Annotated in this window: 69 protein-coding genes, 4 tRNA genes and 1 pseudogene (2 of these 74 cut by a window edge); 9 read left to right on the top strand and 65 right to left on the bottom strand. The window is 51.6% G+C overall.

From position 1 onward, the window contains the following. Positions 1–35, top strand: partial view of a hypothetical protein gene (locus IPH59_00750; GenBank protein ID MBK7090243.1) — the 3' portion only. Its footprint begins 397 nt before the window's first position; the window shows 35 of its 432 coding nt (coding positions 398–432); its start codon lies off the left edge, out of view; the stop codon is at positions 33–35. Positions 36–146: 111 nt separating this feature from the next. Continuing rightward, positions 147–377, top strand: a complete 231-nt coding sequence (locus tag IPH59_00745) for a hypothetical protein (GenBank protein MBK7090242.1) — start codon at positions 147–149, stop codon at positions 375–377. 8 nt (positions 378–385) lie between these two features. Here IPH59_00745 and IPH59_00740 read toward each other — a convergent pair whose 3' ends face one another. Continuing rightward, entirely contained in the window at positions 386–1225 is an 840-nt protein-coding gene (locus tag IPH59_00740) for an NAD(P)-dependent oxidoreductase (protein ID MBK7090241.1), read from the bottom strand. A gap of 114 nt (positions 1226–1339) precedes the next feature. Between IPH59_00740 and IPH59_00735 the strand changes: the two genes are divergently transcribed. Further along, positions 1340–2200, top strand: a complete 861-nt coding sequence (locus tag IPH59_00735; GenBank protein MBK7090240.1) for a kinase/pyrophosphorylase — start codon at positions 1340–1342, stop codon at positions 2198–2200. Between the two features lie 32 nt (positions 2201–2232). Here IPH59_00735 and IPH59_00730 read toward each other — a convergent pair. The 5 genes from IPH59_00730 to IPH59_00710 form a co-directional block, all read right to left on the bottom strand. Then, positions 2233–2305 (bottom strand) — tRNA-Pro (locus IPH59_00730). Positions 2306–2381: 76 nt separating this feature from the next. Continuing rightward, positions 2382–2687: a MerR family transcriptional regulator gene (locus IPH59_00725; GenBank protein MBK7090239.1), complete on the bottom strand. Its 306-nt coding sequence runs from the start codon at positions 2685–2687 to the stop codon at positions 2382–2384. Between the two features lie 74 nt (positions 2688–2761). Next, a complete protein-coding gene (locus IPH59_00720; GenBank protein MBK7090238.1) occupies positions 2762–3769 on the bottom strand; it encodes an NAD(P)-dependent glycerol-3-phosphate dehydrogenase in 1008 nt (335 codons plus the stop codon). A 44-nt stretch (positions 3770–3813) separates the two neighbouring features. After that, entirely contained in the window at positions 3814–4422 is a 609-nt protein-coding gene (gene plsY / locus IPH59_00715; protein MBK7090237.1) for a glycerol-3-phosphate 1-O-acyltransferase PlsY, read from the bottom strand. A gap of 147 nt (positions 4423–4569) precedes the next feature. Beyond that, complete coding sequence (locus tag IPH59_00710) at positions 4570–4938, bottom strand: hypothetical protein (GenBank protein ID MBK7090236.1); 369 nt, start codon at positions 4936–4938, stop codon at positions 4570–4572. Positions 4939–5126: 188 nt separating this feature from the next. On the opposite strand from IPH59_00710, the gene IPH59_00705 reads away from it, so the two are divergent. After that, positions 5127–5822: an SDR family NAD(P)-dependent oxidoreductase gene (locus IPH59_00705; GenBank protein MBK7090235.1), complete on the top strand. Its 696-nt coding sequence runs from the start codon at positions 5127–5129 to the stop codon at positions 5820–5822. A 119-nt stretch (positions 5823–5941) separates the two neighbouring features. Here the strand turns inward: IPH59_00705 and IPH59_00700 are convergent, their stop codons facing one another. From IPH59_00700 to IPH59_00415, 58 genes and pseudogenes are all read right to left on the bottom strand, one after another. Next, complete coding sequence (locus IPH59_00700) at positions 5942–6295, bottom strand: VOC family protein (protein MBK7090234.1); 354 nt, start codon at positions 6293–6295, stop codon at positions 5942–5944. Between the two features lie 325 nt (positions 6296–6620). Further along, the gene (gene rplQ / locus IPH59_00695; protein MBK7090233.1) at positions 6621–7082 is read right to left on the bottom strand and encodes a 50S ribosomal protein L17; all 462 of its coding nucleotides are present in this window, start codon (positions 7080–7082) and stop codon (positions 6621–6623) included. A 78-nt stretch (positions 7083–7160) separates the two neighbouring features. Next, complete coding sequence (locus IPH59_00690; protein MBK7090232.1) at positions 7161–8138, bottom strand: DNA-directed RNA polymerase subunit alpha; 978 nt, start codon at positions 8136–8138, stop codon at positions 7161–7163. A 22-nt stretch (positions 8139–8160) separates the two neighbouring features. Further along, entirely contained in the window at positions 8161–8772 is a 612-nt protein-coding gene (gene rpsD / locus IPH59_00685; GenBank protein MBK7090231.1) for a 30S ribosomal protein S4, read from the bottom strand. A 19-nt stretch (positions 8773–8791) separates the two neighbouring features. Further along, positions 8792–9184, bottom strand: a complete 393-nt coding sequence (gene rpsK, locus IPH59_00680) for a 30S ribosomal protein S11 (protein ID MBK7090230.1) — start codon at positions 9182–9184, stop codon at positions 8792–8794. Between the two features lie 41 nt (positions 9185–9225). After that, the gene (gene rpsM, locus IPH59_00675; protein MBK7090229.1) at positions 9226–9606 is read right to left on the bottom strand and encodes a 30S ribosomal protein S13; all 381 of its coding nucleotides are present in this window, start codon (positions 9604–9606) and stop codon (positions 9226–9228) included. A 15-nt stretch (positions 9607–9621) separates the two neighbouring features. Then, complete coding sequence (rpmJ, locus tag IPH59_00670) at positions 9622–9738, bottom strand: 50S ribosomal protein L36 (protein MBK7090228.1); 117 nt, start codon at positions 9736–9738, stop codon at positions 9622–9624. Between the two features lie 25 nt (positions 9739–9763). Further along, on the bottom strand, positions 9764–9982 hold the full coding sequence (gene infA / locus IPH59_00665) for a translation initiation factor IF-1 (protein ID MBK7090227.1): 219 nt from the start codon (positions 9980–9982) through the stop codon (positions 9764–9766). Then, the gene (gene map, locus IPH59_00660) at positions 9982–11397 is read right to left on the bottom strand and encodes a type I methionyl aminopeptidase (GenBank protein ID MBK7090226.1); all 1416 of its coding nucleotides are present in this window, start codon (positions 11395–11397) and stop codon (positions 9982–9984) included. Before map ends, infA begins: the two co-directional genes overlap by 1 nt. After that, positions 11394–12710, bottom strand: a complete 1317-nt coding sequence (gene secY / locus IPH59_00655; GenBank protein MBK7090225.1) for a preprotein translocase subunit SecY — start codon at positions 12708–12710, stop codon at positions 11394–11396. The genes map and secY overlap by 4 nt, the downstream gene beginning before the upstream one ends. After that, positions 12707–13153, bottom strand: coding sequence for a 50S ribosomal protein L15 (gene rplO, locus IPH59_00650; protein ID MBK7090224.1), 447 nt, complete (start codon positions 13151–13153; stop codon positions 12707–12709). Before rplO ends, secY begins: the two co-directional genes overlap by 4 nt. A 1-nt stretch (position 13154) precedes the next feature. Then, positions 13155–13337: a 50S ribosomal protein L30 gene (gene rpmD, locus IPH59_00645; GenBank protein ID MBK7090223.1), complete on the bottom strand. Its 183-nt coding sequence runs from the start codon at positions 13335–13337 to the stop codon at positions 13155–13157. 3 nt (positions 13338–13340) lie between these two features. After that, positions 13341–13829, bottom strand: coding sequence for a 30S ribosomal protein S5 (gene rpsE, locus IPH59_00640; GenBank protein MBK7090222.1), 489 nt, complete (start codon positions 13827–13829; stop codon positions 13341–13343). 22 nt (positions 13830–13851) lie between these two features. After that, positions 13852–14226 carry a 50S ribosomal protein L18 gene (locus IPH59_00635; GenBank protein ID MBK7090221.1) on the bottom strand — a complete coding sequence of 125 codons (375 nt, stop codon included), beginning with the start codon at positions 14224–14226 and terminating at the stop codon, positions 13852–13854. A gap of 12 nt (positions 14227–14238) precedes the next feature. Next, positions 14239–14775: a 50S ribosomal protein L6 gene (gene rplF / locus IPH59_00630; protein ID MBK7090220.1), complete on the bottom strand. Its 537-nt coding sequence runs from the start codon at positions 14773–14775 to the stop codon at positions 14239–14241. A 15-nt stretch (positions 14776–14790) separates the two neighbouring features. Next, positions 14791–15189, bottom strand: a complete 399-nt coding sequence (gene rpsH, locus IPH59_00625; GenBank protein MBK7090219.1) for a 30S ribosomal protein S8 — start codon at positions 15187–15189, stop codon at positions 14791–14793. A gap of 17 nt (positions 15190–15206) precedes the next feature. Next, positions 15207–15392, bottom strand: a complete 186-nt coding sequence (locus IPH59_00620) for a type Z 30S ribosomal protein S14 (protein ID MBK7090218.1) — start codon at positions 15390–15392, stop codon at positions 15207–15209. A 9-nt stretch (positions 15393–15401) separates the two neighbouring features. Beyond that, a complete protein-coding gene (gene rplE / locus IPH59_00615; protein ID MBK7090217.1) occupies positions 15402–15944 on the bottom strand; it encodes a 50S ribosomal protein L5 in 543 nt (180 codons plus the stop codon). Between the two features lie 10 nt (positions 15945–15954). Further along, complete coding sequence (gene rplX, locus IPH59_00610; protein ID MBK7090216.1) at positions 15955–16275, bottom strand: 50S ribosomal protein L24; 321 nt, start codon at positions 16273–16275, stop codon at positions 15955–15957. 4 nt (positions 16276–16279) lie between these two features. Continuing rightward, positions 16280–16648, bottom strand: a complete 369-nt coding sequence (rplN, locus tag IPH59_00605; GenBank protein ID MBK7090215.1) for a 50S ribosomal protein L14 — start codon at positions 16646–16648, stop codon at positions 16280–16282. Positions 16649–16651: 3 nt separating this feature from the next. Beyond that, entirely contained in the window at positions 16652–16906 is a 255-nt protein-coding gene (gene rpsQ / locus IPH59_00600) for a 30S ribosomal protein S17 (GenBank protein MBK7090214.1), read from the bottom strand. 2 nt (positions 16907–16908) lie between these two features. Beyond that, positions 16909–17148: a 50S ribosomal protein L29 gene (gene rpmC, locus IPH59_00595; protein MBK7090213.1), complete on the bottom strand. Its 240-nt coding sequence runs from the start codon at positions 17146–17148 to the stop codon at positions 16909–16911. A gap of 6 nt (positions 17149–17154) precedes the next feature. Continuing rightward, positions 17155–17574, bottom strand: a complete 420-nt coding sequence (rplP, locus tag IPH59_00590) for a 50S ribosomal protein L16 (GenBank protein ID MBK7090212.1) — start codon at positions 17572–17574, stop codon at positions 17155–17157. Positions 17575–17657: 83 nt separating this feature from the next. Continuing rightward, on the bottom strand, positions 17658–18518 hold the full coding sequence (gene rpsC, locus IPH59_00585) for a 30S ribosomal protein S3 (protein MBK7090211.1): 861 nt from the start codon (positions 18516–18518) through the stop codon (positions 17658–17660). A 12-nt stretch (positions 18519–18530) separates the two neighbouring features. Then, complete coding sequence (rplV, locus tag IPH59_00580; protein MBK7090210.1) at positions 18531–18971, bottom strand: 50S ribosomal protein L22; 441 nt, start codon at positions 18969–18971, stop codon at positions 18531–18533. 19 nt (positions 18972–18990) lie between these two features. Further along, positions 18991–19299 (bottom strand): 30S ribosomal protein S19, encoded by a 309-nt coding sequence (gene rpsS, locus IPH59_00575; protein MBK7090209.1) that lies wholly within the window; start codon positions 19297–19299, stop codon positions 18991–18993. Positions 19300–19317: 18 nt separating this feature from the next. Beyond that, on the bottom strand, positions 19318–20139 hold the full coding sequence (gene rplB / locus IPH59_00570; protein ID MBK7090208.1) for a 50S ribosomal protein L2: 822 nt from the start codon (positions 20137–20139) through the stop codon (positions 19318–19320). Between the two features lie 51 nt (positions 20140–20190). Continuing rightward, complete coding sequence (rplW, locus tag IPH59_00565) at positions 20191–20484, bottom strand: 50S ribosomal protein L23 (GenBank protein MBK7090207.1); 294 nt, start codon at positions 20482–20484, stop codon at positions 20191–20193. Next, complete coding sequence (rplD, locus tag IPH59_00560) at positions 20481–21110, bottom strand: 50S ribosomal protein L4 (GenBank protein ID MBK7090206.1); 630 nt, start codon at positions 21108–21110, stop codon at positions 20481–20483. The genes rplW and rplD overlap by 4 nt, the downstream gene beginning before the upstream one ends. A gap of 2 nt (positions 21111–21112) precedes the next feature. Beyond that, entirely contained in the window at positions 21113–21733 is a 621-nt protein-coding gene (gene rplC, locus IPH59_00555; protein MBK7090205.1) for a 50S ribosomal protein L3, read from the bottom strand. 12 nt (positions 21734–21745) lie between these two features. Then, positions 21746–22060, bottom strand: a complete 315-nt coding sequence (gene rpsJ, locus IPH59_00550; protein ID MBK7090204.1) for a 30S ribosomal protein S10 — start codon at positions 22058–22060, stop codon at positions 21746–21748. A gap of 26 nt (positions 22061–22086) precedes the next feature. Continuing rightward, positions 22087–23301, bottom strand: coding sequence for an elongation factor Tu (gene tuf, locus IPH59_00545; protein MBK7090203.1), 1215 nt, complete (start codon positions 23299–23301; stop codon positions 22087–22089). A 42-nt stretch (positions 23302–23343) separates the two neighbouring features. Then, positions 23344–25407, bottom strand: coding sequence for an elongation factor G (gene fusA, locus IPH59_00540; GenBank protein ID MBK7090202.1), 2064 nt, complete (start codon positions 25405–25407; stop codon positions 23344–23346). A gap of 83 nt (positions 25408–25490) precedes the next feature. Beyond that, positions 25491–25961, bottom strand: a complete 471-nt coding sequence (gene rpsG, locus IPH59_00535) for a 30S ribosomal protein S7 (GenBank protein ID MBK7090201.1) — start codon at positions 25959–25961, stop codon at positions 25491–25493. Between the two features lie 24 nt (positions 25962–25985). Beyond that, positions 25986–26363, bottom strand: coding sequence for a 30S ribosomal protein S12 (locus IPH59_00530; protein MBK7090200.1), 378 nt, complete (start codon positions 26361–26363; stop codon positions 25986–25988). Positions 26364–26471: 108 nt separating this feature from the next. Further along, complete coding sequence (gene rpoC, locus IPH59_00525; protein MBK7090199.1) at positions 26472–30590, bottom strand: DNA-directed RNA polymerase subunit beta'; 4119 nt, start codon at positions 30588–30590, stop codon at positions 26472–26474. 34 nt (positions 30591–30624) lie between these two features. Further along, the gene (gene rpoB, locus IPH59_00520) at positions 30625–34431 is read right to left on the bottom strand and encodes a DNA-directed RNA polymerase subunit beta (GenBank protein MBK7090198.1); all 3807 of its coding nucleotides are present in this window, start codon (positions 34429–34431) and stop codon (positions 30625–30627) included. A 210-nt stretch (positions 34432–34641) separates the two neighbouring features. After that, a complete protein-coding gene (gene rplL, locus IPH59_00515; protein MBK7090197.1) occupies positions 34642–35106 on the bottom strand; it encodes a 50S ribosomal protein L7/L12 in 465 nt (154 codons plus the stop codon). Positions 35107–35141: 35 nt separating this feature from the next. Continuing rightward, positions 35142–35660 (bottom strand): 50S ribosomal protein L10, encoded by a 519-nt coding sequence (locus IPH59_00510; protein MBK7090196.1) that lies wholly within the window; start codon positions 35658–35660, stop codon positions 35142–35144. A gap of 1 nt (position 35661) precedes the next feature. Then, positions 35662–36372, bottom strand: a complete 711-nt coding sequence (gene rplA / locus IPH59_00505) for a 50S ribosomal protein L1 (protein MBK7090195.1) — start codon at positions 36370–36372, stop codon at positions 35662–35664. A gap of 3 nt (positions 36373–36375) precedes the next feature. Next, positions 36376–36801 carry a 50S ribosomal protein L11 gene (rplK, locus tag IPH59_00500; GenBank protein MBK7090194.1) on the bottom strand — a complete coding sequence of 142 codons (426 nt, stop codon included), beginning with the start codon at positions 36799–36801 and terminating at the stop codon, positions 36376–36378. Positions 36802–36815: 14 nt separating this feature from the next. Next, positions 36816–37346: a transcription termination/antitermination factor NusG gene (gene nusG / locus IPH59_00495; GenBank protein MBK7090193.1), complete on the bottom strand. Its 531-nt coding sequence runs from the start codon at positions 37344–37346 to the stop codon at positions 36816–36818. Continuing rightward, on the bottom strand, positions 37346–37540 hold the full coding sequence (gene secE, locus IPH59_00490; protein MBK7090192.1) for a preprotein translocase subunit SecE: 195 nt from the start codon (positions 37538–37540) through the stop codon (positions 37346–37348). Before secE ends, nusG begins: the two co-directional genes overlap by 1 nt. An 18-nt stretch (positions 37541–37558) precedes the next feature. Next, positions 37559–37635 (bottom strand) — tRNA-Trp (locus IPH59_00485). 58 nt (positions 37636–37693) lie between these two features. Beyond that, entirely contained in the window at positions 37694–38908 is a 1215-nt protein-coding gene (gene tuf, locus IPH59_00480) for an elongation factor Tu (protein MBK7090191.1), read from the bottom strand. 53 nt (positions 38909–38961) lie between these two features. Then, positions 38962–39034 (bottom strand) — tRNA-Thr (locus IPH59_00475). A 716-nt stretch (positions 39035–39750) separates the two neighbouring features. After that, positions 39751–40176 carry a DUF1801 domain-containing protein gene (locus IPH59_00470; GenBank protein MBK7090190.1) on the bottom strand — a complete coding sequence of 142 codons (426 nt, stop codon included), beginning with the start codon at positions 40174–40176 and terminating at the stop codon, positions 39751–39753. Between the two features lie 39 nt (positions 40177–40215). Then, positions 40216–40815, bottom strand: a pseudogene (gene nth, locus IPH59_00465) (endonuclease III). 7 nt (positions 40816–40822) lie between these two features. After that, positions 40823–41872 (bottom strand): DUF4340 domain-containing protein, encoded by a 1050-nt coding sequence (locus IPH59_00460; protein ID MBK7090189.1) that lies wholly within the window; start codon positions 41870–41872, stop codon positions 40823–40825. After that, entirely contained in the window at positions 41869–43458 is a 1590-nt protein-coding gene (locus IPH59_00455) for a GldG family protein (protein MBK7090188.1), read from the bottom strand. The genes IPH59_00460 and IPH59_00455 overlap by 4 nt, the downstream gene beginning before the upstream one ends. Positions 43459–43461: 3 nt before the next feature. Next, a complete protein-coding gene (locus tag IPH59_00450) occupies positions 43462–44175 on the bottom strand; it encodes an ABC transporter permease (protein ID MBK7090187.1) in 714 nt (237 codons plus the stop codon). Beyond that, complete coding sequence (locus tag IPH59_00445; GenBank protein ID MBK7090186.1) at positions 44168–45106, bottom strand: ATP-binding cassette domain-containing protein; 939 nt, start codon at positions 45104–45106, stop codon at positions 44168–44170. Before IPH59_00445 ends, IPH59_00450 begins: the two co-directional genes overlap by 8 nt. Positions 45107–45311: 205 nt before the next feature. Beyond that, positions 45312–46052 carry a GNAT family N-acetyltransferase gene (locus IPH59_00440; protein MBK7090185.1) on the bottom strand — a complete coding sequence of 247 codons (741 nt, stop codon included), beginning with the start codon at positions 46050–46052 and terminating at the stop codon, positions 45312–45314. Then, positions 46027–46251, bottom strand: a complete 225-nt coding sequence (locus IPH59_00435) for a hypothetical protein (GenBank protein MBK7090184.1) — start codon at positions 46249–46251, stop codon at positions 46027–46029. Before IPH59_00435 ends, IPH59_00440 begins: the two co-directional genes overlap by 26 nt. Before the next feature lie 90 nt (positions 46252–46341). Next, positions 46342–46423: transfer RNA gene (locus IPH59_00430), tRNA-Tyr, on the bottom strand. Positions 46424–46445: 22 nt separating this feature from the next. Then, complete coding sequence (locus IPH59_00425; GenBank protein ID MBK7090183.1) at positions 46446–46955, bottom strand: hypothetical protein; 510 nt, start codon at positions 46953–46955, stop codon at positions 46446–46448. A gap of 198 nt (positions 46956–47153) precedes the next feature. Next, entirely contained in the window at positions 47154–48014 is an 861-nt protein-coding gene (locus IPH59_00420; GenBank protein MBK7090182.1) for a hypothetical protein, read from the bottom strand. 303 nt (positions 48015–48317) lie between these two features. Then, positions 48318–48791, bottom strand: coding sequence for a DUF1572 domain-containing protein (locus IPH59_00415; protein ID MBK7090181.1), 474 nt, complete (start codon positions 48789–48791; stop codon positions 48318–48320). A gap of 231 nt (positions 48792–49022) precedes the next feature. On the opposite strand from IPH59_00415, the gene IPH59_00410 reads away from it, so the two are divergent. Next, positions 49023–49652 carry a hypothetical protein gene (locus IPH59_00410; GenBank protein ID MBK7090180.1) on the top strand — a complete coding sequence of 210 codons (630 nt, stop codon included), beginning with the start codon at positions 49023–49025 and terminating at the stop codon, positions 49650–49652. A gap of 12 nt (positions 49653–49664) precedes the next feature. Here the strand turns inward: IPH59_00410 and IPH59_00405 are convergent, their stop codons facing one another. Then, complete coding sequence (locus IPH59_00405) at positions 49665–50702, bottom strand: aldo/keto reductase (protein MBK7090179.1); 1038 nt, start codon at positions 50700–50702, stop codon at positions 49665–49667. 145 nt (positions 50703–50847) lie between these two features. On the opposite strand from IPH59_00405, the gene IPH59_00400 reads away from it, so the two are divergent. The 4 genes in view from IPH59_00400 to IPH59_00385 are tightly spaced (at most 49 nt apart) and all read left to right on the top strand, a layout consistent with a single transcriptional unit that may run on beyond the window. Next, a complete protein-coding gene (locus IPH59_00400; protein MBK7090178.1) occupies positions 50848–51729 on the top strand; it encodes an ABC transporter ATP-binding protein in 882 nt (293 codons plus the stop codon). Next, on the top strand, positions 51726–53384 hold the full coding sequence (locus IPH59_00395) for a hypothetical protein (GenBank protein ID MBK7090177.1): 1659 nt from the start codon (positions 51726–51728) through the stop codon (positions 53382–53384). The genes IPH59_00400 and IPH59_00395 overlap by 4 nt, the downstream gene beginning before the upstream one ends. A gap of 49 nt (positions 53385–53433) precedes the next feature. Continuing rightward, positions 53434–55092 carry an alkaline phosphatase family protein gene (locus IPH59_00390; protein MBK7090176.1) on the top strand — a complete coding sequence of 553 codons (1659 nt, stop codon included), beginning with the start codon at positions 53434–53436 and terminating at the stop codon, positions 55090–55092. Continuing rightward, a protein-coding gene (locus tag IPH59_00385) for a family 1 glycosylhydrolase (protein ID MBK7090175.1) crosses the window boundary here: on the top strand, positions 55089–56093 show its 5' portion. The gene runs 285 nt beyond the window's last position; the window shows 1005 of its 1290 coding nt (coding positions 1–1005); the start codon lies at positions 55089–55091; its stop codon lies off the right edge, out of view. The genes IPH59_00390 and IPH59_00385 overlap by 4 nt, the downstream gene beginning before the upstream one ends.

The raw sequence follows: 56093 nt of genomic DNA, 5'->3' as shown, positions 1-56093 counted from the left end.
TCCTCTATTACAGGCACCTCGGACGCAAAAGCTGAGAGCGAAAAAATCTCGTTGAAATCCCCATTTTTTTGGTTTTTTATTGCACTCGCCAACTAAACATAATATCTCCCCCTCCGATATAGTTTGAGTATAGACAGGAGACTAACTTGGTTCACCGTAATAGATTGATGGGCGCAGCTACCGTACTACTTGGAATCACACTATTTTTCTGGGTTTTAGTACTTTCATCCGTTCTTGGATTTACGAACTTCCTTCGTGGCGGCATGTTGGGGCTTCTGCCGGCAGCGCTTGTGATCGTGATGATCGTGTTGCCAATTATTGCAGTTGTGCTTGCGTCAATGTCGCGCCGCAAAGACGATCAAACTCTGATCAGCTAACTCGTTGTTCACTTCAGATACTTCATCACCGCCGAGAAGTCAATCTCGTGCGGATTATCATTCATTGTTCGGTCATATAAGCTCTTCGAGGTTCGCGCCAACAAAGTTTCCATTCCAGTTTCGTCCGCCAACTCCAGCAGATAGCCGAGATCCTTTTGAATCAGTGCCGCAGAAAAATGCGGCGAGTAGTCATCGTTGAGTAACTTTTCCCGTTTTGCATTGAAGACTGCAGAATTGCCTGCACCGCCGCTTAAGATTGCAATTGCCTGCTCGCGCGAAATGCCCGCTCGTACACTCAGTGTGGTTGCTTCCGCAATCGCCGCCATGAATGTACCGAGAAGATGATTGTTGATTAGCTTCATTCGCGTCGCTGTGCCGGGCTGTGGTAGGAAATGTATAGTCTTGCCGATGATGTCCAGCATCGGCTTTCCTCTCTCGAATGTAGAGTGAGTTCCACTCGCGAGCACTGTCAACTCACCACGCAAAGCCGGAATGACACTTCCCAATACGGGTGACTCAAGATACTCACAGCCGGCATCGGCGCACACGCGATGGAAGTCGAGCACTTGCCGATGATGATTCGTACTCAAATCGATTACAAGCCGGCCCTTTGGCTGGAGAGCCAAAGCTTGCGGTAGTATCTCAGCAACTGCTTTACTATCGAACAGGCAAAGCATCACCGTCGGGCAGCTCGGTAACAATTCGTCGATGTTGGTAACAACTCGCGCCTTTAGTCCTTCGGCTTTCGATGCCGTGCGATTGTATGCTACCAATTCCTGACCGCAATCAATCAGTCGTTGCGCAATAGCGCGCCCAAGATTGCCCAAGCCAATGAACCCTGTTGCCATATCAACTCTTCCTTTCAATCTCTAATCCAATTTATGCTATCCCCCGGCTGCCCAACAAAGCCTTTGTTTTGAGCGCCGCAATTGATATCGTTGTAATCGAGGAGCAACTACTCTATGGACAAAGGCAAAAACATCATCATTATCTCCGACGGTACGGGCCGTACTGCCAAGCGGCTACTTGATGCCGTCCTTTCACAATACGACAACCTGAAGATAGCGTTCCATATCAAGAAGACCTACCAGGGTATTACTACAAAAGAACAAATCGACGCGATCGTCTCCGAGATTACAGATGACTACCTCGTCGTCTATTCGATAATTTCCATCGAGCACGGCGAGTACTTTCACGAGCTGCTCGACTCAAAGGGTATCCTTCATCTAAATGTCCTTCGTCCAATGATCAAGACCCTTTCAAAATTCCTTGGAGTTCATCCGCAATATCGTCCCGGGTTGCTTCAGATCATCGATGATCGATACTATCGAAAACTCGATGCCATCGGCTATACAGTCGAGCATGACGATGGCCGCGGCCACCGCATCGAAGAAGCTGACATTGTCTTGGTCGGGCTTTCACGAACCTGCAAGACGCCTATCAGCATGTACCTCGCCTGCAATTTCGGCCTGAAAGTCGTCAACATTCCGATTATCTCTGAAGAGCCATACGGCGCCCAGCTGGTCAGCCGCACCAACAAGGCGCCGAAGCAAAGTGTTATTGGATTGATGATTGACGCCAACGAACTGGCGCGAGTACGGGAAGAACGCGCATCATTGCTGATGGGAAGCAAGGACAATCGCCACGCCATCATGAACTATCACGACATCACGCAGGTGCGCGGTGAACTGCGTTTTTGCCGGATGCTCTTTGCTAAACAGGGATGGGAAACCGTTGATGTAACGCGACGCGCCATCGAAGAAGTCGGTGCGGAAATACTCGACCGACTCAAGATTTCAGTCGACATGACTCCAGAGATGTAGGTCAACTGCGGCTGTAGTTTTGGGAATCAAAATCGGGGCGAGCAGACTTGAACTGCCGACCTCTCGCACCCCAAGCGAGTGCGCTACCAACTGCGCCACGCCCCGAATCAGGGGGACGCTAAAATAAGCGATATCGGTTCAGAATACAATCGAATTTCGGAACTATTGCAGGCGGGTTGTCCTACGGTTTGGAGCCGTTCGGGCTATTCAAAGTCAGAACCCGCTCGAGCTCCATCAGCTCCTTCTTAATCTGCCCCAAAAGCTCGATCAGTTTGTCCTCGCGTCGAATGTCGCGGGATGATTCTGAGAGCTTCTGGCGGGCACCTTCGATTGTATAGCCCTCTTCATACAAAAGCGACTTAATTCGATTGACCAGCGTGATCTCTCGCTTTTGATAAGTGCGGTTACCGCCGCGATTTTTCTTCGGACGCAGAAGCGGAAATTCCTTCTCCCAGAACCGCAATACGTACGGTTTGACGTCAGTCATTTCTGCGACTTCAGATATGGAATAGTAAAGTTTCTCTTCGCCGTTCTTCACAGCATCACGCTCGCATTCTTTCTCTAACAGTAGACCTCACTCTTGAGTTCTCGGCTCATCAGGTCACTCAGCGCTTGTGCAGGAGACTTCGAGTCGAAGAGGACTTCGTATACCTGACGTGTAATAGGCATCTCGACATTGTACTTCTCGGCGAGACGAACAGCGGCTCTTGTCGTTGGGACTCCTTCGGCGACCATTGTCATAGAAGACATGATTTCCGGAAGTTTTTCTCCCCTGCCAATCCTTTCACCGACATAACGATTACGGCTATGGAATGAAACGCAGGTAGTCACCAGGTCGCCAAGACCTGACAATCCGGCGAAAGTCTCCTCTCGAGCGCCCATTTTGGCGCCAAGTCTCGACATCTCCGCCAGTCCTCTCGTTAGCAATGCCCCGGTCGTGTTATCTCCCAGTCTTAGGCCGTAGAGCATTCCGGCAGCAAGGGCAATTACGTTTTTCAGCGCCCCGCCAAGCTCAACTCCGATGACATCATCAGACGTATAAACGCGAAAACTCGCGGTCGACATCAGGTGCTGCACTTCAGTAAGCGAACCGTGTTTGATTCCGGCGGCAACGACCGAAGTCGGCACATTGCGGGAGACCTCCTCGGCATGTGACGGCCCCGACAAGACGACTACGCGATCGGCAACGTCGTCACCAAGTACGTCGGCGATGATTTCCGACACTCGTTGTAAGGTAGTTATCTCGATACCCTTGGACAGGCTGACGACGATCGGCACCGGTTTGCCGGTAGCTCTGATTTTCTCGCAGACCCGACGCACATTTTGCGTAGGAATAGCAAGAATGATGATATCGCGATCATCCATTGACTCGGCCATGTCGTGGGTAATTTGAATCTTCTTGTGGATATCCACGCCGCGCAACTTGGTGTTGTCGCGCCGGGTAGTGATTAGCTTTTTTACAGCAGCGGGATCATGTTTCCAGAGGATTACCTGGTTGTCGGTCTCGGCAAGTAGATTGGCGATCGCAATTCCCCACCCTCCTGCACCTAGAACCGAAACTCTCGCCATACATCCCCGGACTCAGGTTAGTCAACCAACTTTTCAAAGCTTGGTCAACGAGACAACTTCTTCTCTTCACCCCGGACCAATCTTCGAATGTTTGCTCGGTGTGTGAATAATACAAGCAGAGTCACGCCGATGCAAGCGGAAAGTAAAAGCAGTGACATATTTTTTGCCATTATGTACTTTTCGATTAGCGCAATCACTGAAAGTGTTACTCCAGCCGTCATCGATCCCAACGATACGATTCTCGTGATTGCGAATACGATGCCAAAGACTCCCAAACATATCAGCATCTCGATTGGTAGCAGTACAATGAACATTCCCAGAAGAGTATTCACTCCCTTGCCGCCTTTGAATCCTGCGAAAATCGGGAAGATATGTCCAACTACTGCAGCCAATCCGCAGGCGATTTGGAGCCACTCGGTGTTGGGAAACAACATCTTAGCAGTCAAAACCGGAATTACCCCTTTAAGCGCGTCAAGCAAACCCGCGATTATCGCTGCCGCTAATCCTGCAACGCGATAGACATTGGTAGCGCCGGCATTTCCCGATCCGTGCTTGCGGACATCGACACCGGCAAACAGGTATCCGATGATCACCGAAAATGGAATCGAACCAAATAGGTAAGATCCAACAAGAAGAAGTATTGTCGGAGTCATTGTCATAGTCTTCGGTGTCGGTCGATACTCGCAACGGCACATTCAACCGCTGAAGCCGTCGCCGCCACTAATGATACCCTTCCCCTGAAGGGTTGGCTCCGAGCCGATGAGAGGTTCAGAGACGGGGTGGGTTATACCGTTTTCCAGCTATGAGCTCTTGATAAATTCCCGAATCTGCTCGATCAGTTTGTCAAGCTCCTCAGCCGTGAGCTTTCTGTCCTTCATAGATTCTTTAAACTGATTAACCATTGGCGACATTTTCGTGAAATCGAGCTTCTTTTCTGCGACAAGTTGCTTCATCTTGTCTTTGAGTTCAGTCAAAGTTGCCTTTACTTCATCAACATTGAAGCCTTCAGGAATATTTGCGAGGACATCCTTCTCCATTGATTCTACGGCTTTCGTCGCAGCAAAACTTTGTATCTTGTCACATTGCGTGTAGCCAATAATCCCGCCTACGATGACCAGCGCCAATATGACGATCCCGACTATTAGCAGTACTTTGCAGCCTTTGCCCATTTCACATTCTCCCTGAGTACATAATTTTGTTCGACGCCAAACTATCAAACGAACGTCACCCACACAACAACAAAGTTGCCTTCTAACTCTGGAATAGGTTCGGTTTGGACAACTCGGGCAAGTCCGGATAATGGACAGGATAATCTAATTGCACTCCGAACAACTACATTCTACATTTGTGTCAATAGATGACCAATAAAACTGCACTCCTGATCGGCAACACAAGCGGGATTGGCGCCGAAGTAACCAAGAAACTCCTGGCTCTCGACTTTAGGGTAGTCGGCGTATCCAAATCGAGCTCTTCGCTCCATCATCCTCACTACCGCCACTTTCTGCAGGATGTTTCTGCTACCAACTACCGTTCTCGACTGAACGAAATCTTGGTTGAATATCCGCACATCGATCTTTGCATCTACTTCGCTGGAATTGGCGATCAACTCGATTGGACCAATCTTCGGTTTGAGACTCGCGTCTTCGAAGTAAATCTAATGGCAGCCGTGATAACCACGGAGATTGTACTGACTGCGATGCAGAACCAAGGCAATGGTCATTTCATCGGAATCAGCTCAATGGCTGACGAACTGACGTCACCCGACGCACCGAGCTACAGTGCGTCGAAAGCAGGAATATCGAGATACTGGGAGGGTCTCGGAATAGCTGCGAAATCAAAGAGTATCAATGTCAGTAATATTCGCTTCGGATTTGTGGATACGAAGATGGCAAAATCCCCGGTGAAACCATTCTTGCTGTCGCCCGACCAAGCTGCTGAGTTCATTCTCAAAGTGATCAAGCGTCCAAGGATTAGAGCTACGAAACCAATTGCGCTGGTTCCTCTGGTATGGCTCCTTCGTTTCATCGTTCGAGCGAAACTGCTGCTTCGGTAGCCTTGGCAACCAAGGGCACAGTTTCAGTTAATCGGTCGCTCTTCCGGGGATTTGACCTATAGACTGCCGAACTCGCAGTAGGCGCGATTGAGAGCTCGACTAAGTGCCATTCAATCCCCTTATTGGGAAATCGATGTCCAGAGTCCGATGATGTTTCCACCCGGGTCGGACAACCAGGCGAATTCTCCCATACCGGGAATGGGTGTCGCTGGCACAAGAGTCTTGCCGCCTAATTGACTTGCTTTCGCCAGGCAGGCATTGATATCTTCGACCTGTACATAAACAGTTACATACTGGTGAGGCTCATGACCGAGACTGCTAATATGTCCCTGAATGCCCACCTTGTCGCCGGTGTCGATCATTCTTGCGGGACCCATTTCTGCGATTTTCCAGTCGAAGAGCTTGGAGTAGAAATCCTGCGTTTGCTGGCCGTCTTTGCAGCCGATCTCAAAGTGTACTACTGGGTGCGCCATACGTTCGATCCTTTCTTAGTCGTGATTTGAATTGTGGCTAACGGACTATCGCCAAACAAGCGACATCTGATTTTTCAAGATGAAGAACCGCTGCGACGAAATCAATCATATTCTCGACCGGAGTTGTCGATGATAAACCGCTGATAATGAGAAAGCTGAATAGATTTGTGGGGCGGGCCCCATAATCGGATGCAGGCTGAGAATTTGAAACACGCACTTGGAGACCTGCCCTACATTCTCGCATGAGTCTGATTATAACGAAAAAGGCGAATGATTCGCATCATCCGCCTCTCGAATTCAGAATCGCTTTCGCGATTAATATGCACTACTTACCGGCTTTGGCCGTCTTTGCTGCCTTGGCTTTTGGCTTGGAAGCTCCTGCCTTAGCTGACTTGGCTTTCTTCGGAGCAGCGGTCTTTGCCGGTGCATCACCCTTCTCCTTAGATGCCTTGCCCTTGCCTTCCTTCTTCTCGACTGTCTCGACCGGCTTGTCGAGCAGAAGCTCGATTACCGACACCTCGGCGTTGTCGCCGCGGCGCATACCGGCTTTGATTACGCGCGAGTAACCGGAAGTCCGTTCGCTCATCTTCGGAGCGATTTCTTCGAACAGCTTCTTCAAAGCGACCTTGTGCGGCATGTAGCTCGCAACCAGACGCTTGCTATGCAGCGTGCCGTCCTTCGCCTTCGTGATCAAACGATCGACGTAGGGACGAAGCGCCTTTGCCTTCGGCGTCGTGGTCGTCATCTTCGAGTGCAGGAAGAGCGACGCTGCCATGTTGGAAAGCATAGCGTTACGGTGGGTGGCCGTACGGCTTAGCTTCGGGGTTTTCTTGCCATGATGTAACACAGTATCACTCTCCTCAGTCTATTCATTCGCGATAAATTTAGAAATATCCATACCCCAGCTCATACCTTGCTCGTCCAGAATGGCGCTTAGCTCGGTGAGCGACTTGCGTCCGAAGTTACGATACTTCAGCATATCTGATTCCGACTTGGTCACCAGATCGCGCAAGGTTTGGATATTCGCGGCGCGCAGACAATTGGATGAGCGCACCGAAAGTTCGAGTTCATCAACCCGGGTATTTAGCAGATTACGAACGCGGACGATCTCTTCGTCTTCCTTCTTCTCTTCGACTGGAATGATATCTTCGTCGATGTGAATGAAGAAGCGCAAGTGATCGGCAAGCAGCTTGGCGCTGAATCCAATCGCTTCTTCCGGACTTAGCGAGCCGTCGGTCAGAACCTCAAGCGTCAAACGATCGTAGTCGGTGCGCTGGCCCACGCGGGTATTTTCAACATTATAATTCACCTTAATGACCGGGCTGAACAACGAGTCCACCAAGATCGTTCCAACCGGACGGTCAGGACGCTTGTTGCCCTCAGCGAGGACATATCCGCGACCCAAGTCCATATCGATTTCGATATTGAACTTCTTGTCTTCGGTCAACTCGAGAATATGCAGATCCGGATTCAGAATCTCGATATCAGCGTTCGGTTCAATCTTGCCGGCATTGTATTTGCCTTTGCCGGTGATCGCCAACTTCAGGGTCTTCGGATCGTCATTGTGCATCTTGATTCTGAGTTTCTTCAGATTCAAGACAATCTGCGTGACGTCTTCATAGACACCCGGAATCGTCGAAAATTCGTGCTGCACGCCTTCGATGCGAATCGAAGTTACTGCAGCTCCCTGAATGGCCGAGAGCAGAATTCTACGCAGCGAGTTGCCGATCGTAACACCAAATCCGCGCTCCAGCGGTTCGAGTACGAAACGCGCAAAGCGCTGATCCTCCGACACTCCTTCGGTCGCTACCTCTTTCGGCAGCACCAGATTTCTCCACTTCATTATAGCTACTCTCCTTGCTAAACTACTTGCTGTACAACTCCACAATCAACTGCTCGGAAACCGGAACCGGTATATCGGCACGCTTTGGCAACTCTAGCAGTTCGCCCTCCAGTGAAGCCTTATTGACACGCAGCCAGGGCAAGTCTGATGAACGGTCGGAGTTCTTAAGCGCCATGTGAATAATATCCAGCTTGCGCGACTTATCCTTCACGCGGATTAACTCATGCGGTTTCAATTGGTACGACGGAATATCGACGATATGTCCGCCCACCACGAAATGGCGATGACGAACCAACTGCCGCGCAGCGCGACGCGTTGGCGCAAAGCCCAAACGAAATACAATATTGTCCAAGCGGCATTCCAGAAGCTGCAACAGGTTTTCGCCCGTCACGCCCTTCATGCGGTTGGCTTCTTCGAAATAATTGCGGAACTGCTTTTCCAGCACGCCGTAAATCGAACGCACCTTCTGCTTTTCGCGCAATTGGATGCCATACTCGGACAGCTTGCGGCGCATGCCCTGGCCGTGTTGACCCGGACCGTACGGACGGCGGTCAACCGGACACTTCAGTGAATCGCAAACTTTTTCGCCGAGACGGCGGCACATCTTATGTTTCGGACCTGTATATCTTGCCATAATTATTTACCTCCCCACCCTATACTCTGCGCCGCTTAGGCGGACGGCAGCCGTTGTGAGGAATCGGAGTGACATCCTTAATAGCGGTGATCTCAAGACCAGCCGCCTGAAGTGAACGAATCGCCGCCTCGCGACCGGAACCCGGTCCCTTGACCCAAACTTCGATTTTACGCAGACCCTGATCGATTGCTTCCTTGGCTGAAGAAGTCGCTGCCAGCTGAGCCGCAAACGGCGTCGATTTCTTCGAACCCTTGAATCCGGATTTTCCGGCCGACGACCAGGCAATCACACCACCGGTGGAATCGCAGATCGAAATGATCGTATTGTTAAACGTCGACTGAATATGAGCCACACCCATCGGATCGATGCGGCGCGCTTTCTTCTTCTTACCTTTTGGTTTCGGATTAGCCAATTAACCTCTCCTGTATCGGAAAACTAAAAATCATTACAATCCTACTTCGTCGGCGTTTTCTTCTTGCCGGCGATCGTCCGCTTCGGACCTTTGCGGGTGCGAGCGTTCGTCTTGGTGCGCTGTCCGCGCAACGGCAATCCGCGGCGGTGGCGCAGTCCGCGATAGCTGCCGATATCAATCAAGCGCTTGATATTCATGGCAACTTCGCTGCGAAGCACACCTTCTACGCGGTAATCGTTTTCAATCACGCTGCGCAATTTCGCAACGTCTTCTTCAGTCATCTTGTGAACGCGCAGATCAGGATTGATTCCGGTCTTCTTGAGAATCTCACGCGCTGATGCGGGTCCCAGACCGAAAATATAGGTAAGCGCAATTTCAAGGCGCTTTTCGCGCGGTAAGTCTACGCCTGCAATACGAGCCAATTTCTCCTCCTGATCCTATCCCTGACGCTGTTTGTGACGCGGATTTTTGCTGCAAATCACCCGAACTATGCCGTTGCGGCGAATAATTTTGCAATGCTCACAGCGCGGTTTTACTGACGAACGAACTTTCATATCTTTAACTCCAGAAACAAATCTTCTACTTGTATCGATAAACGATGCGACCTTTACTCAAATCGTAAGGAGACAATTCCAATGTCACCTTGTCACCCGGCAGTATTTTTATGAAATGCATTCTCATCTTGCCGGAAACGTGCGCCAATACCTTGTGACCGTTGTCAAGTTCGACTCTGAACATGGCATTTGGCAGTGGTTCTAAAACTTTACCTTCGACTTTAATGGTCGCTTCTTTGGTCATCAATTCTCGCTAACTGTTAGTGCTACGATGCCGTCGCTCGTTACCGCGTAAGTGTTCTCCCAATGTGCAGAGAGCTTACGATCTGCGGTCACGATTGTCCAGCCGTCTTCTAATGTCTCAATCTCCCAGGTTCCGGCGTTGATCATTGGTTCAATCGCCAATACCATTCCCACCTTGAGAACCGGTCCTGATCCGGCGGCGCCATAATTGGGAATCTGCGGATCTTCGTGCAATGCACGTCCAACGCCGTGTCCCACCAAGTCGCGAACGACAGAGTAACCGTTGCGCTCGGCGTGTTTCTGAATTGCGTTGGAGATATCACCCAACCGTCCATTCGGCTTACCGGCAGCAATCCCTGCTTCCAGCGATTCGCGAACGATCTTAGCGATCTTTTCTTTCTCGTCGCCGGCGCTGCCTGCCAAAAACGTGCGGGCTGCATCGGCATGAAATCCATTCTTATAAACGCCAATATCAACTGAAACCAAGTCGCCATCCTTGATCTTGCGACGCCCCGGAATACCGTGCACGATCACTTCATTAATCGAGATGCAGGTCGACGCCGGATAGCCGCGATAACCAAGAAACGAAGGCACTCCGCCTTCCTTGATTATCAGCTCGCGCACACGATCATCAATCTCGCGCGTTTCGACACCCGGCTTGAGCATCGATTCGACCAAATCGTGCGCTTGTGCGACAATTCGGCCAGCTTCGGCGACCTTGGCGATCTCAGATTTCGACTTCAGTTCTATCATTCTGCTTTTTTTTTTAGCCATCTCCAGCTTCGAAATAATCTCCGCCGTGACGACTTCCACAGGATTATCACCCTGTACACTAATTATCAATTCCCTCTCGCGGTAGTAGACCTCGAGGGGCTTGGTCTGCTGAAAATAAACATTGAGGCGGTGGCGAACCACCATCTCGCTGTCGTCGGTCCTGCGGTGCAAAAGGCCGTTATCCAGATCGCAAAGACCCGGACGTTTCGGCGGCTTCGTAAGATCGTTATAGATCGTACCGCAAGTTGAACAAGTCGAACGAGCGCTCAGTCTCTTGACAATGGCTTCGCTATCGACTTCAAGATTAACAACGGCGTCGATCTGAAGTTCCAGACGCTCTGCCAGCTTGTCGAAGCCTTCGGCTTGCGGCAGAGTCCTGGGAAACCCATCCAGAATGAACCCGCTGCGAACGTCGTCGCTGGCAAAACGCGCCTCGATCATTTCGAGAATCAGCGCGTCGGTAACCAGTTTGCCGGCGTTCATGTACTCCTTGGCTTTGATTCCCAACTCGGTGCCGGTGCGAACTTCTTCGCGCAGGATATCACCGGTTGAGAGATGCGTCAGTCCGAGACTTGCAGCCAGTATCTTGGCTTGCGTGCCTTTGCCGGACCCTGGCGCACCAAGGAGGACCAGTCGCCTCATAGCGCCGAGCGGCCCTTGATTCTGCCCTGCTTCATGAAGCCTTCATAGTGCCGCATAATCAAATGCGACTCAACCTGCTGCAGCGTGTCAAGAGCAACGCCGACCACAATCAGAATGCCTGTACCACCGAAGTAGTACTTGACATCAAACGCCTTAATCAAAATATACGGCATCACAGCGATGACCGCGAAGAAAATGGCTCCGGGCAGCGTAATGCGGGTAAGCACACGGTCAATATACTCAGCCGTGCTTCGACCCGGACGAATACCCGGAATAAATGCGCCTTGCTTCTTCATGTTATCCGCCATGTCAATCGGATTGACAACGATAGCGGTGTAGAAGTAAGCAAAGAACACAATGATCAAGCCATAAACGACACTATAAACAATCTCTCCGGGCTGCAAATAACTGACAAAGTTCTGCACGAAATCGGACTGCGGGAACAGAGTCAACAGAGTTGCCGGAGCAAACATGATCGACTGGGCAAAGATAATCGGAATGACGCCGGCGGTATTAACCGATAGCGGCAGATGTGTGGTGACACCACCCATTACCTTGCGGCCAACGATGCGCTTTGCATGCTGGACCGGAATTTTGCGCTGTGCGCGAGTGACGACAACAATCGCTGCGATTGTCGCGATCATCAGAATTAACAGGAACAACTCGCTGAATATCGAACGTGCTCCCGACTGAATGTCGGTAAACGAATCAATAACAGCGCGCGGAAACGTTGCAATAATGCCGATGAAAATAATCAGCGAAATACCGTTGCCGATACCGCGCTCGGTGATCTTTTCACCCAACCACATAATGAATATCGTTCCAGCTGTGAAGGTGATCATGCACAGCATAATAAACCCTACGCCGGGATTCACGACAACGGAAATGCCCGGTTCGGGCTGAAGTGATTGCAACCAAACAGCAACACCAAACGACTGCATTAAACCAATCGCTACGGTGCCGTAACGCGTATACTGCGTGATTTTCCGGCGGCCTTCTTCACCTTCCTTGGCGAGGCGCTGGAAATACGGGAAAATCGGCGTCAGCAACTGAATGATAATCGATGCCGAAATGTACGGCATGATACCCAGCGAAAAAATCGTCGCTTTCTGGAAAGCGCCGCCGACGAACATGTCAAACATGCCGAAAAGAGTCCCGGCCTGATTGGTGAAAAACTGCTGCAGCAATGCTGCATCAATACCCGGAGTCGGTACGTGACTGCCGATGCGGTATATAATCAAAATGCCGAGGGTGAAAAGAATCCTCTCCCTCAGCTCTTTGACCTTAAAGATATTCTGTATTTTCTCGATCACTTGACGATTTCCACCTTCCCTCCGGCCGCGGTGATCTTGTCAATTGCCGACTTGGAAGCAGCATGCACTTTCAAAGTGACGCTGACCTTTAGCTCACCGTTTCCCAGAACCTTCACCGGTCTATTCAGTGATCTGATTAGATTATTTTCTTTCAGACTCGCAATTGTGATCTCGGCGCCGGCAGTGAATTTGCGGGCAATGTCATCGACATTGACGGCTTGATACACTGTGCCGTGAATATTGTGGAATCCGCGCTTAGGCAGACGGCGCAACAGCGGCATCTGGCCGCCTTCGTGCCACGGTTTGTATTTGAAACCGGCACGCGCGCGCGCGCCCTTGTGTCCGCGAGTAGACTGCTCGCCCAATCCCGAACCCGGGCCGCGACCGACACGCTTGCGACTTGTGGTGGAGCCTTTCGCTTTTTGTAGTTCGCCCAGCTTCATCTTAAACTTCCTCCACCTTGAGCAGATAACTAATCGATTTCACCATACCGCGGATCTGCGGCGTGTCATTGTGGACGACACTGTGGTTCGTCTTGCGGATACCCAAAGCGCGAACCGTTCCGCGGTGCGCTTCAATGTGTCCGGACAGACCTTTCACCAGCGTAATTCTTAACTGCTTCGCCATAAACTAACTCAACTCCAGTTCGCGGAAGCCGCGCTGTTCTTCCTTGGTGCGCAAACGCATCAAACCGTCCATAGTCGCCTTAACGACGTTGTGCGGACTGCTCGAACCCAGCGACTTGGTCAGAATATCTTGAACGCCGGCGGCGTCAAGAATCGCGCGGACCGTTCCGCCGGCGATAACACCGGTACCTGCTGAAGCGGGCTTCAGCAGCACACGCGCTGCGCCGTAGCGGCCGATAATCTCGTGCGGGATCGTGCCATGGACAATCGAAACACGTACCATTCCCTTGCGTGCGGCCTCGGTGCCCTTGCGGATGGCATCGACTACTTCTGAGGCTTTACCCAGACCGATGCCGACCTGACCCTGCCGATCGCCGACACTGACGATGGCCGTGAAGGAGAAGCGTCGTCCACCCTTGATAACTTTCGCTACCCGGTTGATGTGGATGACTTTTTCCTGCAGTTCTTGTTCTTCTGATTCGTAGCGAGCCAAACTATATACCTCAATCTACCGACTAAAATTTCAAACCAGCTTTGCGAGCACCTTCGGCAACGCCTTTGACGCGCCCGTGGTACTCGTAACGATTGCGATCGAACACGACTAATTCGATGCCCTTGGCAATCGCCTTCTTCGCGACACTTTCGCCGACCAGGGTGGACAGATCGCCCTTCTTCTTAGCGGTCTTTACCGTCTCGACCATATCCTTGTCAATGCTCGATGATGAAACCAGCGTGATACCGGCGACATCATCAATAACTTGCGCATAGATATTCTTGGCCGAACGATAGACCGACAAACGCGGACGAGTCGCTGAACCCTGAACTTTTTTACGCACGCGCATTTGGCGGCGTTTCTGCATGCGTTGATGTATCGAATTCTTGTCAGACATTTTGTTACTCCACTATGCCGCGGTCTTGCCGGCTTTCTTGCGTACGGCCTCGCCCTTGTAGCGAATACCTTTGCCCTTGTATGGTTCCGGCGGACGGAAGCCGCGTATTTTCGACGCCATCATACCGACCAGTTCTTTATCCATTCCGACGACTTTGAAATGCGTCGGGTCATCAAGCACAACCGAAATTCCCGGCACCGGCTTGACAATTATCGGATGCGAAAATCCAACGGCAATTTTCAAAGCCTTGCCGACGAGTTCTGCACGATAACCTACACCCTGGATTTCCAGTTCCCTCTGGAATCCCACGGTCACGCCTTGCACCATGTTGAAAATTAACTGGCGGGTCAGGCCGTGAAGCGAACGATGAAATTTGCTGTCGCCCGGACGCTCAACCGTAACGACGCTTTTGTCGATCTTGATCTTCATCGAAGGATGGAAGGTTTTTTCCAACGAACCTTTGGGTCCGGTGACCTTCATATCGCATCCAGACAATTCGATTTTCACCTTGTCCGGTACGGTTATCGGGGCTCTACCTATTCTCGACATAATAATCCTCTAATCCTACCACACGTAGCAGAGAGCTTCTCCGCCAACCTTCTCTTTGAGCGCTTTTTCACTCGTCATCAAACCGCGCGAGGTTGTCAGGATTGTCATGCCCATGCTGCGGCTCATCTTATGTATCTTTTCATTGTTGGCATATTGGCGCAAACCCGGGCGCGACACACGGCGAATACCGCGAATGACGGGCTCATCGAATTTGTTATAGCGCAAGTAAATGCGCAGAATGCCTTGTTTGTCGTCTTTGACTTCAATCGTCTTCTTGATAAAGCGATGCTCTTCAAGAATTCGGGCAATTTCACGCTTGATGTTTGAAGCAGGAACATCAACCTTCTTCATCCGGGCCTTGCAGCCATTTCGGATGCGGGTCAGCATATCCGCAATCGGATCTGTGGTCGTCATCGTCTCTTAATCCTTCCCTACCAACTCGCCTTGACAACGCCCGGCAAATCACCGGCCAGCGCCATCTCGCGGAAACATAAACGGCAGATGCCAAACTTTCTGTAATAGGCGCGGGGGCGTCCGCAACGACGACAGCGGCTGTATGCACGCGAAGAAAACTTCGGCGTGCGCTGCTGCTTCTTAATCAAACAGGTTTTTGCCAAGCGTGCTCCTTACGACTTTCTGAACGGCAGCTTCATGTGAGTCAGCAAATTCAATGCTTCCTCATCCGTCTTCGCCGTCGTGACAATTGTGATATTCATACCCCGGATCTTGTCGATCTTATCATAGTCGATTTCCGGGAAAAGAATTTGCTCTTTCAAACCGATGGTGTAGTTGCCGCGGCCATCAAACGACTTCGGCGAAATGCCGCGAAAGTCGCGAACACGCGGGAACGCTACTGAAACCAAACGATCAAGAAATTCATACATCTTCTCGCCGCGCAGAGTGGTCGCGATGCCGATAGGCATGCCTTCGCGCAATTTGAAGTTTGCGACCGATTTGGTAGCACGGCGTACGTGCGGTTTCTGGCCGGTGATCATTGTCAGATCGCCAGTCGCCGCCTCCAACGCCTTTGCGTTCTGAATCGCTTCGCCCAGTCCGATATTGATTACGATTTTCGTAATCTTCGGCACTTGCATGACGTTCTTATATCCGCCCTCTTTCATCAAGCGCGGTATAACTTCGTCTTTGTAGTATAATTTGAATCTTGCCATAATCGTTTACTTAAATGTTTTCTCCCGACTTCTTGCTGATGCGAAGCTTGCTGGAAATCCGGCCATTCTCGCTGCGTACGACGTGATATCCGACGCGCGTTGGTTCACCCTTGGCATCTACCAGCATCACTTTCGAAATATGCAGCGAACCTTCCTTCTCAACTACACCGCCCTTGGGGTTCTTCTGTGTCGGACGCGAATGGCGTTTGACCAGATTGACACCCTCAACCCAGATGCGCATTTTTTCGGGATTGACCATAAGCACGCGCGCAGTCTTGCCCTTGTTCTTGCCACTGAGCACTCTTACCGTATCGCCTTTGCGGATCTTCATATTGTTACACAACCTCCGGAGCCAGCGATACGATCTTCATAAACTGCTTCTCGCGCAATTCGCGGGCTACCGGCCCAAAGATACGGGTACCGCGCGGTTCTTTTTGATCGTTGATGATAACGGCAGCGTTTTCAGAAAAACGCACTGTCGAACCGTCCTTGCGACGAACCGCATCAACAGTCCGAACCACAACGGCGCGGCAGACTTCCGATTTCTTTACCGTGCCGCCTGGAATTGCATCTTTGACCGTGCAGACAATAATGTCGCCGATCCGGGCATAACGCCGGCGCGTGCCGCCCAATACGCGGAAACACATCACCTTCTTGGCGCCCGAATTATCTGCGACGTTTAGCCGCGAATATTCCTGAATCATTTCCTATACCGCTTTCTCGACGACTTTAACCAGACGCCATCTTTTCAACTTGGAGAGTGGGCGGGTTTCCATAACCAGAACCTTGTCGCCAATCCCGGCAGTATTCTGCTCATCGTGAGCATACAGCTTCGAGCGGCGCTTGATAACTCTGGTGTACAACGGATGCTTCATCTTGCGTTCCAGCTCAACGGTAATCGTCTTTTCCATTTTGTTGGATACGACGACGCCTACTCTGGTTTTGCGAAATTGTCTCTCCACCCCTACTCCTTCTTATCCAGCATGATCTTGGCACTCTCAGCAAGGTGCGTCTTGCCCAATTGCTCTTCGCGCAACAGCGTGAAGATGCGGGCCAAGTCGCGGCGTACGAAACGCATCCGAACCGGATTCTGCGCTTGCTTGGTTTTCTTTTTCAGCCGGAGATTGAACAACTCATCCTCCAGCTCTAATTTCTTCTGTGTGACCTCTTCGTGGGTCAAATCCCGTAAGGCTGCAATTTTCATATTTCTCTACGCCGCCGCTGCTTCGCGTTTCACAAATTTCGTCTTAAGTGGAAGCTTCGAAGCGGCAAGTCTCATTCCCTCTTCAGCGAGCTTCTCGTTGACACCTTCTATCTCGAAGAGAATGCGTCCCGGTTTGATTACCGCAACCCAAAACTCCGGTGCGCCCTTGCCCTTACCCATTCTCGTCTCCGCCGGCTTCTTGGTCACCGGCTTATCCGGAAATATCCGAATCCAAATCTTGCCGCCGCGTTTGATATGACGCGTTAAAGCCACACGCGCGGCTTCGATCTGGCGATTGGTTATCCAGGCCGGTTCTAATGCCTTAAGACCAAACTCGCCGAAATCGATATCGGAACCACGATACGCCAGTCCATTGCGACGACCGCGGTGGTGCCGGCGATACTTGATTCTTTTTGGCATTAACATAATTTACTACTCCAAAATCCCAAAAGTGACAGACTTGCAATATATCCGTGGAACTCTCTGTCCGCAAGTCATTTCTTAACCAATTACTGTGCCTGTTGAGGCCCTCTGTCGCCGCCGCCTCCGGCTCCACCACCGCCACCCGGCTTGCGAATCCGGCCGCGCTGCTGATGCTGTCCGCCGCCTCCGCCACCGCCGCCGCGACGTCCACGATCTCCACCGCGGTCTCCACCACGGCCACCGCGATCATCACGGAAACGCGGGCGCTCGCCCTGCTGATTCTGCTGCTGATCTTCCGGACGCTTGACCGGTTCGGCAAAGCGGTCGAGAATCTCGCCGCGACAAATCCAAACCTTCACGCCGATACAGCCATAAGCCGTATGGGCAGTTGAAGTCGAATAATCAATATCTGCTCTCAAAGTATGAAGAGGAATACGACCATCTTTGTACTTTTCAGTGCGTGCAATTTCAGCACCGCCTAAACGACCGCCGCATTGGACCTTAATCCCCTCGGCGCCCATCTTCATCGTCGCTCCAATAGCCTTCTTCATGGCACGGCGGAAACTGATACGGCCTTCCAACTGGCGGGCGATCGAATCAGCTACCAACCGGGCTGAAAGCTCGGGCTTCTTGACTTCAATAATATTGAGAGTAATCTCGGTGTTGGCCAGTAGACGCAGCTCCTCACGCAGTTTATCGACTTCAATGCCTTTGCGGCCGATGACAATGCCCGGACGCGAAGTGTGAATGTCGATAGTGACCTTCTTCGGGTCGCGAAGAATTTCGATGTTTGCCAATCCCGCGTTTTCGAGGCGCTGGGTGACATAGCGCTTGATCTTAAGATCGGAAGCGACCAGGTCGGCAAAATTGCGTTGAGCGAACCACTTGGAGTTCCAGCCGCGAATGATTCCCAGTCTTAATCCGACTGGATGAGTTTTCTGACCCAACTTTACTCTCCTCTATTCCTTACTATCTGATTTAGCTTCTTTAGTGTCTTTGGTTTCCTTACCGGCAGCCGCGGCTCCAGCTTTCGCCTTGCCTTTGCGGCGCTCTTCACGAGCTTCACCGGAAACGATAACCGTAATATGACACAAACGATGTTTGATCGGCGTGGCGCGTCCCATTGAGGCGGCGCGATAACGCTTGTATGCCGGTCCACCATCAACGAAAATCGTTGCAATGGTAAGATCTTCCGGCTTAAGCCGCGAAGTTCCCACTGTGCTTATCGCATTGGCTGCGGCTGATTTGACGACGCTGCGAATCGGCTCGGCAGCAGACTTCTGAACGAAATCAAGGGCCGAGATCGCTTTGTCGACCTTCATTCCACGCACGAGATCAGCTACTAAGCGGACCTTGCGGGCGGACATGCGCAAAAAGCGCGCTTTGGCTGTTGCTTCCAGAAACATCGATATCCCTCGCCTACTTAGTGGCCGGCGCAGCAGCGACCTTGGTGGTTTTCTCGGTCAATTTTTGGCCGGAGTGCCCGCGGAATGTGCGCGTCGGCGCAAACTCTCCGAGCTTATGTCCCACCATGTTTTCGGTCACGTAAACCGGGATGAATTTATTGCCATTATGAATTGCGAGCGTGTGCCCGACAAATTCCGGAGAAATCGTAGAGCGGCGCGACCAGGTCTTGACAACCTTCTTTTCGCCGGTGGAATTCAGAGCGTTGACCTTCTTCATCAGATGGTCATCGATAAATGGTCCTTTTTTCAACGAACGAGCCATTAGTTTACCACTCTCCTCTTACTTTCTCCGCTTAATAATCAACTTATCAGAATTCTTCGACTTGCGTGTCTTCTTACCCTTGGACTTCAATCCCCAGGGCGAGCAAGGGTGACGACCGCCAGACGAACGGCCTTCGCCGCCGCCCATCGGATGGTCAACCGGGTTCATCGCCACGCCGCGAACTGAAGGCTTGCGACCCATCCAACGGCTACGGCCGGCTTTACCCAACGAAATCGAATCATGTTCAATGTTGCCAACTTGTCCAATCGTGGCGAAGCAATTCAACCGCACCAGACGAACTTCGCCGGAAGGCAGCTTCAGGTGGGCAAAGTCGCCCTCCTTCACCATCAATTGAATGATTGTTCCGGCAGCGCGACCCATTTTGGCGCCGCGTCCGGAAATCAATTCAACGCAATTGATGAATGTGCCCGGCGGAATCTTTTCGATCGGCAATGCATTACCCGGTTTGATATCTGCATTCTCGCTCGAAATGATTTTCGCACCAACTTGCAGACCGTCCGGAGCAATGATGTAACGCTTTTCGCCATCGGCATAATGCAACAAAGCAATATTCGCCGAGCGATTCGGATCATATTCAATCGTCGCTACCGTGGCTGGAATGTCGCGCTTGTCGCGCTTGAAATCAATCACGCGGTAAGCGCGCTTGTGACCGCCGCCGCGACAAAACGCGGTGACACGGCCAAGATTGTTACGTCCGCCTGATTTACGCAGCGGCTCAAGAAGCGACTTCTCCGGCTTGTCGGTCGTGATCTCCTCGAATGTGGAGACCGTCATGTGCCGACGTCCGGGAGTATGCGGTTTGAAACTTTTGATTCCCATAATTACTCTATCCTAAAAAAATGCCGCCTCGTCGCTGTTGTGGCCGCGGCTTTAGATTGTTTCGAACTCCTGAATCGTCTGGTCCTTCGCCAAGGTGACTACGGCCTTCTTCCACTCGTTGGTATAACCGGGATGATGGCGACCGACACGTCTTTCCTTGGAAGGATTATTCTGTGTCGTCACTTTGGTCACTTTAACACTGTACAACTTCTCAATCGCCAGCTTGACATCGATCTTGTTCGCATCCTTGGCGACTTCGAAGACGTAGCCGTTATTCTTCTGGCGCGCCAGAAGCGACTTCTCGCTGATCAACAGCGTCTTGATTACTTTTCTTGGATCCTTCATTTACCCCAGACCTCCTCGCATTCCTTGAGACCTGCCTGGGTCATCACAAGATAATCCGCATGAATGATATCATAGGCGCTCATCAAGGATGCGCGCTTGTAAGTCAACTTTGCGATGTTGCGAACCGACAATTCGAGATTGCGGTCGATTCCGGAATTCAGGAACAGGACCTTCTGTCCGTTCACTTTCATTTCCGCAAGCATCTTCGCAATCGCCTTCGTCTGCGGCTTGTCAAGATTCAACTTGTCGACTACGATAACACGCTCTTCGGCGGCTTTGGCCGACAGAGCTGTCTTGATCGCGTTGCGACGCATTTTCTTGGGAATCGCCATCCGGTAATCACGCGGCTTCGGTCCAAATACGATACCGCCACCGGGCCAAAGCGGCGAGGTGTTGGTACCTGCACGAGCACGACCGGTGCCCTTCTGCTTGAACGGCTTGATACCGCCGCCGGAAACCTCGGCACGCGTCAGCGTCGAATGTGTTCCCTGGCGCTGATTGGCCAGATAGACCTTGACGTTCTGGTGTGTCGCAAACGGCTTGGCCTCGGCTGCAAAAACATTGTCATTCAATGCTTGCTCGCCGGCCTGCTTGCCTTCCAGAGTGTATACTTTCGCCTTAGCCATGCCTATTTCTTCCTAATTCTAACGAAGCTGTTATTCTTGCCCGGGATGGCGCCGGCAATTCCGATCACGTTATGCTCCATGTCGACCAGCATGATCTTCATGTTCTTCAGCGTGATGCGATCGCCGCCCATGCGTCCCGCCATCCGCTGACCCTTGAAGGTACGCGAAGGATAGGACGAAGCGCCTACGGAACCGGGAGCGCGCAGACGATCAGACTGACCGTGAGTTTGCGGACCGCCGGCGAAGTTGTGGCGACGGACAACGCCCTGGAATCCGAGACCCTTGCTCGTTCCGATGACATCTACCACTTCGCCAACTTTGAATATGTCAGCCTTGATTTCCTGGCCAACCGTAACACCTTCCAGAGTCTCAACCCGAATTTCGCCCAACTTGGCGAACGGCTGAAGACCGGCCTTTTTCAAATGTCCGAGTACCGGCTTGGAAACATTCTTGGCACGGCGTGAACCGAAACCAACCTGTACCGCGTCGTAGCCTTCCTTGTCTTTGGTCTTGACTTGGACCACGACATTGGGGCTGGCATCAAGGAGTGTCACAGCGTAAGCCGCACCGTTCTCCGAGAATATGCGCGTCATTCCAACTTTTCTTGTAAGCAACGCCTTCATCGTGCGACTCCCTTAAACCTTAATCTCCACATCCACTCCAGCCGGCAGATCAAGCTTCATCAAAGCATCGACTGTCTGCGGTGTGGACTCGTAAATATCTATCAAACGCTTGTGAATTCGCGTCTCAAATTGTTCGCGCGATTTTTTGTCGACATGCGGCGAACGCAGAACCGTATAAACGGTACGCTTCGTCGGAAGCGGAATCGGTCCGGCAATCCGTGCTCCGGTACGGAGTACGGTACGGGCGATCTCCTTCGTCGACTTATCAAGCGAATAGTGATCAAACGCTTTTAAGCGAATTCTGATTTTCTGTCCCGGAAGAGCCATTCTTATTTACCTATCTGCTTTCTTAATTACTCGATGATTTCCGAGACAACGCCGGCGCCGACTGTACGACCGCCTTCGCGAATTGCGAAACGGAGTTCCTTCTCCATAGCGACCGGGGTCAACAACTCAACGACCATCTGGACGTTGTCGCCTGGCATGACCATCTCAATACCCGCTGGCAACGTCACCGAACCGGTCACGTCCGTCGTCCGGAAATAGAACTGCGGACGATAGCCATTAAAGAACGGCGTATGACGACCACCCTCTTCTTTCGAAAGAATGTAGACTTCCGCCTTGAACTTCATATGCGGGGTAATGCTCTTCGGTGCAGCCAACACCATGCCGCGTTCAATTTCTTCTTTATCCATACCGCGCAACAACAATCCGATGTTATCGCCTGCCTGCGCCTGATCCATCAACTTACGGAACATTTCAACACCGGTGACAACCACTGCCTTGGTTTCCGGACGGATACCAACGCGTTCCACCGTGTCGCCAACCTTCACCACGCCGCGGTCAACACGACCGGTAGCGACCGTGCCGCGACCCGTGATCGAGAACACGTCTTCGACCGGCATCAGGAACGGCTTGTCGGTCTCACGCTTCGGCAACGGAATGTAGGTATCCAAGGCTTCCATCAATTCGTAGATGCACTTGAACGCCGGATCATCGGACTTCGCCGTTGCATCCGAACCGCGGGTCATCGCCTGAAGAGCCGAACCGCGTACGATCGGAGTTACATCGCCCGGGAACTTGTACATCGTCAACAGATCGCGTACTTCCAGCTCAACCAGATCAAGCAATTCCGGATCGTCAACCATGTCGCACTTGTTCATGAACACCACGATGAACGGTACACCAACCTGGCGAGCAAGCAAGATATGCTCTCTCGTCTGAGGCATCGGACCATCGGCGGCTGATACCACCAACACCGCGCCATCCATCTGCGCCGCACCGGTGATCATGTTCTTGACATAGTCCGCGTGACCCGGACAGTCAACGTGAGCATAGTGACGATTCTTCGTCGAATACTCTACGTGCGCTGTCGCTATCGTAATACCGCGCTCGCGTTCTTCCGGGGCGTTGTCGATCGAATCAAACGACCGAATCGCTACTCCCTTATCGCCGCGAGACAATACCATCGTGATCGCTGCTGTTAACGTCGTCTTCCCATGGTCGACGTGACCAATCGTACCCACGTTAACGTGCGGCTTCGTCCGTTCAAATTTCTCCTTCGCCATGGTAGCTTCAATCCTCCAAATATTTCAAACAGCAATTCATATCTAAGCTTTTGCGAAATCGAGCTTCTTAATAATCGATTCCGGCACCGGCGAGTATGAAGCGAACTGCATCGTATAGATGGCGCGTCCCTGACTCAAACTCCGCAAGCGCGTTGCATATCCAAACATCTCCGCCAACGGCACCGCAGCATTCAACACCTGTCCATCCGGACGGCTGTTGATGCCCTTGATGCTCGCACGGCGAGACTGTAAGTCTCCCATCACATCGCCAAGATACTCATTTGGAAGTACAACTTCAACCTCCATGATTGGCTCAAGCAAAACCGGCTTGGCCTTGCGACAGGCCTCCTGGAATGCCATCGAACCCGCAATCTTGAACGCAATATCCGACGAATCAACTTCATGATAAGAACCGTCAACCAGTCGAGCCAGAATACCGACCACCGGATAACCGGCGACGACACCCGATGACATGGCATCCTTGACGCCATGTTCAACCGAATTAATGTATTCGCGCGGCACCGTACCGCCGATGACCTTATCTTCGAACTTAAATTCAGTGCCGTCATGAAGCGGCTCAAATTCCATAACCACGTGACCATATTGACCACGGCCACCCGACTGGCGAACAAACTTGCCTTCAGCCGTAACTGACAGGGTAATCGTCTCGCGGTAAGCCACACGCGGGCTACCGACATTTGCCTGCACCTTGAACTCGCGCAGCAAACGATCGACGATGATTTCAAGATGAAGCTCGCCCATACCGGAAATAATGGTTTGGCCGGTTTCTTCATTCGACTCGACACGGAATGTCGGATCTTCTTCTGCCAACTTCTGCAGCGACTCGCCCAGCTTGTCCAGGTCAGCTTTGGTCTTCGGCTCAATTGCCACCGAAACCACCGGCGCCGGGAATTTCATCACTTCGAGCAGAATCGGATGATCCGGATCACAGATTGTGTTACCGGTCGTTGTATTCTTAAGGCCGATTGCAGCAACAATATCGCCAGCCGTGGCCACTTCAAGGTCCTGGCGGCGATTAGCATGCATCAGCAATAGACGCGAAATACGTTCTTTTTTGTCCCGACTCGCGTTGAGAACAGCACTGCCGGCCTTGACCGAACCCGAGTAAACCCGGAAATAGGTCAATTTACCGACGTGCGGGTCGGACATGATCTTGAAAGCCAGTGCCGCAAACGGTGCGCTCGGATCCGAACTACGGATCTCCACTTTGTCGTTACGGGGATGATGACCTTCGACCGGCTTAAGATCTGCCGGTGACGGCAGGAAGTCGACAATAGCATCGAGCAACTTCTGCACGCCTTTGTTCTTAAACGACGATCCTACAAGAACCGGCGTTACCTTGCAATCAATAGTAGCTTTCCGAAGTGCCGCCTTGACTTGCGCAACCGGAGGTTCGTCACCGGCGAGGAACATCTCCAAGAGATGATCATCATAATCGGCAACAGCCTCAAGCATCTTTTCGCGCCACTTACGCGCAATCGGCATCAATGATTCGGGAACTGCAATATCGTCAAAAGTCATACCCGAAGACTCTTCATGGTAGACTCTGAATGTCATGGTGATCAAGTCTATAACCGCGGTGAACAACTCACCTTCGCCTGCCGGGACTTGAACCGGAATGAAATGCGAATGGAGACGATCCTCCATCATACCAAGCGCCTTCTCAAACGAAGCGCCAATGCGATCCATCTTGTTGATATAAGCAATACGCGGAACACCGTATTTATCGGCTTGACGCCAAACGGTTTCCGACTGCGGCTCCACACCGCCAACAGCGCAGAACAATGCGACTGCGCCATCAAGTACGCGCAAACTGCGCTCAACCTCGGCAGTGAAGTCAACGTGACCCGGCGTATCGATGATATTAATCTGATGGCCGTTCCAGTGACACGTCGTCGCGGCAGACGTAATCGTAATGCCGCGCTCTTTCTCCTGCTCCATCCAGTCCATCGTGGCGGCGCCTTCATGCACTTCGCCCATCCGATGGCTCTTTCCGGTGTAAAACAAGATGCGCTCGGTTGTCGTTGTCTTGCCGGCATCGATGTGTGCCATGATGCCGATATTTCTTAGTTTATTAAGATCCATAACTCCCACAAATTAGACAAAAATGCCTCCACTGAAAACGCGCACCTATTACCCTTTTCAGAGGAGACTTTAACCAGCTAACTCTACCAGCGGAAATGAGCGAACGCCTTGTTGGCTTCCGCCATTCGATGCGTGTCCTCGCGCTTCTTGATCGAGGCGCCTTCATTCTTCGAGGCGGCCAGGAATTCAGAGGCGAGGCGCTCTGCCATAGTCTTTTCGGAACGCTCACGAGCGTATCCAATGAGCCAGCGGAAAGCCAGCGCAGTGCGACGATCGGGCGACACCTCAACGGGCACCTGATACGTAGCGCCACCAACGCGGCGAGATTTCACTTCTAAGACGGGCTTGACATTGTTGATTGCCTTGTAGAAGACTTCCAGCCCCTTCTGATTATGCTTTGACTCGATAATATCGAGACAGCCATACAAGATGCCTTCCGCGGTCGACTTCTTTCCCTTACTCATCAAACAATTGATGAACTGCGAAATGACGACGTCACCATACATCGGATCCGGTTTGCGGGGCCGCTTCTCCGCGGCTTTTTTTCTTGGCATCTACTCCTCTACTCCTCTGTCAAACTACTTGCCTGATGGTTTTTTCGCGCCGTACTTCGAACGGCTGCGTTTACGATTTTCCACACCCGAGGCGTCCATGGTGCCGCGAACAATATGATACCGCACACCTGGAAGATCCTTGACACGACCGCCGCGAATCAGCACGATCGAGTGTTCTTGCAAATTGTGACCAACACCCGGGATGTACGCCGTTACTTCCATCTGATTCGTCAGACGGACACGAGCCACCTTCCGCAAAGCCGAATTCGGCTTCTTGGGCGTTGAAGTGTATACGCGGGTACACACGCCGCGCTTCTGCGGTGAACTCTTGAGCGCGGGAGTATTCGTCTTGTACAGAACTCTCGTTCTGCCTTTGCGAATTAACTGATTGATCGTCGGCAAACTAATCCTCTCTCAAAGTCGACGCCCCGGTGAGGGGGCGTCGGTTTCTATCAGACGCAAAAACGCCTTAAAATAAGACTCATATTATATCAGCCCCGGCTAAGACTGTCAAGCGTTTTCTTGGAGAATTTCCGCTTCCTCTGTGCCTTCGCCTTGACTTTCGTCATCATCTGCGATCTCAAGATTCCGGTAGAAATCCATACCCGTTCCCGCCGGAATTAATCGACCAATAATGACATTTTCCTTCAATCCCTGGAGATAATCTTCCTTCCCGGCAACCGCCGCTTCCGTCAAAACCTTGGTGGTTTCCTGGAATGACGCTGCGGAAATGAAGCTCTCCGTCGAGAGTGACGCACGAGTAATACCCAAGAGCAAGTCGCGCGATGTGGCCGCTTCGCCGCCTTCCGCCATGACTCTTTCGTTGTCAATGCGGAATCGGTTCTTGTCGACTTTCTCGCCTTCAAGGAAGTTGGTGTCGCCAACTTCATCGACTTGTACCTTCTGCAACATCTGGCGGACAATCACTTCAAAGTGCTTGTCGTTGATTTTCACGCCCTGCAGACGGTAGACTTCCTGGATTTCATTCACCAAGTATTCCTGCACCGCATCCGGTCCAAGAATCTTGAGCATATCATGCGGATCGATTGCGCCTTCGCAAAGTCGGTCGCCGGCTTTCACGCGGTCACCGGAGTGAACGCGCATGTGCTTGCCGTGCGGAACCAAATATTCGCTTACGTCGCCATCATCAGACTTGACAAAAATCTGCGTGTTACCGCGGATAATCTTGCCATACTCAATGATACCATCGATTTCCGTAACCACCGCGGGGTCGCGCGGCTTGCGCACTTCGAACAGCTCCGCTACTCGCGGTAAACCGCCCGTGATGTCGCGGGTCTTGGAAATATCGCGCGGAATCTTCGCCACCACCGTACCCGGTGTGATCTGATCTTCGTTGCGAACTTCCAGGTATGCACCAGTCGGAATCGAGTACGACGCTTTTCTCTTACCTGCTTTATCAACAACGTTGATCTTCGGCAAGAGCGTCTTTTCGCGCTGTTCGATCATCACCAGCTTCATCAAGCCTGTGATTTCGTCCAGCTCTTCGCGCATCGAAACGTTTTCGACAATGTCTTCATATTGAATCGTGCCGCCGACTTCCGAGACGATTTCGTTGGTATACGGTTCCCATTCGAAAATAACGGAACCGCGCTCCTTCTTATCTTCTTCTTCAACCGAGCGATTCGTGTCGACTTTGAATACTTTTTGTTTGTCCGCTACCCGCAACGTAGCTGCATACGGCACATTGTATGTAGCGCGCACGCGGCCATCGGCGTCGAACAACTTCACTTTACCATCGCGGCTAACCACGATGATATTGCCGTCTTCGCGCTCGATTGTGCGGATATCTTCAAACTCCACGTGACCGTCGGCTTTCGCAACTACAGATGACTGCTCCGTAATACGCGCTGCCGTACCGCCGATGTGGAAGGTTCGCAGCGTCAGCTGCGTTCCCGGTTCACCGATTGACTGCGCGGCAATTACGCCGGCTGCTTCGCCAAGCTGAACCATCTGGTTGGTCGCCAGATTACGTCCATAACACAAAGCGCAGACACCGCGGCGCGATTCGCAAGTCAACACCGAGCGAATGTAAACCGACTCCGTGCCTGACTCTTCAATCGCCTTGGCGGCTTCTTCATCAATTTCGTTTCCGGCTGAGACGAGAATGCGATCGGTCTGGATTGTGTCATAAACATCTTCCAACGCCACACGACCGATAAGACGATCCTGCAGCGATTCGATCACTTCTTCTCCGTCTTTCAACGCGGAGATATGCAAACCACGGACTGTGCCGCAGTCATGCTCATTGATAATCACGTCCTGGGCAACGTCGACCAGACGACGCGTCAGATATCCGGCGTCGGCCGTTTTCAATGCCGTATCCGCCAGACCCTTGCGCGCTCCGTGCGTACTGATGAAGTACTCGAGCACGTTCAAGCCTTCGCGGAAGTTCGCGATAATCGGCGATTCAATAATTTCACCGACCTGACCTGTCATGCGCTTCTGCGGCTTAGCCATCAGTCCGCGCATACCGGCAAGCTGACGAATCTGGTCCTTCGAAGAACGAGCGCCTGATCCCGCCATCATATAGACCGGATTAAACCCTTCGCGCTCCAAAGACAGATTGCGGAACATCTCGTCGGCGACTTCGTTTGTCGTCCGCGTCCAGGTATCGATTACCTTGTTATATCGTTCGCTATTGGTGATAACACCCTTCTCGTAGTCGCGCAAAATTTTCGCGACTTCCTTTTCGGCCTGTGCTACCAGTTCTTTCTTCTTCTTGGGAATGGTCAAGTCGTCGATACCGACGGTGATTCCACCCAAAGTTGCGTATTCGAATCCGAGCGTCTTGAGCTTGTCGAGGAAATCGGCAGTCCGAACTGATCCGAGCTTGGCATGTGCCGCAAGGACCAACTCCTCAAGATTCTTCTTCGTGGCAACTTTGTTGAAGAAAGTCATCCCCTTCGGGAAGATCTGATAGAAGATAACGCGGCCGGTTGTCGTTTCGAGAATCGTGCCTTCGTGCTCCACCTTGATCTTCGCATGTAAGTCAATCATCTTCTGCGAATGCGCATACAGCACTTCGTCCATTGACGAGAACCGCATGCCATCACCTTTGACGTTGGCTCTTTCCTTGGTCACATAGTGAATGCCGATAACGATGTCCTGCGACGGTGTTGCCACCGGACGACCGTTTGACGGAAGCAGAATGTTATTAACCGACAACATCAGGATACGCGCTTCAAGCTGCGCTTCAAACGACAGCGGTACGTGCACAGCCATCTGGTCGCCGTCGAAGTCGGCGTTGAAAGCGGCGCAAACCAGCGGATGAAGACGAATTGCCTTTCCTTCCACTAGCACCGGATAGAACGCCTGAATACCGAGACGATGCAGCGTAGGTGCACGGTTGAGCATTACCGGATGATCAGCGATAATCTCTTCGAGAATATCCCACACTTCCGGGCGCTCACGCTCGACCAATTTTTTGGCCGACTTAACTGTCTGAACATAGCCCTTCTCTTCCAGCTTCATGATGATGAACGGCTTGAAGAGCTCCAGCGCCATTGTCTTCGGAAGGCCGCACTGGTGCAGCTTTAACTCCGGACCGACAACGATTACTGAACGGCCTGAATAGTCAACACGCTTTCCAAGCAAGTTCTGACGGAATCGGCCCTGCTTGCCCTTGAGCAAGTCGGACAGCGATTTCAGCGGACGCTTGGAATCGCCGCGAACCGAATTGGTGCGGCGGCCATTGTCGAACAAAGCATCCACGGCTTCCTGAAGCATGCGCTTTTCATTGCGCAAAATCACCTCGGGGGCGCGGACTTCGATCAGCTTCTTCAGCCGGTAACTACGATTGATGACGCGGCGATAGAGATCGTTAAGATCCGAGGTCGCAAAGCGTCCGCCTTCCAACGGCACCAACGGACGAAGATCCGGAGGAATCACCGGAATACGCGTCATTACCATCCACTCGGGACGGTTGTTGGACTGACGGAAAGCTTCTATAACGCGCAGTCTCTTGAGCGTGTCTTTCTTGCGTTGTACCGAGGTCTCAACTTTGACCTGCGCGCGCAGCGAGATTGACAGCTCTTCGATATCGACACGCTTCAGCAGCGCCTGAATTGCTTCGGCACCCATCTTCGCGTCAAACTGCTTGTTCGAGGATTCCAGTTCCTGGAACTCCTCTTCCGTAATAATGTCCTTCTCCTTATAGGAGGTATTGCCCGGATCCACGACCACATAGTTCTCGTAATAGAGAATCTTTTCGAGATCGCGGACCGAAAGATCCAGCAAATAGCCGATGCGCGAAGGCAACGACTTAAAATACCAAATGTGCGAAACCGGCACGACCAGGTCGATATGACCCATCCGATCGCGCCGGACCTTGGCTTGCGTCACTTCCACACCGCAACGATCGCAAACAATACCGCGGAAGCGGATACGCTTGTACTTGCCGCACGAGCATTCCCAGTCCTTGACAGGACCGAAAATACGCTCGCAGAACAAACCATCGCGTTCCGGCTTAAACGACCGGTAATTGATCGTCTCAGGTTTGGTGACTTCACCGTAGGACCATGACAAGATCACTTCCGGCGATGCCAATTGTATCTTAATCGCGGTAAAGTCCGAGGGTCGCTTCTGTTGTTTTACCGAAAAATCGACCACCTGGATACCTCCTTCGCTTCAATAATTATCCTTATCATTTCTCGACCAACTCAACATCGAGACCCAAGCTCCGCAATTCTTTCACGAGTACGTTGAACGACTCGGGAACGCCGGGTTCGGGGGGATTTTCACCCTTGACGATCGCTTCATACACCTTGGAACGTCCGACGACGTCGTCCGACTTGACTGTCAGCATTTCCTGCAGAGCGTAGGCGGCGCCATAAGCTTCCAGCGCCCAGACTTCCATTTCTCCAAAACGCTGACCGCCGAACTGCGCTTTACCACCCAACGGCTGCTGGGTAACAAGCGAGTAAGGCCCGATCGAACGAGCGTGAATCTTGTCGTCGACAAGATGCGACAGCTTCAACATGTAAATGACACCGACGGTGATTTCGTTATCAAACGCTTCACCAGTCTTGCCATCATAAAGGAGCGTCTTGCCGCTGATCGGCAAGTTCGCCTTCTTGAGTTCCGCTTTGATTTCGTCGATGCTCGCGCCGTCAAATACCGGAGTAGCGATCGGCATATTCATCGTCTTCGCAGCCCAACCGAGATGCGTTTCGAGAATCTGCCCAACGTTCATACGTGACGGAACGCCGAGTGGGTTAAGAATGATATCGACCGGTGTTCCTTCAGCGGTGTATGGCATATCTTCCGCCGGAACAATCTTCGCAATAACACCCTTGTTTCCGTGGCGTCCGGCCATCTTGTCACCCACCGACAATTTGCGGCGAATGGCAATCTTGACCTTGACCAACTGCTTAACACCCGGGGGCAACTCGCTGCCGCGTTGAATCTTATCCAACTCGATCTCGAGCCGCTCTTCACGATCCTTCACCAGTCTGTCAGCTTCACTGATAATGCTCAGCGCCTTCTTGTCCAGCTTCGGATCCGAGCATACGCCGTCCTGCCAGATACAAGCCAACACGTCGACTTCCGCCAAGGTGCCTTCTTTGTACTTCTGACCGGCGCGCAGAAGGATAGTTCCCTCTTCGGCGTGCTTAAGCGTCTTTGACGTTGCACCCTCAAGCACTGTCTCTAAGCGCTCAATCAAGTGCGCTTTGATTTGCTTGATTTGGTCGCCAAGTTTCTTTTTGATTGCTGCCGACTCGCCCTTCTCGCGCTTCTTCGCTTCTTCTGAGCGTTCTTTGCGTGAGAAGATCTTCGTGTCGATGACAATGCCCTTCAACCCTGGCGGCGCTTTCAAGGAAGCATCACGGACATCGGCCGCTTTCTCCCCGAAGATTGCCCGCAAGAGTCTTTCTTCCGGCGACAATTCAGTTTCACCTTTCGGCGTTACTTTGCCGACGAGAACATCGCCCGCTTCGACTTCAGTGCCGGTTTTGACAATACCGATATCGTCGAGATGCGACAGCTCTTCTTCAGAGACGTTCGGAATTTCGCGGGTGATTTCTTCAGCTCCGCGCTTCGTGTCTCTGACTTGGAGTTCATATTCTTCAATGTGAATTGACGTAAAGATATCGCGCTGTACCAGCTGCTCGTTGACGATAATAGCGTCTTCGAAGTTGTACCCGCGCCACGGCATGAAAGCCACCAGCGCGTTATAACCAAGCGCAAGTTCGCCGCCGTGCACTCCCGGCCCGTCGGCAATCGCATCACCCGGATTAACACGTTCGCCGACATCGACAATCGGACGATAGTTAATGCAAGTGTCTTGATTCGAGCGCTTGAACTTGATCAACGGGTACGTCACCGGCTCGACGAAGCCGAGCTCATCGCCCTTGATCTTGGCATCGGGCTGTATCGTCACATGGTCGGCATCAGCTTCGGTTACCACGCCTGCTACCTTAGTAACCAACACGGCGCCGGAATCGCGCGCCGCCTTGCCTTCCATACCGGTGCCGATAAACGGCGGATCGGTAACCAGAAGCGGTACAGCCTGGCGTTGCATGTTTGAGCCCATCAATGCGCGGTTGGCGTCGTCGTGCTCAAGGAACGGAATTAGCGACGCCGCTACCGAAACCAACTGCTTCGGGCTAACGTCAGCGTATTCGATCTTCTTGGGCTCGACTTGCGGATAGTCGGAACGGAAGCGGCACGTAATGATATCGTGCACAAACTTACCGTCGGCACCAAATGGTTCGTTCGCCTGCGCGATATAGTAATTGTCTTCTTCGTTCGCGGTCAGGTACAGAATCTGATCGGTGACTTTGCCGTGATTGACTTTCCGGTACGGGGTCTCAAGGAATCCCAGATGATTGATTCGCGCATAAGTTGCAAGCGAAGCAATAAGACCGATGTTCGGTCCTTCCGGCGTTTCAATCGGACAAATTCGACCGTAGTGCGTGTGATGCACGTCGCGGACTTCGAAGCCTGCACGTTCGCGCGTCAAACCGCCTGGTCCAAGTGCCGAGAGACGGCGCTTGTGGGTCAGTTCCGCCAGCGGATTTGTCTGATCCATAAATTGCGACAACTGCGACGATCCGAAGAATGTATCCACCACCGAAGAAACGGTGCGGGCATTAATCAGTTCGTGCGGCGCAACTTTGTCGGTGTCCTTAAGTGAAAGGCGCTCACGAATTGTGCGCGCGACACGAGACAAACCAACCGAGAACAAATTCTCAAGCAGTTCGCCGACCGTACGGGTGCGGCGGTTGCCGAGATGATCAATATCGTCAATACCACCTTCGCTGTTGCGCAGCTTGGCAAGGTAGTCAATAATCTTTATGAAGTCTTTCGGCGTCAGCGCATTTTGCGTCGGCGGCTCGTCCAGCTTCAAACGCTGATTGAGCATGAAGCGGCCAACCTCGGCCAGATCGCAACGCTTGGCGTCAAAGAACATTTTCTCCATGACATTGGCGGCGATTTCCGGCGTGAGTGCTTCACCCGGGCGAACCATGGCATGAATCTTGGCAAGCGCTTCTTCGGTGGACTTGGTGACGTCCTTTTTGAAGGTATTGCCGATGACACGAATATCCTTGGCAATGTCCGTCTTGAGAATCTTGATTTCCTTGATTCCCGCTTCCACCAGCTTAAGCGCTACAGCTTCGGTGATTTCTTCGGACGCCGACACCAGCACTTCACCTGACTCCTGATCCACCACGGTCTGGGCTGACAGCTTGCCCTGCGCCTTGGCATAGGAACGGCTCGAAATTGAAACGGTGTCGAATTCGTAGAATAGCTTCAGTATGTCTTCATCAGTAGAGTATCCAAGCGCGCGTAAGAACGTCGTTACCGGCAGTTTCTTGCGTCCATCGGAGGATACATACATAATATCATTGACGTCGAGATTAATCTCGACCCAACTGCCGCGATACGGGATAATGCGCGCTGCGTACAGGCGCTTGCCGTTGGGATGGATTTCGTCGTCGAAGAACACGCCCGGCGAACGATGGAGCTGACTCACTATGACTCGTTCGGAGCCGTTTATGATGAAGGTTCCCTGATCCGTAATAAGCGGGAATTCACCGAGAAACACATCGTTCTCAATGACGTCCTTAACCTTCTTCGTCTCGTTCTTCTTCTTTAGATCCCTTACACCCGCCTCATCCTCATTCTGTTCATACGAGATCAGTCGTAGCGTCGCTTTCAGCGGTACCGCATACGTCATGTTCCGATCTTGACATTCATGAATCGAATACCGTGGCTTGCCGATTGAATATCGGACAAACTCCACCAGGTAGTTCTCACGGATGTCTGAAACCGGAAAGATCTCGGTGAACACTCGCTGCAGCCCGATATGCTTGCGCTTCTCGGACGGGATATCCGCCTGGAGAAATTCTTCGAATGACTCCAATTGGATCGCGAGGAGGTTCGGCATCTCTGCCTCGAAACTTAGTTTGGCGTATGAACGCCGGTCAAGAGTCGATATCTTGGCCAAGAGCTCACTCTCCTTTAAAGCTTGATGCTGTCAACTCTGAATTTTGCTTTCAAGCCTGATTACTATTCCGAAATTACCATCAGCGGGGCATCGTAACCCAAAGCGCTGTAAAAATAGAAAAACATCTCAGGCGTTAGGAAGTTCCCGACAACCCAAGATGCGAAAGACCCGACCGCCTGTTGGACCGGGTCTTAATGTCTTGCGCCTTAATTACTTGACGTCCACCTGAGCGCCCTGCTCTTCCAGCTTCTCCTTGACTTTCATCGCTTCGTCTTTGGAGATACCTTCTTTAACATTCGCGGGCGCGCCATCGACTAAGTCCTTGGCTTCCTTGAGACCAAGGCCCGTCAACTCGCGGACTACTTTAATAACTTGAATCTTCTTGTCGCCTGCGGAAATAAGAACAACATTGAATTCGGTTTTCTCTGCTGCGGCCTCTGTTGCTGCACCGCCGCCACCCATCATCGGACCTGCCATCATCGGCATGGCCGCGCTGACGCCGAACTTATCCTGTAACTTGGTAGACAAATCAGACAGTTCCATGACCGTAAGTCCGGCAATGTCTTCTACCAGTTTCTCAAGTTTCTCTGACACTTCTCTACTCCTTACTGAATTCTGTTGCCTACTTCGGACCGCCAACCGCGAGTGCGTAAGCACGATCGGTCGCCTGGGCATCAACCAAACGTTGGCCGTGGGCAAACTATGATAAGTTAATTAGCTATCTTCTCTTTCATCGCGTCGAGCGTACCAACAAACTTGCGGATGACTCCGTCAAGCGTGCCAACGAACGACGAGATCGGCGCATTCAAATTGCCGATCAACTGCGAAGCCAGAACATCGCGGCTCGGCAGCTTGGCAATACGCTCAACATCGGCTCCACTGAAGACCTTGCCTTCAACATAGAATGCGCGAACTTCAAGCGTCTTCGCTTCTTTGCCGAAATCGAACAGAATCTTCGCGAGAGCACCCGGGTCATCGGTGCCGAATGCGACAGCTGATTGTCCCTTTAGGAACGAATCAAGCCCGTCAAAACCGGCATCTTTCGCCGCAATTTTCAGCAGCGTGTTCTTCGCCACTACATATTTGAATTGACGAGCACGCAGATCACTGCGCAACTTCGTCGCCTTCTCAACAGTTAGTCCGGTATAATTAGCCACCGCGACACACTTGGCAGCCTTAAACGTCTCGGTTAACGCCGCGACTTTCTCGATGTTTTCTTGATTTGGCATTTTAATGCTCTCCCTTCGAACGAGTCATCAAATCGGCGGTGGAAATCTTAATGCCAACTCCCATTGTTGAACTCATCGCAACATTCTTCAGATAAGTGCCTTTGGCTGACGCCGGACGCGCTTTGATAATCGCTTCCATAATCGTAGAGGCGTTCTGCACAAGGGCTTCTTCAGTAAATGACGCTTTGCCGATCGGTACTCCGACATTTCCGGTCTTGTCGACACGGTATTCGATCTTACCGGCTTTAATTTCTTTGACGGCCTTTGCGACGTCTGCGGTAACTGTGCCTGCTTTCGGATTCGGCATCAGACCCTTCGGTCCAAGCACCTTTCCGAGCGGTCCAAGCTTGCCCATCATGTCCGGTGTACAGACAATGACATCGATCTCAGCCCAGCCGCCCTTGAGCTTTTCCAGGAATTCGTCATTCCCTGCAAAATCAGCTCCGGCGCCGCGAGCTTCCTCAAGCTTTTCTTCCTTGGCGATTACCAGAACGCGGACCTTCTTGCCGGTTCCATTCGGAAGCGACACCGTGCCGCGAATCATCTGATCCGCCTGCTTGGGATCCACTCCGAGACGCACTGCCATTTCGACTGTTTCGTCGAACTTGGCTTTGGCGTTCTCCTTTATGAATTTAACGGCCTGCTCCAGCGTCAGATTGCTCTGAGTGCCGAGCTTCTCACTGGCCGCTCTATACTTCTTACCGTGCCTCATTGATTACTTCTCCACTTCCAGTCCCATGCTGCGGGCGGTGCCAGCGATCATACTCATTGCAGTCTCGACGGAAGCAGCATTCAAGTCCTGCATTTTTAGTTGAGCGATCTCCCGAATTGCCTGTTGCGTCACTTTGCCAACCTTGTCACGATTCGGTTGGCCGGAACCCTTTTGGACCTTGGCAGCTTTAATCAGAAGCACAGCCGCCGGCGGCGTCTTGGTGATAAAAGAAAAACTCTTATCAGAGTAAACGGTGATGACCACTGGAATAATCATTCCCGCTTGTTCCTGCGTCCGCGCATTAAACGCCTTGCAGAACTCCATAATGTTCACGCCTTTTTGGCCCAGAGCCGGACCCACGGGCGGCGCCGGGGTCGCGTTGCCCGCAGTGATTTGCAACTTAATAAATCCCGCTATTTTCTTTGCCACGACAAAAACTCCTCTTAGACCGACTCAATTTGCAGGAAGTCCAACTCCACCGGAGTCGGACGTCCGAAGATGGAGACCATTACTTTTACTTTTTTCCGCTCTACATTTATCTCGGAAATGAATCCCGAGAAATCCGAGAACGGACCATCGATAACTTTCACCTGATCACCGGCATGCCACGGTACTTCATCGAGTTCAACCTCGCGGCGGGAATCCATCTTCCCGACCATCCGGTCAACCTCGTCGCGTCGCAACGCCGTCGGCTTGCCTGCGGATCCGACAAAATTCGTGATCCCCGGCGTGCCGACTATTTTCTGCTCCATGATTTTGTCTAATTCGACTTCAATCAGAAGATACGACGGCAGGAACTTCTTGGTCGATGTCGACCGTTTGCCCTGCTTCATTTCCGTTACCTCTTCCGTCGGTATCAGGATTTCGCCGAACTTGTCTTGAAGACTCTCACCTATGATCATCTTCTCCAAGTGGCGTTTCGCCTTCTGCTCCTGACCGGAATAGGTATGTACTGCGTACCAGTGTTTTGCCATCACGATCCCAACATTGTCCGCGTTACCCAGCTAAGCGCACTATCCACACCAAAGGTGAACACCGCGAGAACGATGGACGTGATAATAACAACAATAGTAGAACCTTTGATCTCTGCCTTGGTCGGCCAGGAAACCTTCTTCAGTTCCAGAATTGTCTCTTCGTAATAATTTACGATCTTTTCTCTAAGGTTCATATTACCCTATCAGTTTTTTGGCAGGCCAGGAGGGATTCGAACCCCCAACATCCGGTTTTGGAGACCGGCGCTCTACCAATTCGAGCTACTGGCCTACTCGTGTCTCCCACTGCCACTACTTATATAGAAGGAAGCAATCTCCACAAAAAACAGTTACGCGATAATTTCCGAGACTACGCCGGCGCCGACTGTACGACCGCCTTCGCGAATTGCGAAACGGAGTTCCTTCTCCATAGCGACCGGGGTCAACAACTCAACGACCATCTGCACGTTGTCGCCCGGCATCACCATCTCAATACCCGCTGGCAACGTCACCGAACCGGTCACGTCCGTCGTGCGGAAATAGAACTGCGGACGATAGCCATTAAAGAACGGCGTATGACGACCACCCTCTTCTTTCGAAAGAATGTAGACTTCCGCCTTGAACTTCATGTGCGGGGTAATGCTCTTCGGTGCAGCCAACACCATGCCGCGTTCGATCTCTTCTTTATCCATACCGCGCAACAACAGACCGATATTATCGCCTGCCTGCGCCTGATCCATCAACTTACGGAACATCTCAACACCAGTGACAACCACTGCCTTGGTTTCCGGACGGATACCAACGCGTTCCACCGTGTCGCCAACCTTCACCACGCCGCGGTCAACACGACCGGTAGCGACCGTGCCGCGACCCGTGATCGAGAACACGTCTTCGACCGGCATCAGGAACGGCTTGTCGGTCTCACGCTTCGGCAACGGAATGTAGGTATCCAAGGCTTCCATCAATTCGTAGATGCACTTGAACGCCGGATCATCGGACTTCGCCGTTGCATCCGAACCGCGGGTCATCGCCTGAAGAGCCGAACCGCGTACGATCGGAGTTACATCGCCCGGGAACTTGTACATCGTCAACAGATCGCGTACTTCCAGCTCAACCAGATCAAGCAATTCCGGATCGTCAACCATGTCGCACTTGTTCATGAACACCACGATGAACGGTACACCAACCTGGCGAGCAAGCAAGATATGCTCTCTCGTCTGAGGCATCGGACCATCGGCGGCTGATACCACCAACACCGCGCCATCCATCTGCGCCGCACCGGTGATCATGTTCTTGACATAGTCCGCGTGACCCGGACAGTCAACGTGAGCATAGTGACGATTCTTCGTCGAATACTCTACGTGCGCTGTCGCTATCGTAATACCGCGCTCGCGTTCTTCCGGGGCGTTGTCGATCGAATCAAACGACCGAATCGCTACTCCCTTATCGCCGCGAGACAATACCATCGTGATCGCTGCTGTTAACGTCGTCTTCCCATGGTCGACGTGACCAATCGTACCCACGTTAACGTGCGGCTTCGTCCGTTCAAATTTCTCCTTCGCCATGGTAAGTCATTCCCTCCGGAACATTAAAGCGATTCTTGATTACTACTATATATAGCCCACGACCAGGATCGAACTGGTGACCTCGTCCTTACCAAGGACGTGCTCTACCAACTGAGCTACGTGGGCGAAAAAACACGCCCATGCTGAACAAAAAGTGTAACTTCGGATTAGTTTGCGACAATAGCAAGCCGACACCCCTCCAAAGTATAGACGGCCATTATACTTAAGGACATTTCTATGTCAAGGTTATTTTTTTGATGCGATTGACAAAATATTAGACTTTGGCCCCCAACAACCTACCGGCCCCACCGAAAATACCACACTTGTCCGGGTTCGATTTAAAAGCGGAAGACGGGACTCGAAGCTGCCGACCAATCCCGCCTTAGACGGGATGACTCTACCAACTAGTTCCGTTGTATCAATTTTCACGGAATGTCGCTAACCCGCGACCAATCCCGTTTGAAGCGGGATGACTCTACCAACTGAGTTACTCCCGCAGAAGTTCTATCAATTTTTCCTACGCAATTGTCGCTCTAACCCGCGACCAATCCCGTTTGATGCGGGATGACTCTACCAACTGAGTTACTCCCGCAGAGTTCTATCAATTTTTCCTACGCAATTGTCGCTCTAACCCGCGACCAATCCCGTTTGATGCGGGATGACTCTACCAACTGAGTTACTCCCGCAAATCGTTGGGGTTGATTAATAACTAATCTCTCCCCTCGAAATCAAGTGAATTCTTTCGCGTGGAAACTGGACAAGGCATCTATGTGGACGCTGTGGAAAAACCAGGAAACCCTGTTTCCCAAATGATTTTTTCATTTTCAGTCGGTGCAATCTAGTTAGTGCGAAAACTCGAACCCATAACGAATTGCCGCTTCAAGCACATCAATGTTGATATCCTTCAGCGTTTTAAACTTAATGCAATATCCGCTCACGCTCGCCTGGCCGAGTTTCTTACCAAATGTCTCGGCTAAGTACTTCTTATCCTTAACACCAAGGATATAAATCGAGATTCCGGTTGTGTTTGCGCTCATACCGATTTGATAAAAATCTCTGGTCTTTCCATCAGCATATTTCATGGTCTGAAATCCATATCCGATATTCGGATTAGAGACCGTTTTACCTTCGCTGTTTTTGCCATCCAAGAACCATAATCTACATGCCGGCATTACTTGTAGAATGACGCGGTGCAACGCTTGCATGTCGCTGCGTTTTGATTCAGGCTGGCTTTCAATGTACTTCTTGATTTCATCCTGTGTAGTCAAGAGGCCACCCCCCGCTTCGGACAAACCTCCTCCAAACACACACTCCCCGCATTTCGGCTTCCTTGCATTGCACACCGCTCGCCCATGCAATATCAATAAATGCGAAAATGTCACCCATTCGCTTTTGTCTATCCACTTCTGCAAATCGTGTTCAATCTTCTTCGGATCAGTATGCTTGGTCAACCCCAGCCGAAACGACAAGCGCGTGACATGCGTATCCACCGCGATACCTTCCGCTTTGCCGTCGCCGCGAAGGACTCCTTGTATCACATTCGCCGTCTTGCGCCCTACTCCCGGTAGAGTCTGCAGTTGTTCAATCGTATCCGGTAGGTCGCCGCCAAACTCATCACGGAGCTTTTTCGCAAATGCGACTATGTTTTTCGCTTTGGCGCGATAAAGACCAATCGTCTTGATGGCGTCTTCTAAGTCTGATTGCTTCGCCTCGGCAAAATCGTCCACACTGCGATACTCCTTGAACAGCGTCGGCGTCGTCATGTTCACTCGCTCGTCCGTCGACTGCGCCGAAAGAATCGTCGCCACTGCAAGTTGCAACGGAGTCTCGAAACTCAGCGAGCATTTCGCATCCGGATATTCCCGCTTGAGAATCTCGACGTACTTCGCTGCTATCTTCTTATCCAAATACCCTTCATCTTGGGAGACTTGTAGGGCAGGTCTCCTTATCGAGATCTCCCCAACCCCTGCAGGGGGAATCACTCTGCGCGGAGACCTGCCATTTCTCCTTCACACATCGGCCCTCTACACTCCACCCCTGCTTGTACTCCTCCGCCTTCCTGAGCAAATTATTCCGCGTGCCTTCAAACACCGTGAACAATTCTTGAAGTGTCGAGAACCGGATATAATAGTCCTGCGATCCTTCAGTCTTCTTCCGCAATGTTAACGTCAGTTGTTCGCCACCTCTGGTCTGGACAACCACTTTATCGCCCGCCCCGCTCATGTCAATCGTATCGCGTTCGGCATCGCGGACAAAATCCGCGACCCGCAAATTCCCAAGCAATCCCACCAACTGCAGCGCCTTCATGTGATCCGCGACAAATGTCGGCTCAACGCCGGACATCACTGTCCAGATCGAATCGACCTTGACCATCGAATACTTGAATTCGCTGCTGGCAACCTCGACCATCACAATCGTTGAAGTATCCAGCGGCGCAACGATCTTGTCACGGAACCCGCGCGCCGGGCGCTCCAGCAATCGCGAGAGTGATGCCTGCGCCAGATAGACATCGTTCGACTCCGGCTTGCGCACGTAGGTCGACCTCATGTCGCTGCCAGCCTTGCCGACAATTAGATTTCCAAGCATCTGCCCGTCGCGATAGAATTCCACTTTGTGACCAAGAAGAGTATCTACTTGGAAAAGCATTTGCTTCTCGGCATTCGAGGAAATGATCTCCCCTACCGTCAGGTTGTGCGCCAAGTTTGCGATCTGCTCTACAACCATCTTATCTGCACGTCGTGGAGTTCCGGCGTCGATCACATTCCAGCCGTCGCCGGTCCGTTCGAGAACCGCTTCGTTGCCCAGTCGTTTAATCACTATCTTGCTCACTGCACCTGAATCGGCGCCAACGAAATTTGCTGCCACGTAAGGAGACAACGCTCGGCGCTCGCTTTGGTTGAGCAAAACAAGAATCAGGATCAATGCCGCGGCTGCTACGCCAAGTATTGTCAGAGATCGGTTCATATCAACTGTCTCCGCCGATTCTGTTTACGAATCTGCCAGCGCGCGACACCGAATACGATCACTACCGCCGGCATCAAGAAGATATTGATAAACTTCACCAACGTGCGCGTCGAGTCCTCAGTCTGTTTAAGCGGACGCGCGGTCACATCCTTCGAACGAATCGAGATCAATCCCTGATCCTGCGAAAGCCAATCCGTCATGTTCTGAAACATGATGAGATTCGACTGATCGCGCAGAACCTGGTCGCTGACGAAATCCGCATCCGCCCAGACAACCATTCTTCCCTGATCGCCCGAATCAAGCCGCGTCTCCGGAATCGCCGCGAGATTGTCGGCCATGATCGTATCCATGTCGGGTTTCGGTTTGCCGGCGAAGAAGCTCGTGAAGTTACCTGTAATCGCCACACCCACCGGCTGTGGCGGTGTGACAAAATCCGCCTTCGTCCACTGGCGCATCGGATCTATATTATATGGAGGCACAAGAATCCCGCTATTCTTTGAGGTCCGCGCCAACACTTCAAATGTCAACGGCGTCGATTGGAATCGAGTCGTATCAAGCGTCGAGGCAAAGATGAGGTTGATGCTCTCGAGTTGCTTCACTATAAGATTCTCCGTCGAGAACTCAGTCACGCGCGGGAACAACGGATACTCTTTCAGACTCTGAAACCGGAATTGACCCTGCTGTTGTTGAACAGCGATTTGCGCGCACTGCGCGTCAATCACCATATTGGAATTTACGTTTATTCCGAAGTGGGTGAGAAACGCATCGAAACCGGGATCCATCGGCTGTGCAAACCCTTGCTGTATTTCTGCCTGAATTCGATCAATCAACAATCCGAGCTTGCCGCCTCGCATCAGGAATTGATCAAGCTGATACAATTCCCACTGACTGAACGGCGTCTGCGGACCGACGACGTAGATCGTCTGGATATCCGCCGGAACAACCTTGGTCGACTTGAGATCAATCGTCTGAACTTCAAACTCCTGACCCAGCACTTTATCGACATAGGTCATGTTCGATTTCAAGTCCAATTCGCCGTGCCCTTCGGTGAAAGCAACCTTCGGCGTAACCGAACTCGTCAATTTGCGAATAGCACGCGTGATTTCATATTCCAGGGTTGCAGTGTTCTGCACCACCGGAATGACTTCCTGCTTGTCTTCATAGAGAATCACGATTCCCATGAAGACCTGCTTGATCTCCATCTTGTCGCGGCGAAGCGTTTGCATCGGCACTGCCGGAATCCGGTAAGATTGCGCTTCCTGTTCTTTCTTCTCCTTGATCGGATCGATAAACGAGAAGCTCAGGTTGCCGCCGGAGTACGACCGGTACTCGTCAAGTTGATCTTTGACATACCGCGCGTTCGCATTGTAAGGCGGATCAAGGTCCTCCGAGAAATAGCACTTTACTGTTATGCGATCATCAAGATTACGTACCAACTCCTTCGACGATTCGCTCAACGAGAAAATGTCGCCTTCTGTGAGGTCAAGCCGTCCAAACACATTCACCGAGATTAGGTTGATCACGACAAGTATCACGATCACAATGACAACCGCCGATACCCCTGTGGCTGCAAGTTTTCTTTTCATTGCTTACCTCCACTTCCTTGATTCGGTAACTCGAATTGCCAGATACAAGAATAAGAAGATCATCGACGCATAGTAGATGATGTCTCTGGTATCGATCACTCCGCGCGAGATATTCCTGAAATGATAGTCGACAGAGAGAAACTCAAACGTCGATGCCAACACCGTGGGCAGGAACGGCAGAATCTTGTCCAGCATGAACAGCGCAAAAACGATCACGAACCCGACAATGAACGCCACAATCTGATTCAACGACATCGAAGAGGTAAACACGCCGATGGCGACGTATACGCCACTCATCAATATCAATCCGAGGTAACCCCCGAGCGATGCGCCGAAATCGGGATCACCGAGCATCGATGCCGATATGTATGCGACAAACGTCAAGATGATCGACAGCGTCGTCAGTCCGAATGCAGCCAGGAATTTGCCGATCACGATCTCGCTATCCTTCACCGGAAGCGTCACCAGAATCTCGATCGTCCCGGAACGGCGTTCTTCTGCCAAGAGGCGCATTGTGATCGCTGGTGTGAAGAACATCAGTATAAATGAAGAAATCCCGAACAGCCCGCGAAGGTCTGCGTTTCCTCTGACAAAGAAATCGCTCCAGAAAAACAGCCCGTTCGCGATTAAGAGGAAAAGCACTATCACAATGTACGCCACTGGAGAATTGAAGTACGACCGCATCTCCCGGCGGAAAATCGTTAGAATATTATTCACGGGCGCCTCCCTTCGTCATCTCGCGGAACACATCTTCAAGGCTCGATACTTCCTGCGACATCTCCAGCAGTACCCACCTTGCCGAGACTGCCTTGTGGAAAATTGCCTCGCGCGGATCGCTTCCCGGACGGCAGACGACTTCGCACTTCGAAGTTCCATCGTGCTGTATCGCTTTGACGGCTTCGATCCCCTCGATCTCCATCAGCATCGGACGAATCGTCTCCGGCGACTGATTTACCTCAAGTCGAATCACAGCTTTCCCGGCCAGTGAACGCTGCAAAGAATCCGGCGTGCCGTTGGCGACGATCTTGCCTTTGTTGATAATCATGACTTGATCGCAAGTCGCTTCGACTTCAGGCAGGATGTGTGTGCACAACACGACTGTCTTTTCGCGGCCCAGCATCTTGATCAGGTTTCTGATTTCAACGATCTGATTCGGATCGAGACCAACGGTAGGCTCGTCGAGTACTAAAATCTCCGGATCATGAATCATTGCCTGCGCCAGACCCACGCGCTGCTTGTAACCCTTCGAAAGTTCACTGATGTTTTTGGCGATCACATCGCCGAGTCCGCACATATCGACAACGTGGCGGATTCGTTTGCTCCGGCTTCCGTTGCCGCCGCCGCGCAGTGCCAGCACAAACTCGAGATATTCAATCACATCCATCTCGGTGTACAACGGCGCCGATTCCGGCAAGTAGCCGATCTTGCGGCGAACTTCCATAGATTGCTCGACGACATCGTTGCCGTCGATTGTTACCGTGCCGCTTGTCGGCGGCATGTAACACGTTAGTATGCGAACTGTCGTCGTTTTGCCGGCGCCGTTGGGTCCCAAAAAGCCAAGGACCTGACCCGTCGGCACGGAAAACGAAATGTCATTGACTGCGACAAACTCGCCGTACTTCTTGGTGAGATTTCTGACTTCAATCAACGCTACTGCTCTCCCTGTTTTGATCTATTCTTAAGAATCGAGAATGTACCATCACGTCGTTACAAATCAAGCAATTTCCCTAACTTGGTCTTTCAATCGTAAATTTACAAAATTGGATGCCACAGGTTCCAGCCGGAATGAACCGATCGAATTTGCCTTCAACGTTCCCGTCTTTCCCCCCCCCTCTGGGAGGGTCGGGGGAGGGCTAAAAAAACTCCCCTCTGCTCACGGTAAACGTCTCGTCGTAAACATCCTCAAATCGCGTATCTCCGAGCGCCTTCCACATGAACACATCGAATCCGCCGCGATCCGATCGATAGCCCGCCTTGTCAAGCGCCGCTGCCACTACCGGATCGAATACATAACGATAGTACACACCTGTCTCCGCCCGCTTCTCGATCCACTTGATCATTTCTGTCGCATGCGTCTTGTTGTCGGTGATCATCTCATTCACCATCACTGCGCCCATCTGCGGCGATGCAATCACGTGCCCATGCTCGTTAACCATCGAATGAGCTTGACTGAGATTTCCGACCTTTTCCATATAATCGAACCGATGTGGTGCACGATAGACGAAACCGCAACGGTCCTTCATGAATCGCGTAAAATTCGCGATGCATTGCAAACGGTCAAATTGCTCCTGCTTGGATTCAAGCTTGGCTCTGCGAGCAGGTGAATGCTTGAGCACTTTGTAATAGTGCGGACATTGATTGACGTTTTCGATCTCGTGATATCCGACGCTCGAATACCATTTGTAAGCAACAATCGCGCGGCTCGTCGTCAACATCGAAATGCGAATACCCCGGCTGCGGAAATGATCTTCCGCCGCGTCGAGCAGTCGCCTGCCTATTCCCTGCCTGGCTAGTGATGGTCGCGTCGCAATCGACCAAATTCCACCCACCATTTCGACTTCACTGAATCTATTGCTCGTCGGTAGTTCTAACATCCCGACGAATCCCGCCAACTTGCCGTCGATTAAGTCCGCAGGTGCCGACTTTGGTGCCCTTGAGCGAATGCCCAGCCTTCACCCAGCCGTCAACCACAGCCGGAGTTCCCAACCACACAAACGACTGCGCCCACAGGTGCATCAGGTCGCTCTTGTCTTTCAAATCTGTGTAATAGACAATTTCTAGTTTATCAGACATATTGCTGCCTCCGGCACACATTAATGTTCACATCTAACCGTGTGAAAAGTGTGTTAAAGAAGACTTCGATGTCAAGATGATTAATTAAAATGGAGAGGGGAGGATTCGAACCTCCGAAGGCAACGCCGACAGATTTACAGTCTGTTCCATTTGACCGCTCTGGAACCTCTCCAAAAAGCAGGCGGTGAATATATTCATAATTCCAGCGGATGCAAGATTTTTTTGAAGCTGTTATCGGGTCTAATTAGGCGAGATTTCGAGCTGTACCCTTGAATTCGCCGGCACGGAGATCTCGACATGGACTGTATCCCCGAAGCGAACGCATTAGTGTCCAATGAAGCCCCAAAAAACTCCGGCGGGTCCTTGGTAATCTTATCCAGTGGATTGATCGTCTTTGTTGCCGTATCACAACACTGCGGCGGCTGCCTGCGCGGCATCGCGGGCTTTATCTCGAAAACGAACTCGTTATCATACTCGCCCGCGACCATGCGCAATTTGTAGCTCCCTGTTGACGCAATCGTCTCGCCATAATACTGATCCCAACAGATGCAATAATAGCCGGGAACGAGTTCGCCATCAAAGAAGTTCGCGTTGATTGGTCCTACAACTTCAGATGGTTTGTCGTCATCCGAGCAGGACACAACAACGGCAAAGATCGCCCCAATCAATCCAACCACAATTCCAGAATTTCTATTAAGTCGCATTTTCTTGCCTTTGATTCTCACGTCATGTTAAGATAACGATCTCATATTTAGAATCAATGCAAAGATTCCCTACCTCTTGGCAAGTTGCGAGGTCGACTCCGTTTTCTTAGCGTTCTCTGAAAAGAAGATAGCCGCCTAGTTAAGACAGCTTTCTTCATAAGTCTGAATTGACGTCTCGTTACCTCTGATTGTTCTCGATTACAGGTCGTAGTTCCTGACCATCACCGAAGTCGTCAAAGAGTCATAGCGGAAGTCATTCAAAAACAAATCACTCTTTGGCGTGCGCGCAACTATCGTCATTTGCACCTCGCGAACGAATCTATTCAGCCCGATCGTGTCCGAAATAGTCCCATTCGCCATTCGATAACTGAGTTGCACATCTACGATGTCATCGGCATAAATCACCGGCGGCTCGCCGTTGGCCTCCTTCATGAATGTCGGATGAAGCGGATCCGTAGTATTGTCTACATAGTACTTATAAAATTCGAGCACATATATTTGTGATCCCGCCGGATACGATTTCGAGAGGTTGGCATCGTTGTGCTGGAGGTGGCCTGCCTGATCTTGAACGTGTGTGATGTAAAAATACTCCCCTTCGCTGGCGAACGGATCCCAAATGTAAGCCCAACTATTCGTCTCAAAACACCCCAGATCCGAACCGACGCATTTCAATTCTGCCGAAGGTTGCGGCATATCGCTCGAAACGGTTGCTGTGCAGGCAGGCTCCCGCAGATATACAATCGCGATCGTGTCCGGATCGGCGTTCCAACTGTACAGGCTCTTGACTCCAAACGGCACCTTGTATCCGGCCTGTCGCACTCTGTCCACCAACTCGTCGACGGTCGCCCGGCCATTTTGCTGCATGTTGGTCACACCGTCTTGAATGATGTGATTCTTGTTTGTACTGACGAACGTGTTCATGCCGGCGGCAATCGCAAATGACGCGATCAACGCAGCAATCAACACCTCCACAATCGTCATACCTGATTGACTCCGGAGCCTGTTGCCCAGACTCATCCGCCAAATTGAATTCTGATGATGCTTGCTCTTCACTTTCATTGACCGTTCTCCTCTCTATTCGTGAAAGGAGTAACTGCAAAAACCGGGCAATATCAGTGTTCAATTTTTGAGGATCTAAGTAGCACTCAAGAAACAGGTTATGTTGCGTTCAACTTCTGCACAGCCCAAATCCAAGAAACAGCTTGCATCCGACTGCATTGATTGGAGAAAGTTTTCGCTCAAATCTTCTGCAGTTGCGTCAGGTTTTGTCCCGGACGACGAAATGTCTCGCAGTTGCATGTCGGTCGGCGTTCCCAGCGACCTGTCCCGCGCTTTTGCGGGAAGCGCGGAACCCGACATCCGCTACCCCTCCGTCTTCGCCAGCATCTTCTTTATCACCACCACCTGCCCCAAATGGTAATGACAGTGTTCGATGATCCCCTGCAGATTCCTGTAGTAGTTTCCATACCTCGCATCCGCAAAATCCTCCCACAGCTTACTCTCAGGCATTTGCTCGATCAGGCTTGCTAAGTTCTCGGCATCTTCCCAAGACTTCGCCAAGAGACTGTCCCAGTCCTCCTGCGACTGAATCAGAGGAAGGTCAAAACTGAATTTGTCGTGTGCATCAAGCTGCCTTCCCTGCATTACTTTCAAGACTGCATCGACAAAATAGTTCATGTGATACACCAATGCCGCAATGGTATTGAGCGAACCAACTTTAGTCGTTGCCTGTTGCCAGCTTACGCCCTTTAGATTTTCCTTCAGACTTGACGCTGTCCAATTACCACCGAAGTGAACCTGACGTAAGTGCTTGGCGATCTGTTGTTTGATTTCCATACCGCAATAAAACAATTTAGGGGTTCTTAGTCCATAAGCATAGTTACGAAATTTCCGCATCGATCGTGTTTTGCTGTTGCGCAAAATAACGGCCAACTATAATGGTCTTATCATCGATCGATTCATCGACCTTTGATGGCAACTATTCGCCCCCCATCCGTGATGTCCAGTTATTGAAACTGATGCGTTAAGCAGTTTCTGCTTTCGCATTGAATCTGGAGGATATTGAAAATGAGACACTTTCTTATGTTTCTGCTAGCCGCTCTTTTGGTTTGGAGTTCAAGCTCGTTGGCATTCGATGGCGATAGGAAGGGGTTTGTGTTTGGAGCAGGACTCGGTGTTGGTTACGTCTCCATTGATCGCACAATTGAGATTTCTGATGGTGACGAAGACAGTGAATTGGACGATGGCTTCGGCTTCGCAACCCGAATCGAGGCTGGGTTCGGCCACAACCAACAGATGATCTATGCCTTTGAAGTGCGTTCGCGATGGTTCAAAGAAACTTACCGAATAGGATATCCCGGCTCGGGAAAGAACTCTTCTTCCAATGTCTTGACGCTGCTCAATGGCCCAACTCTAACATATTTTACAGAACCTTCAGTCCCGAGTTTCTATGTCGGTGGAGGACCTGCGATTGTCTTTGTCACGGACGAACTGAATATGACTATACTTAGTTCAGGACCAAGAAACCTCGCTGCTTGGGGACCTGGTCTTGTACTCAAGTGTGGATACGAGTTTAGCCGTCATTTCGACATCTCCTTCGAGTTTGTAGCTGGCTTCCCGAGCGAAACAACCGGAACAGAAGACATGAGTGCTACGCTGTTAGGCTTGACGGTTTCGTTCAATTGGTTAGGATATTGAGGAAAGAGCTCCCTACCTCCTGTGGTTGTGTATCTTGTGTCCCAGCCCGCTGTACACCAAATCGCTGATCGGTTTGTTCATCAGGAAATCATGCGGGAATCCCAACTCGATCTCGCTCACCTGATCAAGCCGCTCCATCTGCTCCGGCGTGAGTTCGAAACCAACACAATCCAGCGACTCGCCTAACTGCTCTGCTGTCCGCGCACCAATAATCGGCACCATCACCTGATTGCGTTGCCGCACCCAGTTCAGCGCGACCTGCGAAGACTTCTTGCCGGTCTCGTCGGCAATCTGATCGACCACTGCCGCAATCTTCATCGCCCGCTCCGAACGCCGTGCGCTCTCCGGCGCGACACGTCCTTTGACATCAGTCGAATTGTTGGCACGGCTGTACTTCCCTGTCAAGGCTCCTCCGCCAAGCGCACCCCACGGCGTCACCGCCAAATCAAGCGCCTTCGCCATCGGCAGCAGGTCGCGCTCCGGTGTTCGCTGAAGCAGACTATATTCTATCTGCAGACCGGCAAATGCCGTCCAACCGCGGAAATCGGCCAGCGTATTCGCCATCGACACAATCCACGCCGGCGTGTCCGAGATACCGATATACAGCACCTTTCCTGCGCTCACCATATCATCCAGCGAACGCATCACTTCATCAACCTGCGTCGTGAAATCCCACGCATGCAGCCAATACAAGTCAACGTAATCAGTATTCAGTCGTTTGAGACTCGCCTCCAGCGACTGCACCATGTTCTTTCGGCTGTTGCCGGAAAACGACACGTCACCCTTGCGCATACTCAGAGAATACTTGGTCGCCAAAACGAACTTCTCGCGATCCGACTTGATGAATTCGCCGACCAGCTTTTCGCTCGTGCCTTCGGTGTAGCGATTGGCAGTGTCGATGAAGTTCCCGCCCCGCTCGACAAACAAATCAAACTGTCGCTTGCTTTCTTCCTTGGAAGCTCCCCATCCCCACTCTTCGCCAAAAGTCATCGTCCCGAGCGAAATCTCGGAAACCCGCAGCCCGCTTCGACCCAGCAGATGATACTTCATTTTCATCGTCCTTTATCTCCAAATCATCTTCTTTTGACCCACAACATCCCGCGTCGAGTTTTCGTTCCGCTCGATGCAGTTCTGAAACAGGAAATGGAATTCCGTTGTCTAATTGTAAACAACGATGTGAATTGAGCTATAATATATGAATCTCGATATCAAAAACCTTAGCAAACAATACTCAGCCTCCGTCTGGGGTCTTCGCGAATTCTCTCTACAGGCACAAAGCGGCATTATCGGCTTGCTTGGACCCAACGGCGCGGGCAAATCCACCTTGATGCGCATTCTTGCCACGATCACACGACCGACTTCAGGAGCAGTATCGTGGAACGGCTCGGACATTCTTGCCAACCCGAAGTCTCTGCGCGCCGAACTTGGCTATCTCCCGCAGGAATTCGGCATCTACCCTAATCTCAACGCCGTCGAGTTCCTCAACTATATGGCTGCGCTCAAGGGACTCGACACTTCAGTCAGCAAGAAGCGTATTGAAGAATTGCTCGTCATGACCAACCTGCTCGATGCCCGCAAACGTCCGCTCGGCGGCTTCTCCGGCGGCATGAAACAGCGCATCGGCATCGCCCAGGCATTGCTCAACGATCCCCGGCTATTGATCGTCGACGAACCAACTGTGGGACTCGACCCCGAAGAGCGCGTCCGCTTCCGTAATCTATTGACTGATCTCTCCGGCGATCGGCTGGTGATTCTCTCGACCCACATCGTTTCTGATGTCGAATCTACAGCTGACAAGATTGCCGTCATGGCAGCAGGCAAACTGCTCACGTATTCATCGCCCGATAACTTGGTCAACTCGGTACGCGGCAAAGTCTGGACCCAGATCACCGACACGCAGACGCTTCCCTCCATTCGCAAGCGTTATCTCGTTAGTTCTATGAACCGAACCTCAATTGGGTTGACTTTGCGCATTGTCTCGGCTGACAAGCCTTCAGAAGATGCCGCTTCGGCTGAACCTTCGCTTGAGGACGCCTACCTCTTCGCAATCGCTGCTGAGCGTTCCGTCCCCGTATGATAGGTCAACTTCCATCAGTACTTGCTGTCGCATTGGCCGACTTTCGCGAACGGTCGCGCCGCTACACGTTTTGGGTTTTTCTTGTTCTCATCGCTTATGCCACCTACCTGTTTATCCCCGCTCCCGGCGCTCCGTATACAACGGTGCGATTCGGCGATTATCGCGGCCTCTATAATTCGGCGTGGATTTCCTGTCAGGTAACCTTGCTCACCGTCACGATCTTATCACTGGTTGGATTTTACTTCATCAAAGGCGCCGTCAATCGTGAGCGCCGTCTTAAGACGCACGAGTTACTTGCCTCGTCACCAATGAGCAACTTCGCATACCTCGTCGGCAAATTCGGCGGCAATGTACTGGTATTGCTATCGATGATTCTTACACTTGCTCTCACGTCTGCTCTTCTGCAGTTTGCCCGCAATGAAGACCGTACCATCAAAATCATCGACCTGCTCGCGCCATACATCCTGGTAATTACTCCGGTAATGATCTTCGTTGCAGCACTTGCGATTTTCTTCGATTCAGTGAAATTCCTGCGCGGCGGTATCGGCAATGTGATCTTCTATATCTTTTGGGTTTTCGCAATTGTCACTGGCGGAATGAACCGGAGCGAAATCGCACCGTTGTTGGATTTCTTTGGAATCAGCTTTCTCTGGAACGAGATGATGAATGGTTGTGCTGCAGCAGTCACCAGCTATGTTCCGTGGGAAGGAATTCATTCTCTGGGATTCAATTTTACGCGCTCTGGACCGCCTCAACTTGGGACATTCCTGTGGAACGGCCCCCATTGGTCTTCGTCCTTCGTACTTGGACGCGTTGTATTGTTGATATTTTCTGTCGCCGTCGTTTCTGTGAGCGCAATCCTTTTTCGACGATTCGATGAAGAACCCGGGAAGGTCCGACAACGGTTCTTTGGCAAGAAAACGGCTCCCGCGCCCGAAAATCAATCTACTGCGACACAATCGTCAGCGGACACCCAGAATATTTCAGCCTTAACGCCACTTGCCGTTCACTCACACAAAGTGAATCTGTATAGCCTATTGACGGCAGAACTTCGAATCGCCCTCAATGGCGTCTCGAAGTGGTGGTATCTGATAGCCGCCGGCATTTTCGTCGCTGGGATGCTGACTCCGTTTGCAATCTCGCACAAATTCCTCCTTGCCGCAGCATGGTTCTGGCCACTGCTGATATGGTCGGCGATGGGTTGTCGCGACCAACTTTTCGATACTCGTCAACTGGTGCAGTCGAGTCCTGGTGGCGTCTGGGCGCAGTTGTCGATGCAATGGCTCGCAGGATTTCTTACTAGCGGTAGCGATTGGTGGATTTATCGGTTTCCGCACGCTGATATCCGGCGACTTCGACTTGCTAAGTCACTGGCTTATTGGCGCAATGTTCATTCCGACACTCGCCATAAGTTGCGGTATCGTAACCGGCGGCAGGAAGCTCTTCGAAGTTCTCTATACGTTGATATTCTACATCGGTCCGCTGAACAAAACGCCGATGTGCGACTTCACGGGCAGTGCCATCAACGGGAATTTTCAGACAAGCATCACACTTTGGGGCACGATCACCCTTGCGCTATTGATGATTGCTTTCGTCAGGCGGCAATGGCAGGTCTCTCGAGGTTGAGCGCCACACTCATAAAGTTGATTTCTTAACCGAATTCTCACTTTGCATTTGTAGCAGAAAATACGTAGTTTTCCCCCGATGAGAACCTATATCAGACTGCTCCTGGCATTTGCCTTGCTCTCAACGGCACTCTTGTGCTCTTCAGCTGTTGCACAATCTCCCACTCCCAATCAAGCAGGCAAACTTGTTGTATTGATTGTCGTCGATCAAATGCGCACTGACTACCTGACTCGCTTCGACAGCCTCTACACCGGAGGCATTGCCCGACTCGCTCGCAATGGCTTCGTCTTCGGTAGTGCCTTCCACAATCATGCTCACACCGAGACCGGCGTTGGACACGCCACAATTGCGACCGGCTCCTTTCCTTCCCGGCACGGAATTGTAGGCAACAGCTGGTATGATGATTCGTTGAGCCGCTTGGTTTATTGTTCAATGGACTCAACTGCCGCAATTACAAACCATCCGGATATGGAAGGCCGCTCCCCAGCTAACCTTCGTTCCGGCGGAATCGCCGATTGGCTCAATCGCAACCAGCCTGAATCAAAGGTCTACGCGCTTTCGTTGAAAGACCGCGCAGCAATCAATATGGGAAGTTACAGCGCCGACGGTGTCTATTGGTATAATTCCGACAACGGCAAAATGATCACATCGCTATTTTACACAGCCGTCTATCCGGAATGGGTAGCGAAGCTCAACGATTACCATGCCGCCGACGATTACTATTCCGGCATTTGGGATCGCTTTGCACCGCTCGCTGATTACCGGTTCTCCGGCCCCGATAGTGTTGTCAACGAGTCAGACGGCAAAGACATCGCGTTCCCGCACAATTTCGCACCGAGCGCAGATGATTCGAACGCTGTATTCTATGACAACTTGCTCGCAACTCCCTTTGCGGACCATCTTCTTCTCCGCTATGCCAGAGAGTTGATAAAGTACGAAGGACTTGGTCAGGACGAATTCGTCGATCTGCTCATGATAAGTTGCTCCGCTGCTGACTACGTCGGTCATGCTTATGGCCCGCGCAGTCAGGAGGTCCAAGATTATTATCTTCGCCTCGATTCGTATCTCGGCGAGTTGTTCGCTGAACTCGATTCAACGGTCGGAGTTGATCAATACTCGATTGTTCTCACGTCTGATCACGGCGTCGCCGATTTCCCTGAGTATCAGAAGTCAAAGGGTATTGACGCTGGCCGCATTCACCCTGATTCGCTTAACGCTGCTATCACGAACGCTGTTCTTGTAGCTGCCAAATCTCTCGGCTTGAAGAACAACCCAATTCGGCGGATTGACCGTGGTGTCTATCTCGACTACTCTGAAGCCGACTCTCTCGGTATCAGCAATCCCGCTTTGCAAGACGCCATCGTCACGGAACTAAAACGAACTCCTTACATCGTCGATGCCTACACGACGGCAGAGTTGACTGCTTCCGGCGGCACACCGCGCGACTACCTTCAACTCTTCAGGAACAACTACTTCCCAGGTAGAACCGCGCACGTTATGTATCGCCTCAAGGAAAACTATCTAGTCGATCGCAATAGCCGGGGTACGACACACGGAAGCTGTTATTGCTATGACACCGACGTACCAATTGTCTTCTACGGACCTGCAATCAAAACTTCATCATCCGACAGACGTATTCAGACTGTCGATATCGCTCCAACATTGGTCGAATTGATGGGAATTTTCTCAGCCGGCGAAGTCGACGGGCAAAGTCAATACCAATTGATCAAGAAGTGACAATCAGCAAACACAGTTCTTTTCTCTGGGGCGTCTCAACCTCTGCCTTTCAAATTGAAGGCCAGATCAACAACGACATCACAGTTTGGGAATCACTCGGCTACTTTCGAAACAATGGCGAAGATCCCATCTATAACCGAGCCGCCGACCATTGGAATCGATGGGAGAGCGACTTCGTTCTGCTCAAGGAGTTGAATCTCAACTCTTATCGTTTCTCTGTTGAGTGGGCGCGTATCGAGCCCGAAAGGGGCAAATTCGATCAATCAGCCCTCGATCAATACGTTCGCATGGTAGATCGACTGCTCGAGCTCGGTATTCAGCCAATGCTTACCTTGCATCACTTCACGCACCCGACTTGGTTCCATGAAGCCACTCCATGGCACAGCCCCGAATCGGTCGAAGCATTTGCTCGATTTACTGCCAAGGTTGTCGAAAGCCTCGGAGATCGTGTTAATTTGTATGTTACGATCAATGAACCGATGGTCTGGCTGCTGGCTGGATATCTCGATGCCAAATTTCCCCCCGGAAAGCGCGACGTTCATCTCCTCGCCGATTCGCTTTACAATATGCTCTTGGCTCACGCTCGTGCTTACGACATCATAAAATCAGCAAATCCGAATGCCGAGGTCGGTATTGCTAACAACTTCATCGTGTTCAAATCCGCGCATAAATGGAATCCACTCGACAAGAAAATCAAACGTCTTATTCACAGTTTCTACAACATGTGCATCGTCGACGCCTTTCACGAAAATGTCGTTCGAATCAAGTTCCCCTTCATAATGGATTATCACAAGCCGATCGCTCTGGATAACAAAATTGACTTCTGGGGCGTGAACTACTATTACCGCATGCACGTTCGATTCAAATTAAGTGTTAAGTATCCGTTCGAGTTATTCTTCCGCGACCGCTCCGGTTCAGGATTCACTGACCTTGGTTGGGAAATTTATGCCCGCGGACTTGGCAAGGTCCTGAATTGGCTTGAGCCAACCGGAAAGCCGATA

The organism is bacterium (assembly GCA_016708315.1).
Classification (GTDB): Bacteria; Zixibacteria; MSB-5A5; order CAIYYT01; family CAIYYT01; genus JADJGC01.
Note: the sequence above shows the minus strand (reverse complement) of the source record. Positions and strands in the feature narration are given on the sequence as shown.

Bases quoted from the DNA above. Each gene is read 5' to 3' on its own strand.
- IPH59_00740 (MBK7090241.1), bottom strand. From the start codon at position 1,225: ATGGCAACAGGGTTCATTGGCTTGGGCAATCTTGGGCGCGCTATTGCG.
- IPH59_00735 (MBK7090240.1), top strand. From the start codon at position 1,340: ATGGACAAAGGCAAAAACATCATCATTATCTCCGACGGTACGGGCCGT.
- IPH59_00725 (MBK7090239.1), bottom strand. From the start codon at position 2,687: ATGACTGACGTCAAACCGTACGTATTGCGGTTCTGGGAGAAGGAATTT.
- IPH59_00720 (MBK7090238.1), bottom strand. From the start codon at position 3,769: ATGGCGAGAGTTTCGGTTCTAGGTGCAGGAGGGTGGGGAATTGCGATC.
- plsY (MBK7090237.1), bottom strand. From the start codon at position 4,422: ATGACTCCGACAATACTTCTTCTTGTTGGATCTTACCTATTTGGTTCG.
- IPH59_00710 (MBK7090236.1), bottom strand. From the start codon at position 4,938: ATGGGCAAAGGCTGCAAAGTACTGCTAATAGTCGGGATCGTCATATTG.
- IPH59_00705 (MBK7090235.1), top strand. From the start codon at position 5,127: ATGACCAATAAAACTGCACTCCTGATCGGCAACACAAGCGGGATTGGC.
- IPH59_00700 (MBK7090234.1), bottom strand. From the start codon at position 6,295: ATGGCGCACCCAGTAGTACACTTTGAGATCGGCTGCAAAGACGGCCAG.
- rplQ (MBK7090233.1), bottom strand. From the start codon at position 7,082: ATGCTTTCCAACATGGCAGCGTCGCTCTTCCTGCACTCGAAGATGACG.
- IPH59_00690 (MBK7090232.1), bottom strand. From the start codon at position 8,138: ATGAAGTGGAGAAATCTGGTGCTGCCGAAAGAGGTAGCGACCGAAGGA.
- rpsD (MBK7090231.1), bottom strand. From the start codon at position 8,772: ATGGCAAGATATACAGGTCCGAAACATAAGATGTGCCGCCGTCTCGGC.
- rpmJ (MBK7090228.1), bottom strand. From the start codon at position 9,738: ATGAAAGTTCGTTCGTCAGTAAAACCGCGCTGTGAGCATTGCAAAATT.
- infA (MBK7090227.1), bottom strand. From the start codon at position 9,982: ATGACCAAAGAAGCGACCATTAAAGTCGAAGGTAAAGTTTTAGAACCA.
- map (MBK7090226.1), bottom strand. From the start codon at position 11,397: ATGAGGCGACTGGTCCTCCTTGGTGCGCCAGGGTCCGGCAAAGGCACG.
- rplO (MBK7090224.1), bottom strand. From the start codon at position 13,153: ATGAAGCTGGGCGAACTACAAAAAGCGAAAGGCTCCACCACAAGTCGC.
- rpmD (MBK7090223.1), bottom strand. From the start codon at position 13,337: ATGGCGAAGCAGTTAAGAATTACGCTGGTGAAAGGTCTGTCCGGACAC.
- IPH59_00635 (MBK7090221.1), bottom strand. From the start codon at position 14,226: ATGTCTGACAAGAATTCGATACATCAACGCATGCAGAAACGCCGCCAA.
- rplF (MBK7090220.1), bottom strand. From the start codon at position 14,775: ATGTCGAGAATAGGTAGAGCCCCGATAACCGTACCGGACAAGGTGAAA.
- rpsH (MBK7090219.1), bottom strand. From the start codon at position 15,189: ATGACGACCACAGATCCGATTGCGGATATGCTGACCCGCATCCGAAAT.
- rplE (MBK7090217.1), bottom strand. From the start codon at position 15,944: ATGGCAAGATTCAAATTATACTACAAAGACGAAGTTATACCGCGCTTG.
- rplX (MBK7090216.1), bottom strand. From the start codon at position 16,275: ATGAAGATCCGCAAAGGCGATACGGTAAGAGTGCTCAGTGGCAAGAAC.
- rplN (MBK7090215.1), bottom strand. From the start codon at position 16,648: ATGATTCAGGAATATTCGCGGCTAAACGTCGCAGATAATTCGGGCGCC.
- rpmC (MBK7090213.1), bottom strand. From the start codon at position 17,148: ATGAAAATTGCAGCCTTACGGGATTTGACCCACGAAGAGGTCACACAG.
- rplP (MBK7090212.1), bottom strand. From the start codon at position 17,574: ATGTTAATGCCAAAAAGAATCAAGTATCGCCGGCACCACCGCGGTCGT.
- rpsS (MBK7090209.1), bottom strand. From the start codon at position 19,299: ATGGCTCGTTCGTTGAAAAAAGGACCATTTATCGATGACCATCTGATG.
- rplB (MBK7090208.1), bottom strand. From the start codon at position 20,139: ATGGGAATCAAAAGTTTCAAACCGCATACTCCCGGACGTCGGCACATG.
- rplW (MBK7090207.1), bottom strand. From the start codon at position 20,484: ATGAAGGATCCAAGAAAAGTAATCAAGACGCTGTTGATCAGCGAGAAG.
- rplD (MBK7090206.1), bottom strand. From the start codon at position 21,110: ATGGCTAAGGCGAAAGTATACACTCTGGAAGGCAAGCAGGCCGGCGAG.
- rplC (MBK7090205.1), bottom strand. From the start codon at position 21,733: ATGAAGGCGTTGCTTACAAGAAAAGTTGGAATGACGCGCATATTCTCG.
- rpsJ (MBK7090204.1), bottom strand. From the start codon at position 22,060: ATGGCTCTTCCGGGACAGAAAATCAGAATTCGCTTAAAAGCGTTTGAT.
- tuf (MBK7090203.1), bottom strand. From the start codon at position 23,301: ATGGCGAAGGAGAAATTTGAACGGACGAAGCCGCACGTTAACGTGGGT.
- fusA (MBK7090202.1), bottom strand. From the start codon at position 25,407: ATGGATCTTAATAAACTAAGAAATATCGGCATCATGGCACACATCGAT.
- rpsG (MBK7090201.1), bottom strand. From the start codon at position 25,961: ATGCCAAGAAAAAAAGCCGCGGAGAAGCGGCCCCGCAAACCGGATCCG.
- rplL (MBK7090197.1), bottom strand. From the start codon at position 35,106: ATGCCCAGGCGACCGATCGTGCTTACGCACTCGCGGTTGGCGGTCCGA.
- IPH59_00510 (MBK7090196.1), bottom strand. From the start codon at position 35,660: ATGCCAAATCAAGAAAACATCGAGAAAGTCGCGGCGTTAACCGAGACG.
- rplA (MBK7090195.1), bottom strand. From the start codon at position 36,372: ATGAGGCACGGTAAGAAGTATAGAGCGGCCAGTGAGAAGCTCGGCACT.
- nusG (MBK7090193.1), bottom strand. From the start codon at position 37,346: ATGGCAAAACACTGGTACGCAGTACATACCTATTCCGGTCAGGAGCAG.
- secE (MBK7090192.1), bottom strand. From the start codon at position 37,540: ATGAACCTTAGAGAAAAGATCGTAAATTATTACGAAGAGACAATTCTG.
- tuf (MBK7090191.1), bottom strand. From the start codon at position 38,908: ATGGCGAAGGAGAAATTTGAACGGACGAAGCCGCACGTTAACGTGGGT.
- IPH59_00460 (MBK7090189.1), bottom strand. From the start codon at position 41,872: ATGAACCGATCTCTGACAATACTTGGCGTAGCAGCCGCGGCATTGATC.
- IPH59_00455 (MBK7090188.1), bottom strand. From the start codon at position 43,458: ATGAAAAGAAAACTTGCAGCCACAGGGGTATCGGCGGTTGTCATTGTG.
- IPH59_00440 (MBK7090185.1), bottom strand. From the start codon at position 46,052: ATGTTAGAACTACCGACGAGCAATAGATTCAGTGAAGTCGAAATGGTG.
- IPH59_00435 (MBK7090184.1), bottom strand. From the start codon at position 46,251: ATGTCTGATAAACTAGAAATTGTCTATTACACAGATTTGAAAGACAAG.
- IPH59_00425 (MBK7090183.1), bottom strand. From the start codon at position 46,955: ATGCGACTTAATAGAAATTCTGGAATTGTGGTTGGATTGATTGGGGCG.
- IPH59_00420 (MBK7090182.1), bottom strand. From the start codon at position 48,014: ATGAAAGTGAAGAGCAAGCATCATCAGAATTCAATTTGGCGGATGAGT.
- IPH59_00415 (MBK7090181.1), bottom strand. From the start codon at position 48,791: ATGGAAATCAAACAACAGATCGCCAAGCACTTACGTCAGGTTCACTTC.
- IPH59_00410 (MBK7090180.1), top strand. From the start codon at position 49,023: ATGAGACACTTTCTTATGTTTCTGCTAGCCGCTCTTTTGGTTTGGAGT.
- IPH59_00405 (MBK7090179.1), bottom strand. From the start codon at position 50,702: ATGAAGTATCATCTGCTGGGTCGAAGCGGGCTGCGGGTTTCCGAGATT.
- IPH59_00400 (MBK7090178.1), top strand. From the start codon at position 50,848: ATGAATCTCGATATCAAAAACCTTAGCAAACAATACTCAGCCTCCGTC.
- IPH59_00395 (MBK7090177.1), top strand. From the start codon at position 51,726: ATGATAGGTCAACTTCCATCAGTACTTGCTGTCGCATTGGCCGACTTT.
- IPH59_00390 (MBK7090176.1), top strand. From the start codon at position 53,434: ATGAGAACCTATATCAGACTGCTCCTGGCATTTGCCTTGCTCTCAACG.